This is a genomic window from Algoriphagus ratkowskyi, from assembly GCF_002150505.1.
Lineage (GTDB): Bacteria > Bacteroidota > Bacteroidia > Cytophagales > Cyclobacteriaceae > Algoriphagus > Algoriphagus ratkowskyi.
Genome location: NZ_MSSV01000026.1, coordinates 1 through 57,671, shown reverse-complemented (window position 1 = coordinate 57,671; position 57,671 = coordinate 1). Strand labels below are relative to the sequence as shown.

Genomic DNA, 57,671 nt, shown 5'->3' with positions numbered 1-57,671 from the left:
GAAAAAAGAAGCTGGTATAAACTTAGGATGAACTGCAATCCAAAACTCTTTATAACGCATCAACCTAGACTTGCCCAGCAGGCGCTGAGAAGTAACAAAGCCTAAAATCAGATGAACCGTCATTACAACTACTCCAGCGAGATAGATGTAAAACACTAATTCTAGCCATGAAGTGCTTGCAGCTGTTTGCTCCACTCCGTTTCCTACCAAAAACTCAGGCAGTAAAATCTCAGCAGTTCCCATAGAAGTGACTCCCAATTCGAAAGAAAGTATAGGAATGGCAAATGAAAGCAGCAACATGCCGATCAAAATCACACGATTAAGCGTGAAAAAAGTCAGTTCACTCAATACAAACCGATAGAATAGAACTGTGATCGCCACACAAATACTCGCTTCAGCTAGATAAATTAGGATAGCATTCATGAGTCTGTGGGTTTGTCCATGTCATTAATCATCTTTTGTAAATCTTCGATCTCCTTATCCGAAATCTTATTTTCTTTCACCATGAATGAGAGAAAATTCCCCACCGAACCCTCAAAATAATGCTTTACCAATTGATTCACGCTCTTTTTGCTGTATTCAGCCTGTGAAATCAATGGAAAATACTGATGAGTAGTGCCATAAGCTTTGTAATCCAGATAACCTTTCTTCTGCAGAAGCTTAATAGAAGAAGCCAAGGTGGTGTAGGGAGGCTTTGGATCTGGAAGTTCATCAAGTATATCTCGGACAAGCGCTTTTTCGAGTCTCCAAAAAATCCGCATGATCCTTTCTTCGTTATTGTTTAATTCGTTCATATCCCTAAGGTAAAACGAATTTTTAATAATCCTACGATTATTTCGTAATAAAAGATTTGAATGGAAATAAGTGAGGCAATAATGAAAATATAGCGGGCAAAGTAATTTTATTAGTTCGTAGAAATACGAAAATTCACATCCATCTGAGAAGCGACAAAAGGAAAAATAAGACAGACTGGAATATAGTAGCTCAGTTGCTTAGGTCTACTAATAATATTCTATTTGAATTCGATCTACAAATCTACAAAGCAATGATTATAGGCCTGTTGGCATCTTTCCCAATATTCGTTGAGTTATTCTGGTTTTGCTTCAATTTTCACGGTTCTTGCCAAAACTGAAGTGACATTGAAGTATCCCAAAATAGCTGAATTGCCATTTACAACCTGGATATTTGAATCAGGGTTTTGGGGAGGAGGAGAGAAAAGTCCACCGTCATTATAGAGCAGATTGACTAGTTGACTAAGATATTTAAAACTACTTTCATTCATCCTGAAAAGCTCTAACCTCACTTTATCCCCTATCTCAAAAGAGTAATTTAACTCCAATCCATCAGAAAAAAACTTTAAACCAAACGTATCGTCAAATAGCAAATAATCATCCCTATTATTTTTTAGGGTATCATTTTCTATTACTTTGATCCTATAATAATTATCTGTTTCAAAGGGGATTTCACCATACACTTTGATATAATAACCTTCGTCACGAAACAATCGCTCTTCCTTGTATTCATAAGTGACACTATCCACTGTAGGTGGGGCCAAAAGTATTCCAGAAGATACAAACTCGTTGTCATCCCAAAACACATTTAGCTGATAAGTCACACCTACTTTCGCTACTTCGTCAATACGAACAGGCAGATAGCTTTGGGTATTGTTATTGAATTCAAATGGAATTCGACGTGTAGTACCTGGAATGGTAATATAGACGTTGGCATCCGCGATGACATTGGTTTCTATCGCATCAAAATAATTTCTTGCCAGTGAAATAGAAACCTCGTTATAGAAAGCATTATCAGTCCAGATGGCCTCTATCACTGGAACATCATCGTCAATCATTGCCAAAGGTAAATTCACTTCCTCTTGGCAGGAAAAACTAAGCAGAGCTAGAAGGATTATGCCTAATCTGTTCATGTTAAAATTGAAAATTATAAGTTATTGATGGCAAAAACGTAAATAAATAGGTCATTACAATGCCCTGCTTGGATGATACTACAGGACCATCTACATCACTATCATATCGGAAATCATCATTGTATATTTCACCAAATTCATAGGCAAAAGGATTTTTCCGCCCATAAAGATTGTACAAAGAAAAATTCCAACTCCCTTTCCATTTCCTTCCTTTGTCGGCATTCTTCCACGTAACTGACGCATCCATTCTATGATAATCTGGAAAACGATCCTCATTTCTATAATTAGAATAAAGAGGAACAGATTGAAAATCTACTTCATATACGCCAGTAGGAAATGAAACTGCTTGGCCAGTAGTATAAATAAAAGTAAGGCCCGCAGACCACGACGCGGAGAATTCATGATTCAGAACTAACGTAATATCATGAGGTCTGTCAAATCGAGGGTTATATTTTTGACCTAAGGAAATCCCAGGAATTTGTCTCCATGTCCTAGAGTAAGTATATGCTAGCCAGCCAGTCGTTTTACCAATATTTTTACGCAGCAAGAACTCCGCACCATAAGCCCAACCATCACCAGTAAGCAGTTCAGTTTCCACATTGTCAGTAAATAATACCTGAGCGCCATTCCTTAAATCGATCACATTCCTCAAATCCTTATAGTATCCTTCAACAGAAAATTCCCAGCGGTTTGCATTGAAATTGTGAAATAGACCTAAGGAAATCTGATCAGATCGCAAGGGAGGAACATAAGTTCCAGCGAGAATCCAGCGATCTATCGGCAATCCAGCCGAACTATTGGAGGCTATCTGCACGTATTGAAAATTTCTATTGTAAGCTGCTTTTACGGAAAATTGTGGGTTGATCAAATAGCGAAAGGCGATCCGAGGCTCCAGTCCTTGATAAAACTTGATGTTCTCTAGCACATTGAAACTCAAGGTATCTGTGATTGGGACGTCTGGAGTAACATCATTGCCTTCATATAAATAGTCGACACCCACTCCGATTTGATTGAAAAATCCCCAGCGAAGACCAGCTTCTGTGCTGAGTTTTGGTGTGATTTCATAAGTAAATCCAGCAAAGACACTGTTCAACAATCCATTTTTTGGATTAGTAACAATTGGCTCAATACTACTATTATCGGCGGGATTCAATTTAATTGGCGCAAAATGATACAACTGACTTTGGATACCCCAATAACTTTGAAGTCTATCAATTGGAAGAAAAGACCATTGAGCTTTTGCTCCGGTTTCAGATAATTTATTATTCCATTCAAATCCCGTATCAGGATCATCAAATTCTACTTTGTAGTTATATCTGGAATGATACCCTTGCAGATCAAAAAATGTCTTGTCAGAAATATTTCTACTCCACTGCGCTGAAGAAATCCAATTGGTCCAACCAAGTCCAAACTCTTCGTCTAAGCCAAGGAAATCGCTTCCCTGATACGTGGACACAGTAAGTTTGTCTTTTTCGCTGAGGACAAAAGACAATTTCCCACTCAAGTCATGGAAATTTAGTTTATTACTATTTAGATCGCTATTGTTTGAAAGTTTGAGAAATACATCTGCATAAGTCCTTCTAGCCGAAATTATAAAGGTTGATTTATCTGAGAAAAGTGGCCCATCAAGTGTGAGTCGTGAGGAGATACTCCCAATTCCACCTTCGCCGTGAATCTGATTTTTATTTCCTTCCCTCAGCGTCACATCTATTAATGAAGAAAGTCTCCCGCCAAATGAGGCTGGCATATTGCCTTTGTACAACTCAACCTGATTCAAAGCATCGGGATTGAACACGGAAAAGAACCCGAAAAAGTGAGAAGGATTATAAATAGGAGCTCCATCCAACTGAACCAAATTCTGATCAGCTGAGCCACCTCGCACGAATAGACCTGTGGTCCCCTCTCCTGCTGTCTGAACTCCAGGTAGCAACTGCAAACTCCTTAGTAAATCTACTTCACCAAAAAGAGCAGGTATATTTTTTAAAGTAGCAATTGGTACAGTCACTTTGCTTGTTTCCAAATTCCTTACTTGCTCATCAGGTCTTCGCTCTTGGATAATAATCTCATCAAGAGACATATCTTCAGGTTTGAGGAAAAACCGAGATGACTTATTTAAATCTTTCTCGGTGACCAAACGCATGGAGGTTTCAAAACCTACATAGGATACTATTAATCGAGCGGGTAAAGAATTTATTTTTATCTGAAAAGTCCCATCATTATCAGAAACTACTGCACTGGATATAAACCCCTCCCAATAGACGCTTGCTCCCGGCAGCGGTGAGGTGTCGGTCACATCAAATACTTGAGCAGTATACATGCTGGTTTCCTGAGCTATAAGGCTAGAAAATGGCAAGAAGCCAAGGCAAATAAATAGAAATTTGCTCAATCTGGCAGTTCGCCTCATGCTGTATTAATTTGAATTGTTATCCTAAAGCTAGACGATTCACAAAAATTAATGTTTGTTAATAAAGAAGAACATTTGAAATTACCGTCACCTCTTATTGAATTCATCCTTTTAAAGTAAGCTTTATTTTATAATTTCAGGCCATGATTTGGGCATATCCGGATGTAAAACTCATCCTCTTGCTAGCCGGCATTTTCGGCTTGCTGTATTTTATTTATCTATTTCGCTATTGGAAAATCAACCGAAAGCTAGTAGTAGAGAAGCGCAGGCTATTCTCTAAAGTGGTTATTCGTACCCTCTATTTTATTTTGTTTCTTATCGCATTTGCTGGCCCTTCTATTGGAACTTCTCTTAAAGAAATCCAAGAAGAAGGTAAAGATATTTTCATTGCAGTGGATCTATCACAGTCGATGAATGCAACAGATATAGGCCCAAGCAGACTTCAGCGCATTAAATTTGAATTGAAAAACTTAACTAAAAGCTTTCCTTCCGATAGAATTGGCTTGATTATTTTCAGTTCAGAATCGTTTATGCAATGTCCACTTACATTCGATCAAAGTGTACTTCAACTCTACATCGATGGCTTGAATACGGGTTTGGTTCCTAATTTTGGAACTGATCTAAACGGACCCTTAAGAATGGCTGAAGAAAGATTTCTAAGAGATGAAAGTCAAGAAGTAAAGTCTAAGTCCATTATCCTGATATCAGATGGTGAAAATTTCGGAGATGATCTGGAGGATATTGGATCGAGATTAAATAGCGAAGGGATTAAAGTCTTTGCTTTGGGAATTGGAACTACTGGGGGTAGTAGCATTCCGAGAGGAAATGGGTTAGTAATCGATCCCCAAACAGGAAAACCTGCCCAAACCGTGCTGGATCGTGCCCCACTTCAGCAAATAGCTGCTGAAACAGAAGGACAGTATTTTGAAATCTCTGATGAAGTACAGGAAATTGGAGACCTAACTGCAGCTTTGGAACGCTTGGAAGGCGGAGTAACAGGTTCCCGAGTTGTGGAAGCTTCTGCTAATAAGTATTTTTATTTTCTATTGGCTGGTCTAATACTTTCTTTACTAGACATGATGTTACCAATCAAAACTATCAAACTATAAATGAGCTGGACTAAGTTAACATTGGCTCTTTTTCTTCTAATTCCTGCTTCTTGGACAAGAGTTTCCAGGTTGAATTCTGCCATTGATTTGGCGGCAGAAAGCTATGCCACAGCTGAATATGAGCAATCCATCACCAATCACCTGGTTCTCGTAGATGAGTTTGGTGTCACCTCTCCTGCCCTTGACTATAACCTAGGCTTGAGCAGTCAGTATGCTGAAAAGTTAGAGGAAGCGTCTGGGTATTTTGATAAAGCTTCTATTGCATCAGATAAAATACTAGCATCCTTTGCGTTCAATCAAGGTGGAGTCCTTTTAGGAAATAAGAAAGAATATGAGCCTGCTCTCAGCAAATTTAAATCTGCCTTAATTCGAGATCCGAATAATGAAGTCGCTAGACACAATTATGAATTGCTGGCAAGATGGTTGCAACGTGACCAAGAGCGCAAGGATCAGGACGATAACAAACCTGAGCCTTCTGACTTTGCAAAGCGCAAAAAAGCAGAAGCAGATCGAATGGTGGAACAATTCCGCTTTAAAGATGCGTTTAACTTAATGAATGAAGCTCTACAACAAGACGAAACTGTAGCTGCTTATCAAGATTTTATCACGAGTCTTCAAGAAATCACTGAGATCGATGAAAAATAAACTTCTCTTACTTCTGGGAATTGTTTTGACCCTAAGCATAAGCACCAGTATCGCTCAGACTTCTGGTGAATACTTTAACCGTGCAGCCCGCTCCTATGTGAAAACAGAGAAAGATCAGGCCTTAGCTACTGTCAACGATGGCCTGACTAAATACCCTTCAGACGCTAAACTTCAGGCTTTAAAAGAAAAGCTGGAAAAAGATCAAGAGGAGCAAGACAAACAGGATCAACAAAAGCAAGAGCAGCAGAATCAAGAGGAAAAGCAACAACAAGAAGATCAGAAAAGTCAAGGTGAGGATGGTGAGCAGCAAGAATCCAAAGAGGACGGCGATAAAACCGATGAACAAAGTGACAAAGAGTCTCAAGCCGGTGATCCTTCCGATAAAAGCAATGATAAGCCTGGCGAGAACGCCAATGATCAGATGGATGCCAATCTAGCAGACAAGCAGAAGGCAATGGAGGAATTTAAGGAAAAGCTGAAGGCTATGAACTTGACTCCTGAACAAGCTGCTCAAATCTTGGAAAGCATGAACGCTGCTGAGCTCCGTTACATCCAACAAAACAAGAAAAAAGCTACAGAGAGACCCAAAAGAGGGATTCCTGATTGGTAAAATAGTAAGACCGAAGCTGGAAGACGGAAGACGGAAGCTACTTCGGTCTCCCGTCTTCTGTCTTCTGTCTTTAAAATTAAAACCCAAATAATAATGATCAAAGAAGTATATATCGTAGCTGCTGTAAGAACTCCTCTAGGAAGTTTTGGAGGCAAATTAGCGAGTCTTACCGCAGTGGAACTAGGTAGCACAGCAATCAAAGGAGCTTTAGAAAAAGCCGGTGTCAAGTCAGAAGAAGTTCAGGAGGTTTTTATGGGAAATGTAATTTCTGCTAACCTTGGACAAGCCCCTGCGCGTCAGGCAGCTATAGGAGCTGGAATTGGCTATAATGTTCCTTGTACTACTGTTAATAAAGTTTGCGCATCCGGTATGAAAGCCGTAATGTTTGGCGCTCAATCTATCATGCTTGGCATCAACGACGTGGTCGTGGCTGGTGGAATGGAAAGCATGTCAAACGTGCCGTTCTATGTTCCAAAGGCAAGATTTGGCTATAAATATGGAAATGCGGAGTTCGTGGATGGTCTGGTAAAAGACGGTCTGTACGAAGTGTACTATAAATTCCCGATGGGAAACTGTGCGGATAATACCGCCAAAGAAATGAATATCTCGCGCGAGGATCAAGATGCTTATGCTATTCAATCCTACCAGAGATCAGCTGATTCTTGGGCTAAAGGCTACTTCAAAGATGAAGTCGTTCCTGTAGAGATAAAAGGTAGAAAAGGCGAAATAATTGTAATCGATGAAGACGAGGAGTACAAGAATGTGATGTTTGATAAAATTGCTTCGCTTCGACCAGTATTCGATAAAGAGGGAACTGTCACAGCGGCTAATGCTTCCACTATGAATGATGGAGCTTCGGCTTTAGTTTTGGTGAGTAAGGAAAAAGCAGAGGAACTAGGATTGAAGCCTCTCGCAAAAATCCGAGGCTTTGCCGATGCGGCTACCGATCCACTTTGGTTCACTACTGCTCCTGCCCTAGCTATTCCAAAAGCAATCCAACATGCAGGACTTACGGCTGAAGACATAGATTTCTATGAAATCAATGAAGCTTTTGCTGCTGTTGCCTTAGCTAATCAAAAAGAATTAAGCTTAGACAATGACAAAGTAAATGTCTTCGGTGGAGCTGTTTCTTTGGGACATCCATTGGGAGCTTCAGGCGCTAGAATCATCAGCACATTGAATTCTGTGTTATATCAGAAAAGTGGCAAAATCGGTGTGGCAGGAATCTGCAATGGTGGTGGTGGCGCTTCGGCTATTGTGATCGAGAAGATGTAATCTCAAACTAATTCATATACCGCAAGGCTTTTCGTCTTGCGGTTTCTTTTTTCCTAATGAACAGAAATATCCTTCTTATCGCGTGCTGCTTACTATCCAATTTCTCTTTGGCTCAGGATACTATTCGCTCCTATTATGATTTGGAAGAGTCTCTATTGAAGGAGGAGTATATTAGAATAAATGGGAAGGCAAATGGTGATGTTAAACTTTATGATGAAGACGGAAATCTTATTTTAATAGGTTTCCTGAAAGATAACCTTAGACATGGGGTTTTTGCTGATTTGGATCCTACGACTGGTGATACAATGAGAATTACTCCTTTTGTGGAGAATATCAGATCTGGTGAGTCCAAAAGCTTTTTTCCAGGTGGAATACTTAAGCAAATATCTATGTATTCGGATAATCAAATTACCGGTGTGGTAATCACCTATTATAAGTCCGGACAGATTCAAGACCAAACAATTTTCAGTAATAATAAACCGAATGGACTGAGTGAGAGCTTCTATGAATCAGGAAAACTTGCATCTAAAGTCCATTTCTCTGATGGTAGATACGAAGGGGCTTTTATAGAATACGCAGAGAATGACCAAATTCTAGTGTCGGCAACTTATAAAGATGGCGAGCTTGATGGGAGAGAAACTCAATACTTTGAAGATGGCCAAGTACAATCCAAAATTGACTATTCAAAAGGCGTCTTGAGCGGAATTTACGAGCTCAACTATCCTAATGGACAACCAGAGCGCAGAGGTAATTATAAAAAAGGATATGAAGAAGGAGAATTGGTCTCTTATCATATGAATGGAACAATTAGTGATAAGGCTATTTTCAAGAAAGGAATTCATATTCAGCCCACTGAGAAGTATTTTGAATCGGGTAAGTTAAAGCAGAAAACGAATTTCGATAAGTCGGGAAACAGGACTCTTGAAATAAATTACTTTGAAAATGGACAGATTTATTTTGCTGTGAATTTTCTAAATAACCTTGCTGAAGGTGAAGTTAGACTCTATCGGGAAGATGGATCATTGGAGGAAATTAGAAGATTTCAGAAAGGTAAACTTCACGGGAAAAGAGAATTTTTCGACGAAAAAGAAAAGCTAGTAAATTCAGAGACTTACGAAAAGGGAAACAATATCAATAAATAATGTGGTCGACTAGAGAGGATAAAAAAAGCTTTTCTATTTTTGCCCAAACGAAAAAGGATGAGTAACGCAATTAAAGAGACCAATTTTCAATTCCCCGGACAGCAGGGATTTTACAAGGGTAAAGTTCGTGATGTCTATATGTTTGACAAAGAATTGGTTGTAGTCGCTTCCGACAGAATTTCGGCCTTTGATGTGGTTCTACCTAAACCAATTCCATACAAAGGTCAAGTTCTAAATCAGATAGCTGCGAAATTTCTAGCTGCTACCACTGACATCGTACCCAACTGGGTGACGTCTACTCCTGATCCTAATGTGACTATCGGAATTCGTTGTGAGCCTTTCAAGGTAGAAATGGTTATTCGAGGATACATGGCCGGTCATGCCGCACGAGAGTATTTAGCTGGCAAGCGTAGCATTTGCGGTGTAGCAATGTCTGAACATATGCGTGAAAACGATCCATTTCCTCAACCTATCATCACTCCTACTACCAAAGCAGATCAAGGGCACGACGAAGATATCTCCAGAGAAGAGATCCTGAAACAAGGAATCGTCAGTGAAACTGATTACATACAACTTGAAAAATACACCAGAGCACTTTTCCAAAGAGGTCAAGAAATGGCCAATGAGATGGGATTGATCTTGGTGGACACCAAATATGAGTTTGGTAAAGTCGGAGATGAAATTCTTCTGATTGACGAAATTCATACGCCAGATTCATCTCGCTATTTCTATGCAAATGGCTATGAAGAGAATCAAGCAAAAGGAATAGCACAGAAACAGCTTTCGAAAGAATTTGTGAGGCAATGGTTGATTTCGAATGGATTTCAGGGTAAGGATGGACAATCTGTGCCTGAAATGACAGACGAAATTGTAGAAAGCATCTCTGATCGCTATATTGAGCTATTCGAAAAAATAACCGGTGAAAAATTCCAAAAAGCAAATACAACAGAAATTGAGTCTAGAATTGAAAAAGCGATACTTTCACATTTAGGCTAAATGACGAAGTGACTTATACTATGAAAACAAGTCTGCATCAGGAAGTCAGACATGTTTTTAACGACTCAATGATGGATGTCCAGATAACTATTAGGATAACACGGCGAGATACACCTCCCGATAGCTATCGGGATTACCTTTAAAAAACAAAAATCAAACACATGAAATATTCAATTGATAAGAAAGAACAGTACGTCATCTTCACACCACAGGAAGAGAAATTGGATTCATTACTGGCTCCAGTTTTAAAATCTGAATTGTTGACGATTCATGCTGAAGGCTTCGAAAATCTTGTTTTGGACATGAGCGAAGTGAAATACGTAGATTCTTCAGGACTTAGCGCATTGCTGGTTGGAGATCGTGAGTTTGGTAAGAATGGTGGTGTTTTCATCATTTCAGGTGTGCAGGACCACGTCATGAAGTTGTTGAAAATCTCCATGCTTGACAAAAAACTAAAAATAGTAAGCTCACTTGAAGAAGCGAGTGAGGCTATCTTTATGCATGCCATAGAAAGCGGAGGAGAAGAAGAAGAGGAGGAAGGTTGATACCTGACTTTGAAGTCACCATATTAGGAAATACCTCTTCCATCCCTGTGCATGGAAGACATCATACTGCCCAAGTCGTAAGATTTGGGCAGGATTTTTTATTGATTGATTGTGGGGAAGCAATGCAGCTGCAAGCTCGTGCCTTCAAGATCAAAGTTTCCAAGATCAATCATATTTTCATCTCTCATCTCCACGGAGATCATTATTTAGGGTTGGTCGGTTTGCTTTCTAGCTACAATCTCGGGAAGCGGACTACTCCCCTAACCTTATTTGGTCCCCAAGGATTGGATGAAATCATCACTACCAATTTTAGATACAGTAACACAAAACTCAGTTATCCGCTTAATTTCATTCAAACACATGACGATGGGTTGAATCTATTAATGGAAGACAATCGCTATAAGGTCTATAGCTTCCCGCTCAGACATCGACTTCCCACCACGGGGTTTTTGATTCGAGAGAAATACGGACTTCGTAGTATGATCAAGGAAAAATTACAACAAGCTCCTATCCCACTTGAAGCCATAAAGAAGCTTCGATTGGGAAATAATTTTACGGATAAAAATGGCAACCATTATAAAGTAGCTGATTACACGCATCCTCTTCCGGCTTTACGGACGTACGCCTATTGTTCAGACACTATTTTTAACCCAGAGCTAAAGCAGTATCTAAAGAATGTAGATTTACTTTACCATGAATCTACTTTCATGGAAGATAATTTGGAACGCGCTGCAATCACTTTTCACAGCACAGCCAAGCAAGCTGCAGAAGTGGCAAAGGTCAGCAGGGTAAAAAAATTACTCCTAGGGCACTTTTCTTCCCGGTATGTACAATTAGAGCCTTTACTTGAAGAGGCTAAAAGTGTTTTCCCTAACAGCATATTGAGTGAAGAGGGTCATACGTATGCCATATGAACAAGATTCAAAACACTCGTAAAACCAATCTGTTAATTATATTGGGAAGTATTTTTCTGACCAATGCGATTCTTGCAGAGATTATAGGAGTTAAAATTTTTTCAGCAGAGAAGACTTTAGGCTTCGCTCCTGTCAACTGGACATTCTTTGAAGAATATTTGCTCGACTTTAATTTAACAGCTGGAGCCGTCATCTGGCCAGTTGTATTTATTACCACTGATATTATCAATGAGTATTTTGGTAAAAAGGGGGTCAAGAAAATTTCATTTCTCACCGCTGGACTTATTGCTTATTCATTTATAGTGATCAGTGTAGTGACTTTGCTCACTCCGGCGGATTTTTGGTTGGACGTAAATGCAACTACGCCAAACGGAGATAGCTTCAACATCAGTTATGCCTTTAATACCATCTTCCGCCAAGGTTTGGGAATTATCATAGGTTCACTTACAGCATTCTTGATCGGGCAACTGATTGATGTATATGTGTTCCAAAAGCTGAGAGCTATCACTGGGGAGAATAAGATATGGTTACGAGCAACGGGTTCTACGCTGGTTAGTCAGTTTATCGATTCATTCGTCGTGTTGGGGATCGCTTTCTACGTTTTTGGAAACTGGAGTATCAGCCAAATTATAGCAGTCGGTATTATGAACTACCTGTACAAAATGATTGTGGCTATTGCGCTTACTCCCGTATTATATCTTGCACATGATCTTATTGACAGATATTTGGGCAAAGAATTATCAGCTAAAATGATGGAAGAAGCGAGTGAGGACAAAGCATTTTTGTGATTGGGATCCGAAGAATGGAAGATATAAAAATCGGAAAAATGGAATGCTTAAAGTTTATTTTTTAGCTAAAGTTTTGAAAAGCTAGTTTTCTATCCTAGTTATAGCTCGTGCCCTTGGCACACAATACTACTTTGCGATTCTTTTGAAGCCAGAATTTTATTTGGGGCTATTACAGGTCTTACCTTTGGCAAGGTTCATAAGTTTAAATTTTATCTTCATTTGTGCCAAAGGCAAAACCTATATCAGACAGAATATAGCGAAGCGAAATTCTGGGATTTGAGATTGTAGAATTTATTTAAGAGTTATAAAAGCACGATTAGTATTTAATTACCAAAATCACGACATATTTTTTATTCTTGATAAACCAAGCCTATCTCCACCAAACCAAATATATTTTGTTCGAATCGCTTATTTTTTAAAGAATATTCTAAAAACTTTCGAATACAGTTTGGCTATTTAAAATATTAATCCTACTTTTGCACCGTCAATAAGACAAAGAACAATTTTTCGTGCCGTGAATTCCTTACTGTCGCTTGTCGGGATATTTATTAGGACCGAATGGCAGGGAAATTAAGGAAACATCATGGATCAAACACTCAAGTTCTCAGACTTGGGAATTTCTGCGGAAATTCTTAAGTCAGTGGAAGAGATGGGCTATACCCAACCTTCCCCAATTCAAACACAATCAATCCCTTTTATCCTACAGGGTAGAGATGTCATAGGACAGGCTCAAACTGGTACGGGTAAAACAGCGGCTTTTGGTATTCCAATCATCGACTTAGTTGATTCGGATCTAAACAAGCCACAGGCTATCATTCTTTGCCCTACTCGTGAACTTGCAGTTCAGGTAGAAGGCGAAATTCAGAAACTAGCTAAATATCACAGAGGAATCAATTCTGTAGCAATCTACGGTGGCGAGTCTATCGACCGTCAGATCAGAGTACTTCGAAAAGGAGTTCAGATTGTCGTAGGTACTCCAGGTCGTGTGCAAGATCACATCAATCGTGGTACTTTGAAGCTTGATTCAGTAGGCATCCTAGTATTGGATGAAGCTGATGAGATGCTTGACATGGGTTTCAGAGATGATATCGAAGCTATACTTCAGGAGATGCCAGAGGAAAGACAGACTGTATTCTTCTCTGCTACTATGGCCAAGCCTATTATGGACTTGACTAGAAAATATCAGACAAATCCTGAGATTGTTAAAATCGACAAAAAGGAGCTAACAGTTTCTAACATCGAGCAAACGTATTACGAAGTCAAAAATCCATTGAAATTGGAGTTGATGGCTCGTTTGATGAATGTTCACAACATCAATCTTAGTGTGGTATTCTGTAATACTAAAAGAATGGTGGATGAGATTACTGAAGGCTTGGTTGCAAGAGGAATCGCTGCTGATGCACTTCATGGTGATCTTTCTCAAGCTCAGAGAGATAAAGTAATGGGTAAATTCCGTAAGGGACATTGCAAAGTTTTGGTTGCTACTGATGTAGCTGCTAGAGGTATTGACGTGGACAACGTAGAAGCAGTATTTAACTTCGACCTTCCACTAGACGAGGAATATTACGTACACAGAATTGGTCGTACAGGCCGTGCTGGTAAAAGTGGCAAAGCAATTAGTTTTGTAACTGGAAGAAGAGATAATTTCAAGATGAGAGATTTGGAAAGATATACCAAAGCTACTATCACGAAGATGTCCCCTCCTTCTGCTGCTGAATTGATCGAATTGAAAAAAGCGAAATTCGTAAAAGACGTAACAGAGCAAGTAGAGAAAGTAGAAGACAATCAAATATTCGAAGCAACTATCGGACAGATGCTTGCTGAAGGACTTACAATTGATCAAGTTGCAGTTGGTTTGATCAAAATCGTAATGGGTTCTTCCATTAAAGAAATGGCTGATCAGAACTTCAGCATCGATGCATCAGGTGGAGATCGTAGAAGAGACGGTGGACGCGATGGCGGACGTGACGGAGGAAGAGGTGAGCGAGGTGGAAGATTCGAAAGAGGTGGAGAAAGAGGCGGAAGATTTGAGAGAGGTGGAGAAAGAGGAGACAGAGGAAGAGGTGGCGAGCCAAGAAGAGAATTCGGAAGTCGTGATGGCGGATCTAGAGATGGTGGTAACAGACCAGAAAGAGTTCGCGAAGCCAATATGACTCGTCTATTCTTGAACCTTGGATCAAAAGACAGAATTCGTCCAAATGATATCGTAGGTGCAATTGCTGGAGAAACTGGTTTATCAGGACGTAGCATTGGCGGAATCGATATCTATGACAACTTCTCTTTTGTGGATGTTCCTTCTAAAGATGCCGATCAGGTAATCAACGGAATGAAGAACAACACCATCAAAGGCAAGTCTGTCAGCATGGAAGTATCAAAAGGATAAGGTTATAGGTTATATAGTACAAAGGCACATTTCTTCACGGAAATGTGCTTTTTTTGTATCTAAGTTATTTTGCCCATGCAGCTCTTTTTTCAAGAAAACAGTAAACCTCCTCTTATCAATCTGGAAGCAGATGAGTCTAAGCATCTTTGTCGTGTCCTCCGCAAGAAGCAAGGAGATAAAGTCTTTGTCACAAATGGTGACGGAAGTCTCTATGAATGTGTGATTCTAGAAGCAAATCCTAAAAAGACAAGTTTGAAAGTTATCCATACCACAGAAGTTCCAGAAGAAAATTTTCATATTCATTTGGCCATCGCTCCCACCAAAAGCCCAGATCGTATGGAATGGATGGTGGAGAAAATTACAGAAATTGGTTTTCATGAACTCACTCTTTTGGAAACAATGAATTCTGAAAGAAGCTATCTGAAGACTGATCGATTGGAGAAAAAAATGATTTCTGCCTGTAAGCAAAGCTTGAAGTATAGAATCCCTAGTCTTCACCCAATTTCAAAATTAGATGAAATCTTAGATTCAAAAGATTTTGAAGATTATCAGAAGTTCATCGCTTATGTGGATGAGAATCATGATCATCATTTATTCGATATTGCTATTCCAAATGAGAAATATCTGATTTTAATCGGTCCTGAAGGCGATTTTGATCCAATAGAAATTCAGAAAGCATTTGATGCAGGATTTAAGCCAGTATCTTTGGGAAACGCAAGATTAAGAACTGAAACAGCTGGATTAGCAGCAATTCAAATGCTCCAAACACTAAATCGATAAAATAATCGTTTTTTTTCTCGAGGAGTTCAAGTACTTGTTGAAGAAATTATTGCATTTTCATTAATTTAGACTCAAAGACAATTTTTGCCGTGCCATACAAAGAGCGAGAAATAGAAAAAAAATATCATTCCATCGGGGAAGTAGCGTTGATGTTCAAAGTGGCTCCTTCACTGATTCGATATTGGGAAGGTGAGTTTGATATTATTCGTCCAAAAAAGGATAGAAAAGGAAATCGTCGGTATACCAAGATTGACATACAGAAGATTAAGTACATCTACCATCTGGTAAAGGAAAAGGGTTATACACTTCAGGGTGCCCAGGAAGTGATCAAAGCTGGAAAAGATCAGGGCTTTGATAAGGTACAGGCTGTCCAAAGGCTTCAAGAGATCAAAGATTTTTTAATCAATATCCGGGATCAATTCAATGCAAAATCAGGACAATGACGATTTACGATATCTTTTAGCATTATCACTTGCTCCAAAAATTGGGCCTGGAGTATTCAAAGCAATTATAGCCTATTCGGGTTCGGCTAAATATTTTTTTAAACTCCCAAAAGGCAAAGTAGCCAAGACTCCTAAAGTTGGAGAAAAATTGCTCGATCTTCGAAATCAAGAAGTGGAACTTCTTCGAAAGGCTGATAAACTAATCAATGAATGTGAGAAAAAGCATTTTCAGATCCTCACTCCCTTACACCCTGATTTCCCTCAACGATTCAAAATGCAGGAAGATAGTCCTGTTGTATTTTTTGCTCAAGGTAAAACTAAGCTAAACTTCGAAAGGACAGTTGGAATAGTAGGAACTCGAAGTGCAACCAACTACGGAAAATCTGCAACTCGAAAAATCATAGAAGATTTGGCCATTTATCAACCTGCGATTATTTCAGGTTTGGCCTACGGGATAGACATCGAGGCTCACCGAGCAGCTTTGGCACTTGGCCTGCCAACCATTGCAGTGATGGGATCTTCAATCGATAGAATTTACCCGGCTGTGCATAGAAAAACTGCCGAGTCTATCATTGAAACTGGAGCCTTGATCAGTGAATATGCACCTGGAAGCACAATGGTTCCAGGGAATTTTCCCGCAAGAAACAGAATTATAGCCAGCCTTTCTGACGCATTGATCGTCGTCGAAGCCGCCGAAAAAGGTGGTGCACTGATCACCGCTGAGATTGCTTATAGTTACGACAAGGATGTCTTTGCTGTACCTGGAAACTTACAATCCCAATTCAGTGAAGGCTGCAATCTCCTTATCAAGAAAATGAAAGCTAATATCTATACAGGACCAAATGACATAGCAGAAGCTCTTTTTTGGAGCAAACCTGGGGAAGTGAAAACTCAGAAGCCGCAATTAGATATGACAAATCGGGATAATGATGAGCAAGAAATTCTTAAACTTTTACAGGAAAAAGGCGAAGTTGAGATCGATTCACTGAGTATTACTACGGAAATACCCCTTGGATTACTCTCTTCGAAACTTCTGGCTTTGGAATTTGAGGGGATAGTAAAGTCTTTGCCGGGGAAGAAGTATAGGTTATTGGTTTAAACTAGTATGGATTAAAAACAAACCCAGCCAACTTCATTGCCTCTCCAAATTCCGCTCTATTAAGTTTTAGATCAAAACCAGAAGCTTCTAAAGTCTCAATCATCACCTCTGTAGCCATATTACCAACTAATTCATCCTTGGCCATCGGGCAACCTCCAAATCCTTTGAGTGCTCCATCAAATCTTCTACAACCCGCTTTTGCTCCTGCTCGTACTTTGGCCGCAATATCCTCTGGCCTGCTATGGAGATGCGCACCAAATTCAATATGAGGAAAAGCAGAAATCTGAAGACTTAGCAAACTGGTAATCAAGGCTGGATCAGCCACTCCAATCGTATCAGATAAAGAGATTATTTTCACACCCAACTGATCTAATTTGTCAACAAACCCGGCGACTAACTCCGGTGAATAGCGATCTCCATAGGGATTTCCAAAGCCCATACTCAGGTAGGTGACCAATGTTTTTCCTTTTACTTCGCAGAGATTTTGAATCTCTTCTACTGTGATTAATGCCTGTTTGATACTAGCATTAGTATTTCGCTTTTGAAAAGTCTCCGAGACAGAAAGCGGAAAACCTAGGTAATCAATCTCTGGAAATTCCATTGCATCCTCTGCCCCTCGCACATTGGCGACAATAGCAAGAAGCTTACTCTTAGAATTATGTAGATCTAGCAAACTCAACACTTCAGCCGTGTCCCGCATTTGAGGGATCGCTTTAGGGCTCACAAAACTCCCAAAATCTATCGTATCAAAGCCAACTTCCAGCAGTTGATTGATGTAAGCCGCTTTAATCGCTGTATCTATAAAAGCGGGAATTCCCTGCATCGCATCCCGTGGACATTCTATCAGTTTAATCATCCTCCAAGTTACCAAATACCCCTTATTCTCCCGCCCTAAATAAATAACAAAAGCATGTTTAAGTCAAATTGACACAAACAATGTTCAGGTAGGATTCACATAGGACTAAAGAGGCAGAATGCTTGAAATATGGAAATATTGGGCAATAATTTTCATAATTTGGGGATTAATTTTAAAGTTACTATTCGCAACTATTTCACCTAAAACGCCTATTAGTGCAGTTAGGACTACATTCTAGTTAATTACCGTGTAGAAACGAAAGCTTGGTGACAGTATTGCAAACATTCTTAATAGAATTAACCATCAAAACCTTTTTACATTTAAAACTAACTTTAAAATGAAAACGAAAGCAACTTTAATTATCGGAGCAGTAGTAGCTACAGTAGCCTTATACTCGTGTGAGACCAAAAATTACACAGAAGCGGATAGAGTTCAGGCAACAAAGAATTTAGAAAACTATGTGGATAGCGTAGAAAGAGCTGTTAAAACTGTACCAGTCCATAATTGGTCTTGGATCGATGAAAGATTTGATAGCTTAGAGTCTAGAGCAGACAAAGTTTACAAAGACTTAGATGTCGAAGATGACAACTTAGAAATGCTTGAGGAACGTTACGAAGTAGCAATTAAAAACGGAAAAGCAGAAGCCGATAACTTCGAAAGAACTGCCAAGATGCATATGGACAATGTCGATAACTGGTGGGGAAAAACTTCGACTAATATGAAGGATGGAACTAAAGTTATAGCAAAAGATATTGAAACTGCTACTAAAGAAAGTATGGATTGGTTAGATAAAAACTTTGACAAACTAAGTGATGACACTAAGAGAAAATATGAGAAAATCACTGTAAATCTTCAAAGAGACTAATTTACAAACCACTAACATCTAAAAGCCTTCTGAACATAATTCAGAAGGCTTTTTTTATATTAATCAAATAACATGTCCGCCATTTGGGTCTACACAAATTGCCAAAGTCATTTATACTATTTCAATTTTGAAGACACACGAAAATGGATATGAGTCCAATATCCTAGTTAAAATATTTCCTTCGCAATTTTATACGTAGTATCAGCTTTACTCATGGTGTAGAAATGAAGTGATGGAACACCCTTTTTCACCAATTCCTTGGACTGCTGAATTGACCACTCAATTCCAACTTCTTTGACTTCAGCATTGGTTTTACACTTTTCCAATTCATCCATCAACAGATCTGGCAAGTCCAAGAAGAATGTTCTCGGAAGCATAGTGATTTGTCCTAAAGTTGTAATCGGCTTGATTCCAGGAATGATCGGCACGGTAATTCCTGCTGCCCTAACATCAGCGACAAATTTGAAAAATTTCTCATTATCAAAAAACATCTGTGTCACGATATACTCTGCTCCTTTTTCAACTTTTTCTTTCAAATATTTCAAATCAAATCGTAAAGAAGGAGCTTCAAAATGCTTCTCAGGATACCCAGCCACACCTACACAAAAATCAGTTTGAAACCCAATTTCCGTTTCTTCATGGAGATATCTACCCTCATTCATCATCTTAATCTGTTCTACCAATTCACTGGCAAAACCATGACCATCAATTTCTGGGATAAATTTCCCTTCAGTTTTAGGAGCATCTCCACGAAGTGCTAGAACATTCTCTACACCTATAAAGTTAAGATCAATCAATGCATTTTCTGTTTCCTCCTTGGTAAATCCGCCGCACAAAATATGCGGAACTGCATCAATATGAAAGCGATTCATTATAGCCGCACAGATTCCAACAGTCCCAGGCCTCTTTTTGGTACTTATTTTTTGTAGCAATCCATTTGGATGCTTCTTGTAAATGAATTCTTCTCTGTGATAGGTCACATCTACAAAGGGAGGATTGAAATCCATCAAAGGGGCAATTCCTTCAAGTAATTCTTTCAAACTTTGACCTTTTAGCGGAGGTAATATTTCAAAGGAAAATAGCGTCTTTGTAGCGCTCCCCAAGTGTTCTGTGATTTTCATCTGTTAGTAGTTGCTTTATTAAAGTCTGAATACCTGTCCCGGAATCGTTTTGGTGGGATTTCTCGCAAGGCAAATAATCATACCATTGCATGGCGATTACTGTCATTCTGGGTTTCAGGCAGTAGGTTCGACAAGGGTTAAATTAGGTTGATATGCTAGATTTGGAGAAAGTGCACGCTCAGCATCACGAAGCGTCATACCTTTACGTTTAGCATAACTTGCCACTTGATCCTCTCCTATTTTGCCAAGACCGAAATACTTACTCTCAGGATTGCCAAAGAAAAATCCAGATACAGAAGATGTTGGATACATTGCAAAGCTCGAAGTGAGTTCTATACCAATCTGATTTTCCATATCTAATAGCCTAGAAATTGTACCCTTTTCAGAGTGTTCTGGACAGGCAGGATATCCTGGAGCAGGGCGAATTCCAGCGTATTCTTCACGAATCAAGGAGTCATTTTCTAGATTTTCATCTTCAGAATAGCCCCAATACTCCTTTCTCACCAATTCATGCAGGTATTCCGCAGTAGCCTCGGCAAGCCGGTCTGCTATTGATTTGAACATGATATCATTGTAGTCATCCCCATCTTTTTGGAATTCAGCCAATTTTGTTTCCATGCCCGTACCTGAAGTCACTGCAAAACAGCCTAGGTAGTCTTTCTCAGTTGGATGCAGATAGTCAGCTAATGACCTATTTGGAACTCCCCTTCCTTTTTTACCTTGCTGCCGCAAAAAATGGAAGGATGCCACTGGATTACCATCTACATCTAAAACTGTAGCATCATCTTCAGACCGTACTACAGGATAAAGCCCAAATACTGCATTCGCAGTAAGCCACTTTTCAGCAATGGCTTGATCAAGCATTTCATTGGCTTCATCGTAAACTTTCTTTGCCTCAGCTCCTACTACAGGATCTGAGAATATCTTTGGGAATTTTCCACTGAGCATCCAAGTATTGAAAAATGGTGTCCAATCTATATACTTTCGAACTACGTTTAGATCAAGATCTTTCAGTACCGTTCTACCCAATTTCTTTGGAACAACAGGTGTATATGAACTCCATTCAATTTCCACTGGATTGGCCTTAGCTTGCTCATAAGTGACCAATTGCTTTATCGATTGCTTAGCTTCATGATCTACACGGAGCTGCTGGTAGATTTCTTTGTATTTTATTCGATACGCTTCCTTTGTATCCGGTGAGATTGCTTCTCCTGCGATAGGCACTGACTTACTTGCATCCATCACGTGCACAACTGTTCCACTATAAATTGGGTCAATCTTCACAGCTGTGTGAATTCTTGATGTCGTCGCTCCTCCTATAAGTAGTGGAATCTTAATTCCCTGACGCTCCATTTCGGATGCCACGTTCACCATTTCGTCTAATGAAGGTGTGATCAAGCCACTCAAACCTATGATATCAACATTATTCTTTACTGCTTCGTCGATGATTTTCTGAGCATCCACCATCACTCCCAAATCAATGATTTGATAACTATTGCACGCTAAAACTACACCTACTATATTTTTACCAATATCATGAACATCTCCTTTTACAGTTGCCAAAAGGATCTTTTTCAAGGAAGATTTCTCCTCTCCTTCTCCAGGCAAAGGCATAAATGGTTCTAAATAAGCCACGGCCTTTTTCATCACCCGCGCAGATTTCACCACCTGAGGAAGGAACATTTTACCCTCTCCAAAAAGATCGCCCACCACATTCATCCCATCCATCAATGGTCCTTCTATGACTTTCAATGGGTTTTTATATTCAATTCTAGCTTCCTCTGTATCCTCAATAATAAAGTCCAAAATTCCCTTCACTAGTGCATGTTCCATCCTTTTTGAAACAGGATCTGAACGCCAAGCTTCATTTACAACTTCCTTCTTATCTGCTGATTTTACAGTTTCAGCAAAGTCAAGCATCCGCTCAGTCGCATCTTCTCTTCTATCAAAAAGAACATCTTCGACCCGCTCCAGCAAGTCTTTTGGAATATCATCGTAAATCTCAAGCATTGAAGGATTTACAATTCCCATATCCATCCCGCTCTTGATCGCATGATATAAGAATGCAGCATGCATCGCTTCTCTCACAGGATTGTTCCCACGGAATGAAAAACTCACATTACTTACTCCACCACTCACTTTGGCTCCAGGAAGATTCTTTTTAATCCACTTTGTCGCATTGAAAAAATCTACCGCATTCTTGCGATGCTCGTCCATCCCAGTAGCCACTGGGAAGATATTGGGATCAAAAATAATGTCCTGTGGATTGAACTTGATTTTGTCTACCAAAACCCTGTAGCTCCTCTCACAGATTTCAATTCGTCTTTCGTACGTATCTGCTTGACCTTTTTCATCAAAAGCCATCACAACTACTGCAGCTCCAAATTTCTTAACTGTTTTAGCTTGCTCGATAAATTCTTCCTCACCGTTTTTCAGAGAAATAGAATTCACAATTCCTTTGCCTTGCACGCACTTCAATCCCGCTACAATAATCTTCCATTTGGAGCTATCGATCATAATTGGGATTTTACAAATCTCGGGTTCTGAAGCGATGAGATTAAGAAATTTCACCATCGCAAACTCACCGTCGAGCATACCTTCGTCCATACAGACATCCAGCACTTGAGCACCTCCTCGCACTTGATCCAATGCGACTTCTAGTGCTTCATCATAATTTCCATTCAATATCAAGCGCGCAAATTTCTTTGAGCCCGTAATATTTGTCCTCTCGCCAATATTAACAAAATTGATTTCCGGAGTGAAAACTAAAGGCTCTAAGCCCGAAAGTTTCATGTAATTGTTTCTAGCCATCTTCTCAGTCCAACGTTTCTTCTAATTCCACTTCTTGAATTTTTCTAGGCTGAAAATTAGCAGCCATTTGTGCCAAGGCTGAGATATGCTCTGGCGTAGTTCCGCAGCATCCTCCCAGTATATTTAGCATTCCCTCCTTCAAAAAGTCTCTAACCTGATCAGCCATTTCATTTGCTCCTTGATCATATTGACCAAATTCATTTGGCAAACCTGCATTTGGATAAGCACTCACAAAGAATGGTGCATTTTGAGCCAGCACCTTCAAATAGGGTCTCAATTCTTTAGCGCCCAGTGCACAATTCAATCCGACTGAAAGTAAAGGAACATGTGATATGGAGATCAAAAATGCCTCTGTGGTCTGCCCTGAAAGGGTACGACCTGATGCATCCGTAATTGTCCCAGATATCATTATCGGAATTCCGCCATCTTTTGGATCTAATGGAATATTTCTTTCCTCATATACACCTTGTATCGCATACAAAGCTGCTTTGGCATTCAACGTATCAAAAATCGTCTCTACCAATATGATATCTACTCCACCGTCTAGCAGACCTCTCACTTGCTCTGAGTATGCTTCTGCCAACTGGTCAAAAGTAACCGCACGGTAGCCAGGGTCATTTACATCTGGAGATAGTGATGCAGTTCTATTCGTTGGACCTATTGCTCCAGCTACAAAGCGGGGCTTATCGGGATTTATAGCAGTAAATTCATCTGCTATTTCTCTGGCCAATTTTGCAGATTCTATATTAATTGAATAGGCCAAATGAGAGAGATTGTAGTCAGCCTGAGCGATTGTTGTTGCAGAGAAGGTATTTGTCTCTATAATATCTGCTCCAGCTTTAAAGTATTCAGCATGAATATCCTTGATGATCTGAGGTTTGCTTAGAGATAGAAGGTCATTATTTCCCTTTAGGGATTTGGGATGTGAGGCAAGCTCGGGGGTTCTAAAATCCTCCTCAGTGAGGGTATATCGTTGAATCATGGTTCCCATTGCTCCATCGAGTATTAAAATACGCTGAGAAAGTTGTTGTAGTAGGGATTCCGTTCTGTTTTGCATACTAATTTTTTATTAATTAAAAAGCTTGTCGAGCAAAACACGGAAAGTAGTACAAAGTACTAGTCCGCTCATCTGTTCCCGATTAAATCAGGATGGGAGTTAGCACCTTAATTACAGGTTGCTAAGACGTCGTCGGGCCCTTCCCTCGGTCTTTCTCGATAAGCAATCCAAAGTTAATAGCATTTTGATAAAAAAATAGGAGAATTGCCTAAAAGAACTCAGTAAAAGCTTAATTAAATTGTCAAAAAAATAAAATCAGGGTCTTATTCCTACTCCAAAGCTCATATATGAACCTGACATAAAGCTTGACATGCTGAAATCTCCAAGTTTATAATTTGCTAAAGGAAGTTCATACCCAGCCGTAGCTGTAAACACCAAGTCAAAAAGTTTTCGTTTAGTCATTGGGATTCCATATTCTGCAAAAACTTCAGGCTTCAGCATCAAGCCACTATTTCTCAAATAGCCATCAAATTTTCTCTGCTCAAACAACTCTGGAAAATCAGGTTTATCGTTAGTCAGTAGTGTATAGCGAATATTTCCATACCCAAGACCTACTAATGTCCCAATTCCAAAATTTCTAAATTCAATCAAATTATACCCGATATTTCCATAAACCCTCAAGCTATTCAGAGAATGATTTTTATCACTGTTTGCTGCGCCTTTCAATGCGAGATTATAGAGTTCTGCTCCATAAAGCATTCGATTGGTATTTCCTAGAATCCTCAAGCCCCAGTTGGACGGCGCACCAGTTAAGGGATTCAGACCTGCATCTTCCAATTTTCTATTAAAATCATTTGCATTGGTGAAGTGAATACCGCGAATAAGTGAAATTCCAATACTAGCATCTTTGTAGAAAAAATTTCGGTCAGGAAGTGAAATTCCAGCGCCTACTCTTACAAATGCTCCACTTTGAGTATTGTCAAAATTGATTCCATTCATATTCCATTTTCCAGCCAAAGGACTAAAAGAATAACCTAATTTGGAAATAAGTTTTACCGCCTCAGGTCTGCCTGGCAAGTCAAAATCATAACTCAATTGGAAGCCTATTTCTGTTAAGAAATTCCCATAATGAAATGTCCCTCTTTGAATATCTTTTTTCCTAAGTACAAAGCCTTGCTCTGGGTTGTCTAAAAAAGCCTCTAAATCTTTAGGTCGATCGGTAGGAAGCATTTGAAAATTTAAAAAACCAACACCCAATGACATGTAATGAATCAACTGGAAAGGAGACTCTTCCGTAAATGCATATCCAACATTCACTAAAGCTCTGGAAGTCCTATAGTTCATCGAAAACTCATCGAACTCATTCACTCCACCTCTATTATGCAAAACATCAAGTCCTAAAATAAAATCGTTGATTCGGGCTTGATAACCCAATCCTATTGTTTGATACCTACTTCTTAAACCAGATAAACCACGCTCACTTAGCATTTCATCAAACTGATTCAGTTTGCCTCCTGAGGTACCTACCAAAGCATAGAAGGTAGATCGCTTGGTCATCAGTTGTTGCCCGTGTAGTTCTACAGCGCTTAAAAAAACAATGAACAGAACTATGTATCTATAAAAAAGAGGCATTGAAGAGATGATTTGTATTAGGTTGGGCGATCCGAAGGCTCACAGGCAAAATTAATGCTAAACCTTAATCAACTTAATTCTTTCCAATTAAGATATTGAGATAATTTCCCATATAGCCCTTCAGGAGTGAATGGTTTTTCTATAAAATCATTAATTCTGTTTTCTTCCATCTCCTCTCTTATCTCAAGGTAAGAACTGGCAGAAAGAAGTAAAATTGGCACTTCTCTTTTTTGTATATCCTTAGTCGATCGTATCCATTTAGCTACTTTAAATCCATCGATTATTGGCATTTGAATATCTAAAAGGACAATATCAAACTCGCCCTGCTCAAACTCATCGATTGCCTCCTGCCCATCTGAAGCAATGATAAGATTACCCACATGCCATTTTTTCAAAAACTTCTTAATCAATATTTGGTTAACCAGATTGTCTTCAGCCACTAAAATAGAGGCTTTCTGCAAAGATTTCTTAGTAGTTTCTAGCTCCTGAGTATTAGTAAAAATATATTCTTCCACAGGTATAAATTTCAAGGAAAATTCAAAAACAGTCCCAACATGGAGAGTTGAAGACACTTTAATTTCGGAGTCGTGAAGTTCTATCAATCTTTTAACAATAGCTAATCCTAGTCCCGTGCCTCCAAAATTTCGAGTGGTAGACGAAGTTGCTTGGGTAAACGCCTCAAAAATTGAACTCATTTTATCATTAGAAATACCTATCCCCGTATCCTCAATCCTAAAATTAATTTTGCATTTATTCACTTGAGAATTCACCAGCTTCAAAATTATTTTGACTTGTCCTTTAGCTGTAAACTTGATCGCATTGGAGAGCAAATTATTTATAATTTGACTAATCCGAACTGGATCACCCAATAAATGTTGCGGTATTTTACTATCTATTTCAGTGCTTATGTTCACACCCTTTATCCTGCCTTGGAAACTATAAGAATGTGCTATCCGATTGATTAAATCTCTCAAATCGAATGGAGCTTGTTCTAATTCAATTTTTCCAGATTCGATTTTAGTAAAATCTAGGATTCCATTGATTAAAACCATAAGATTCTCTACGGAAAACTGCAATGTTTTCAAAGTTTCCAATTGATCCTCTCTAGGATTATCAACCATAAGAAAATGGGTCAATCCTAGTAAAGCATTTATAGGAGTTTTGATCTCATGACTCATTATCGAAAGGAATTGAGACTTCGCAAGTGAAGCCTGCTCTGCCCTTTCTTTAGCATCGAGCAAATCTTTTTGAGTTTGCTTTAACTCTGTAATATCTCGGGCTACACCTATGTAGGAACGTTTATTAGTACCCTTTTCAAAAACCATTTTTCCGTTTGACCCAAAGACTATAAAATCTCCATTTACATGTTTGATTCGGAATTCTAAGTATTGGTTTTCATCCAGAAAATCACTCATTTCACCCCTAACAGATTGAAGTGCATCCAAATCTTCTGGATTGAGGTAATTAATAATACTTGTACCAATCACTAAATCCGCATCATAGCCTACAAATTGCCTAACATTTGGAGAAATATATTCCAATTCCAGTGTGTCAGAAAGTGAGAAAATGATCTCTGTGGACTTTTCTACCAATGTTCTGTACTTCTCTTCTGATTTTAAGAGAATCAGTTTCGCTCGCTGTTCCTGGGCATATTTCTCCGAGAGAAACTTCATATCATGTGCTCTTACAATTAGAAACCGATCGGTATAGCTAGATGGCAAATTTGTAAATGACCATTCATATTGCTGATTATCAAATATCTTTGGTTGAAGGGATTCTATTAGTGTATTTTTAGGAACATTACCAGTATCAAAAAATAAATTAAGTGAAGATACTAGCTCCTCATCCTGGAATACCTCCCTCCAAAAATCAGAAATTGGAATAAAATTATCAATGAAAAACTTATTGAAAAAAATTATTTCTTCAGACTCAATAATAAATAAAGGACTATTTATTTCATTGAATACATCAGAAATATCAAATTGATTGAATTGATTCATGGTCTTAATTCTCAAGAAATTCTCGTCTCTTTGACAGAAATTTAGCATTAATATTTTAAACTAATATCATGAAAATTATATTTGAAAAACAATTAGTTAACCCTCAACTTATTTTAACTCTATAAAAGTTAAGGACAGAATGATGGAATATGCTAGCTAATCAAGCTACAAACCTTTAGAGCAGTAACTTCGTGAAGTCAACTATTAAAAATTCAATTTACTAACTCATTACTATGATTGTAACAACCACTAACTCATTAGACGGCTACAGTGTGGACCAATACTTAGGAATTGTAACTGGAGAGACAATAATAGGCGCTAACATATTTAAAGACTTTTTCGCAAGTATCACAGACATCGTTGGAGGACGTTCCTCTGCTTATGAGCGTGTACTGAGAGAAGCAAAAGCTACCGCGATGACAGAAATGGAAATGCAGGCGAGGGCTTTTGGCGCCAATGCAATCATCGGAATTGACCTAGATTATGAAACGATACGAGAAGGAATGCTCATGGTCACTGCAAGTGGCACGGCTGTGAAAGTATTAAAGCATTAACGTATAAGTCCAAATTTCTCAGGACTTTTTTATTTGAGTCAAAACTTTTTCAGCACTTGTGTTTTTACAGAAATAATCGCCTACTATAACATTAGGTGCGGTTTTACACATATCCATGCATTTGGTTTTAATGAATTTGCAGCTTCCCTTTAAGGGAACTTCATCAGTCACTTCCTTGAGTTCCTTATATAGCTTTTTGGCTCCAGCCTTTTTACAGTCGGATCCGGTACATACAAAAATTAACTTTCTAAAATGTTTCATTATCCTACTGATATAGCCTGCATCATCAATCCACAAAGATACGCACCATAAGTGCCTGCTGCATATCCTAGCACAGCCAGAAGCACACCAACTGGCGCAAGTGACGCATCAAAAGCTGCTGCTACTATAGGTGCTGATGCAGCTCCGCCTACATTTGCCTGCGATCCTACCGCTACGTAGAAGAATGGGGCTTTGATTATAAAAGCAACAATGAGCATAATAATAATGTGGAAAAACATCCAAACTATTCCGACAACAAATAAAAGTGGATTGTCAAGTACAGCTCCCAAGTCCATCTGCATGCCTATAGTAGCAATAAGCACATATAATAATACACTTCCCATTCGCGAGGCTCCTGCACCTTCAAGTTTTCTAGCTCTGGTAAATGACAGTAAAAGACCCGCCGTTGTGGCGATCACCACGATCCAGAAAAATGCAGAATCTAGGGAAAATTGTTTTAAACCAGGATAATTATCGCCAATAAAAGGGGCAATATAATCTGCCAGCAAATGCGCAAACCCGGTAACACCGAAGCCCACTCCTAGAATTATCATGGTATCCGAAAGCGTTGGGATTTTCATTAATCCTTTTCTGAATTCTTCAATTTTATCTCTCAATTCATAGATTTTAGTGCTGTCAGCCTTGAAAATCTTATCTATCTTCTCGGGCTTGGCTGCCCAATAGAGCAATACAGCCATCCACAGGTTTGCTACAAGTACGTCCACTGCGATCATCTGACTGAAAAGTGCTGGACTTGGTCCAAAAACCTCCAGCATTGCAGTCTGATTTGCACCTCCTCCTATCCAAGAACCCGCTATGGTAGAGAGACCTCTCCAAATCTCATCTGGCCCACTACCTCCCAAAAGTTCAGGAAACAGAAAGCCCACACTCAGCAAGGCCAAAGGACCTCCTAACATAATCCCAACAGTTCCAGCCAAAAACATGGTAAGTGCTTTGGGACCAAGTTTCAATATCCCCTTGATGTCTATACTTATGGTAAAGAGAACCAATGAAGCAGGTAATAAATACCTGCTTGCTACTTTATAAAGCGATGAACTTTCGCCTGAGATCAATCCGAAGGAATTAGCTAGTGCTGGAATAAAATAACAAAGAAGTACCGTAGGAACTACGCGATAGAATTTAGTCCAAAATGGTTTATCACTCGCAGATGTAACGAAAATGATTGCCAAAATCGTCATCAACAAACCAAAAACTACAGCATCATTGGTAAGTAAAGGGGTATTTTCTTCCATTATAGTGGGGATAATCAATTGCAACAATACCAACAATTGATCAAAAAGCCCAAAATCTATTTCCTTCCATTTTCAAGAATCTGGAGCAATTCACTGATAATCATTGCTGTGGCTCCCCAAACCATTTCTTTTTCCACTTCAAAATACGGTGTATCCAGACGAAAATTATCACTGAACTCTAATACCTTTTGCTTGCGCAGCGTGGGCTCATAGAATGTACTAATGGCAGTTTGGATGATTCTCGCAACTTCTCTTTCCTCTGGGACAAAATCAGGAATAATCTCAGAATAACCCAGAATCGGTGAGACCAAAAAGTTACTCGTCGGAATAAATAAATTGCTCATTCTACCAATCAGCTTAACCTGTTCCGGCAAAATCCCAACTTCTTCCCAAGCTTCACGCAGGGCTGTTTCTACTTCATCGGCATCTTCCTCCTCCATCTTTCCACCAGGAAAAGCTATTTGCCCACTGTGAACGCCAAGATATTCAGGCCTTTTGATCAATGGGAAAAATGCTTTTCCTTCAAAAGGATATAGAAGAATCAATACAGAGCCTTTACGATAATTTGAGGGAAGTTTTGCGTCAAACCTCCGCAGATCCACAGGGCTAGGTGACATGGAAAGCTGCGCTTCTTTGCCAGGAAGTGGATATTTCATTCCATTTTCTAGCAATTTTAGCACGCTTTTAAAATCCATATTAGCTTAAATCTACCTGCTTGATTTTAGCATTCAAGTATGATTGAGGATCGTACGATTGTGAAACTTTTACAAATCGAAATTGCTTCAAATTATGGTCCACTACATTAATCAACCAAGCCATCGGTCTGTAACCTGCCTCCTCCTGAAAAAATCCAAACACTAGAAATTCTTGATCGTTCAGCCATAAACCTTCTTCAAACATTCCAGAAGGACCCATAAAAAGCAATCGTTCCTTCATCCCATCTCCTCTATACCAAACAACCTCAGAATCAGGATTGAGGAACGGTTCATCGATTGCGTCTTGCGCTTCTACCTTATAACTGTAAATATCCATAGTTCCATTTCCAGCAGGATGCGGAATCTGATAAGGAAAAAGCGGGTCATCTTTAAGAATGGGATTACGCTCAGGCATTTCCATAGGATCAATAGAGTCGGTCATTACCAATTCAAATTGCTTGGAATCAAAGTCACCAAGATTATTTCCCCAGTGTGTTTTCCAGTTTTTAATTTGCGTTAACCCTTGGTCAATTTGAGCTTTATTCCGACTCAACTCATCCTCGTCAATTGATATAATTCCAGTAAGATCTTCAGTACCTTTTTCTTTGTTGTCACAAGCAAAAACAAAGAATACGGCAACACTTAGGGTAGCAAAATAAGTAGAAGTAAATTTCAGGCTCCTCATGGATGGTTTATTTAAGAAGGTTAAGCTAAGTCTTGAAGCTCAAAAATCAAAAAAGGTTGAGACATTGTCCCAACCTTTTCCTGCTCTCAAACCTATTAAACCTATTGTAGATATTCGTTTTATGAATACCTCCGAAAATTATAAAATGTTTTCATATACTCCAAACAATCGATTGCGAAAGATTTTCGAAATTATATTTCCCCATTAAATTCAGAAGATAAACCCCTATAAATCAAGGAATTTTATTTCGTCAAACTATAAAAAATATTTTACTCTAATTTTAGCTTTTCCTAAAGTTCGAATCAATTAAATCATATGGCTTCAAAACTCGCATTCTTATTAGCACAGAAAATAGAAACTGGCTTCGTCACTTATATGGAGCTTTTCAATACGTACACCCGACTAGCACCCACTTATTTTAGCGAAAAAGCATGGCATGCCACACATCTTAACAATAAGCAAAGACTTCGACTTTATAAAGATTTACTTTTCCCGTTAGCAGCTGAATGCTCAGTGATGTTGGGTGAAAAAACTGGAGATTCGGCAAGCTGGGTAGAGATCAAGTCTGAGTACCAACTACTGATTGCAAACAGACCAGATCTTGAATTGGCAGAAACGTTCTTTAATTCGGTAATCAGAAAAGCATTCCCAAAAATGACCATCGATGACGAGTTGATGTTTGTGATGGAAGGCTTTGACTCTTGTGCTGTCAGAGAATCTGAAGAATTGCTGCGGACCTACCCCTCATTTTTCGGACTAGAAAAAAATATCCGACAGATCCTTGAAGATTATGACTTCGGAGCACCATTTATGGATAAGGAGCAAGACATCAGATTTCTGATTTCCAGTGTCAAAAAAGTAATTCTAACGCGATACAGAGTTGGACCTGATACTAAAACTCAAATTCTAAAATCAGTCTTCTATAGAAATAAGGCTGCTTATTTAATTGGAAGAACCTTTCTAGGACATAAATGGATGCCATTTATCATTCCTGTCGTACATGGTGACAAAGGTGTGTTTGTGGACACCTTGATTTTTGATCCAAATCTGATGAGCAGTATGTTCAGCTTTACTCGTTCATATTTTATGGTACAGGCTGAAGTTCCCTCTCAGGTAGTTGGATTTCTTAGTTCAGTGATTCCTCATAAGAAAATTCATGAACTCTATAACGCCATAGGTTTCAATAAGCATGGAAAAACACTTTTCTATAGAGACTACTTACATCACCTCGAAGCTAGCACGGATCAATTCGAAGTAGCTGCGGGCATCAAAGGAATGGTAATGACGGTATTCACCTTACCTTCATTGAATATAGTTTTTAAGATGATCAAGGATCATTTTGAACCTCCAAAAAACATGACCCGACAAGAAGTGCGGGAAAAATACAAGCTGGTATCTCTCCATGATCGAGTGGGAAGAATGGCAGATACCCACGAATTTGAATACTTCAAAATACCGAAAGAAAGAATCAGTTCTGAATTAATGATTGAACTTCGAAAAACAGTCAACTCACATCTAAAAATTACTGATTCACATTTAATTATCAAGCATTTGTATACGGAGAGAAGAATGGAACCTTTAAACATTTTTCTAGGGAATTGTAGTACCGAGGAAGGTCTAAGAGCTGCAGAAGATTATGGAAGAGCGATCCTTCAATTGGCCCAAGCGAATATTTTCCCTGGCGATATGATGACCAAAAACTTTGGGCTTACTCGTCAAAAACGTGTGATTTTTTATGATTACGATGAGATTGAGTTTTTAACAGATATGAATTTCCGAGAGAAGCCAAAAGCAGAAACCTACGAACAGATTTATGCGCCAGAACCCTGGTATTCCATTGCAAAAAATGATGTGTTTCCTGAGGATTTTAAGCGTTGGATGATTGGAAGAAAGGATCTCAAAGATCATTTTCTAGACTACCATAAAGACCTTTTTAATCCTACTTATTGGCAAGAAATTCAACGCAGAATAAAAAATGGTGAGTTAATTCATGCGTTTCCTTATCCGGATGAAATCCGATTCCGACCGGGAGAAAAAATTTAAGTATGAAACTTTATTTCCTAGATAAGCCTGCAACTGTTATTTTTGCATTCTGGGTTTTACCCATAATCACCTCCGTTAATGAATTCTGAATCAACCATTATACCAATCACCTCTCCAATCACCAAGTCGAAAACCATACTTCTACACACTCCAGAGGATGATGAAAGACCGGTTTATATTTCAGGAAATTTCAATAACTGGAAGACTCAGGATCGACGTTTTTTGATGAAAAAAATCAACAAAGGAAAATATGAATTTACTTTCCCCGCTGATATACCTTACGAAAAAGAGCTTACTTATAAATTTACCAAAGGAGATTGGTCAGAAGTAGAAATCGATCGCTATGGCAATCGTACACCTAATCGGCATTGGAATAATGACCAAGAATCTAAAACAGAAAAGGTAGCGAAGTGGCGAAGAAACTGGCTTCCCTACCGCCCAAGTCAATTGCCTAAAATTCATTTAATATCTGAAGAATTTCAAATCCCCCAGCTTAATAAAACACGAAAAATCTGGGCACTATTACCTCATGATTACGAAACCAGTGATGAGACTTATCCTGTCCTCTACCTTCATGATGCTCAAAATCTCTTCAATGAAAATGCTGCTTTTGGAAACTGGCAGATTGACAAGAAGCTCGCAGTAATGTCCGATTATGGTATCGGAAAAATAATCATTATCGCGGTTGAGCATGGAGAATCCGAGCGCCTTCAGGAATACAATGTTGGAAAAACTGTGCTTGGGATTGGAAGTGGTAAGAAATACATTCGTTTTATCACCGACACCTTAAAGCCATTTGTGGATCAAACATACCGAACAAAAACCGAAAGAGAATTTACAGGAATTGGAGGAAGCTCCATGGGTGGATTGGTGAGTATCTTCTCTGGCCTGATCTATCCAGAGGTTTTTGGAAAATTGATGGTTTTTTCACCTTCGCTATGGGTTATCCCAAAAATTAAATTAGGCTTCCTTGACTTCTTTGAACCACAAGAAACGCGATTATACCTCTATGCAGGAGGTGATGAAAGTGAAACAATGGTCAAGCATGTCACCAAATTCCGAAAACGTCTCCTGAAAAAAGAGAGTCTTAAAGGAAAAATGATTATTCATCTCAGCATCAATCAAGAAGGCAAACACAATGAAACTTATTGGAGTGACGAATTCCCCAAAGCCATAGAATGGCTATTTTTCAGTACTAAAACAGATTAATCCAGCGAACGCAACTGCTATGCAATTCAAGATTCATACAAATTCGAGTGAAAATTCAAGCCTTCTTATCATCCCTTTATTTAGTACAGATTTGGAGGGAATTCTTAAAAATAAACTTCCTGGATATTCTGTAAATGCTTCTCTTTTTTCTGGAAAAAAAGACACTTCATACCAACTGGAAGTCAATGGAAGGTTAATTTTGCTAATAGGATTGGGTGAAAAGACAGATGTTGCTAGCATTGAAAAGTCATTCAGAAGAGTTCTTTCTAAAAACAAAGAATTGGTTGATAATTCCGTTTTGATAGATTTCTCAGATGACTTTTCTGCTGAATTAATCGAAAGTGCTTTAATTGGTTTTCAGCTTGGTGAGTATCACCTTGGCTTTTTCAAGCAAAAGAAGGAATCCCAAAAAGACTTCTCAAACCTAGAGATTACAGTACTGCATTCTCTACCATATTTGGATAAGATTCTTGATCGCGCAGCTAAAATAGCTACTGCAAAAACTGAGGGATTTAAATTAGTTGACCTTCCCCCGAATGTAGTAACTCCTGAGTATTTGGCTAATTGGGCAGAAAAGCAAGGTGCAGAGCATGGCTTTTCCGTAACTGTTTTTAATGAAGATAAAGCTAAGGAAGCTGGTTTAGATGCTTTTCTGGCTGTAGCGCGAGGAAGTGCAAAAGCGCCAAAATTTATCATCATGGAGTATAGAAATCCTGATGCCAAAACTCATTTAGGGCTAGTTGGTAAGGGCGTGACATTCGATACTGGGGGATTGAATATCAAGACACAAGGAATGGTCTATATGAAGTCCGACATGGGTGGAGCCGCTGCAGTTCTAGCCACTACCCAACTTATAGCAGCCCTTAAACTCCCAATTAACCTCACTGCGATTGTGCCTGCCGTAGAAAATTCCGTAGACAAGGATGCTTATTTGCCTTCAGAAATTATCGGTTCTCATGCTGGACTGAGTATAGAAGTGATAGATACAGATGCAGAAGGGCGATTGATCTTGGCAGATGGTTTATCCTATTTGGTAAAAAATTATCAAGTTGATCATCTTGTAGATGTAGCAACTTTAACCGGTAGTAGCGTAGGTACTTTTGGCTATGAGTGTGGAGCACTTTTCAGTAATTCTGATTTGATTTCAGACGCACTTCGTGAGGCAGGTATGCAGTCTGGCGAAAAACTTTGGCCACTTCCCATGTGGGAAAGTTATAGATCTGAGATGGACTCAGAGATTGCAGATATCAAAAATTATAACGGAAAACCTATTGCAGGAGCTATTACCGCCGCTAAATTTCTTGAAGCTTTTATTCACGAGCATCCTTCCTGGGCACATCTGGACATCGCTGGAGTAGCTTTCGGTGATAGTGAATTTGCAAAAACCAAATCAGGAACTGCTTTTGGCGTTCAATTATTACTTAAATTCATCGAAAATCAATTGTAATATATATGAGTGATCAAGGCAAAACATTTCTTTGCATTTCCAACTTTTTCAAGGGAAATGCTTTTTTGACAGAGCTAAAAAAACAAGGGAATCGTGTGTATTTGATTACATCCGAAAAACTTAAAGACCAGCCTTGGGCATTTGAATACATAGATGAAGTTTTCTACATGCCTGGTCAGGATCTGGATTGGGACCTTGAGTTATTGATGAAAGGCGTAGGTGGGTTAATGAAACAACATAAAATTGAAAGTATCATCGCCCTCGATGATTATGATGTAGAAAAAGCGACTTTTCTCAGAGAAAGTTTACGAATCCCTGGTATGGGGCAGACTACCGGTCGATTTTTTCGTGACAAGCTAGCCATGCGTATCAAGGCCCACGATTCCCATATCATGGTTCCCCCATTTGCCCCGCTATTCAATGACGACGACATTAATCAATTTGCTGATCACATCCCTGCTCCTTGGGTGCTCAAACCTCGCTCTGAAGCTTCAGCACATGGAATCATCAAAGTTCACGACAAAGAGTCACTCTGGGAAAACATCCATCAATTGGGTGATAACAGACTTTACTATTTGGTGGAGCAATTCAAACCAGGTGACGTTTACCATGTAGACGGATTAATGATCGATGGGAAAAACATTTTCTGCTCTGTTTCGAGGTATTTATCTACCCCAATGGAAATCTCCCAAGGTGGTGGAATATTCCGCTCTGCTAATCTAAAACATGGGTCTGAGGATGAAAAAGCATTAAAGAAGGCAAATGCAGCGGTGATGAAAGCTTTTGGAATGAAATCAGGTGCTACACATACAGAATTTATTAAGTGTCGTGAAGATGGAGAAATATATTTCCTAGAGACTTCATCACGAGTAGGTGGAGCTCATTTGGCTGAAATGGTAGAAGCTGCGACAGATATCAATCTTTGGGCAGAATGGGCAAGAATAGAAGATTCCATCGCAAAAAAACAAAAATATCAACTCCCAAAAGTTGCAAAAAATTACGCTGGAATCTTGTTGACACTTTCCAAATACCAGCATCCAGATTTGAGTAGTTTCGATGATTCGGAGGTTTACTTTCGGGTCCCGCTAGAATACCATGCAGGCATGATTGTAAAGTCTAAGGATCAAGATCGAATCATGCAGCTATTGGATGAATATGCTGCTCGAATCGCAAACGAATTCTCCACAGTGGCAGATGCGCCAGAGCTTAAGAAGTTTCACTAGGTCAGAGATAATTGATTGGTTTTGAGTTATAAGGTTTACTAATAGCTCAAAACTTCTCTTCCACTCCAAGTCCAAAAAGAGCAAAGTCGTATTTGACAGGATCATAAGCATCAAATTCTCTAAGCTTTTTGGTTAATTCCAGAGCTGTCAGCCAGTCTGTTTGCTTTCTGGTTATCAATCCCAACTTCCTTCCTACCCTATCCACGTGCAGGTCACAGGGACAGATCAACTGAGATGGGGATATTTTTTTCCAAAGCCCAAAATCAACTCCTTTATCATCATCCCTTACCATCCATCGTAAATACATATTGATGCGCTTACAAGCAGCTTTGCGCTCTGGGGTAGCGATATGCTTTCGCGTTCTGTGTGGATAATCAGGTAATGAAAAGAAGTATTCCTGAAACTTGGTCAATATAGATTCCATTGCATCCACTTCCCATGTTTGACCAAATAGAAAAGCCTCTTCCAGAGAATTATGCTTTTTGTAAAACCAACTTAAGAAGTGGATAAAATATAAAGTATCCACATCATTGAAGGTTCTGTGCTTGAAGTTTAGGAAAGGCTTTAAGTCATCATCTCGATGATTCAGCAAAAAATCGTGTGGTGCATTATCCATCATCTCAAACAATTCTATGCACTTATTAATGATGGTCTTTCGCTGCCCCCATGCCAAAATAGCAGCGAAGAAACCAGAGATTTCAATATCCTCTTTTTTGGAAAATCGATGTGGAATTGAAATAGGATCCAGCGTAATAAAACTAGGCCGATTGTATTGTTCAACTTTCTCATCTAAAAAATCCTTGAGATTATGCATCAGAGAGCAACTTTTACTTCTCCGCCCTGCGTTCCGTCAAACCATTTGAATGAAAGCTCATTATTCACTTTCTCGGACACATGCCAATCGAAGCATTTTATATTCGTAAGAGATCGTAGTGAGTCTTGATTGGGATCGTATAAACAAATATCGAAATCTGGCAAATCCTTAGGTTCTACAGTATTCCATTTTTCCAGAATATAACCTTCTTCAAGTACCCTTACTTTGTTTCCAAAAACAAAATCTGAAAGAACTGATGGTACACCATCCTTTCTTCTAAACTCAAATCCAGATGGGCCAAATACAATCTGTTTGATCAATTTAGCTTCTAGCAATTCACCCGAATGAGGCAAATCCTCCCAAGCCGACTGTTTTAAAACCACCTGTTTTCCTTCTGGTCGAAGTCTATTCAGGAATCTTGAAAGCAATGAAAATAAATACGTCACCCCGATGAATAGAATGCCGAAACTTGCCAAAATAGGATAGGAAATAATAAAAATCAGATTCCAGATAAATCTGAAAATGTGGTGGAATATGAGTTGGACTTTATTCATAGCGAGAACGCAAAATTAGCAGTGGCTTTACAGAAACCAAAATTCCCTTTTAAAACCTCCCCGATGAGCTATAGGTTCAACATAAAAAAAGACCGCCATTTCTGACGGTCTTCCTACAAATGTAATAATGTCAATGAGTATTATTAAAAGTAAAGTAAGTTATATATTGATGATACTTAAAACAATTTACCTCTTTCAAACAAATCGCATCACTCATATATCGCTTACGATGACCTGGTGACAGCATCGGTCACCCAACATCAACACCCCTTTTTTATCAATACATCACTTCAACAGGGAATCTACCATTCACCGCTTTTAGCTGATCAAAGGCTGCCTGAGAAAGTTTGATCACCAACTTATTATTATCGCCAGTCTCCGGAAGAGTTCCTACCACTCTAGCGAAAATCGTCACATCATTTTCCTCATTTTTCACGCGCATGATTGTACCTACTGGAGCAGTTCTATGTAGAACCAAATACTTTTTATGTCCGCCAGTACCTTGAATTAACTCAGCTTGACCAGTTTCTTTTACATTTTTGAAACCACCAGAGGTAGTTGCGTCCGCTGGCTCTACCATCATTTCATCTACACTAGTAACTACTCTAGGAGTTCCTATTACAGGAACAGTTGATTCTTGCATTGCACCACGACCGACTTTCAAAACTTGTCCTTGGCTGAGGTTATTCGATGTCAATGCATTCCAAGTAATCAAATCTTCTACTCGTGATGAATATTTGGTCGCAATGGAGAAAAGGGTTTCGCCACTTTGAACCGTGTGGGATTTCCAATCTCCTGGCACCATTGGTTGACTTGTCTCTACAGTAGCTTTTGGAGCTGTAGGTTTAGCCGCCTCAAGTTTAGTAGATGGTTCTGCTTCCACTTTTACTTTTGGAGCTTCTTCTACCTTCTTCGCTGGCTTTTCTTTACTCTTAGAATCCACTTTGGTTGCTACTGTGCTGGTTGCAACTGCAACAACTGGTTCTTTTGCAACAGCAATTGGAATAGCCGGCTCGATGATTAAGGATTGTCCCACACTTAGATCATTACCTTTCAAGCCATTTTCTTTCATTACACTTTCTACAGGTACACCATATTTTTGGGAGATAGAGAAAAGAGTTTCACCTGCCACTACATTGTGCAGAACTGAACCTGCTGGAAGTTCAGCCATTGAAATAAACGGGACTTTAATAGTTTGCCCAATTTTCAATCCTTCTTTCAACATAGGATTCGAATCGATTATTTCACTAACTGGAGATTTATAACGTCGTGAAATCCCAAAGAGCGTCTCTTTTGGATCTACTTCATGCAAAATATAAGATTGATCTCCGATACGCTGAACTCCTACAGAATCGACAGATGACAGGCTTGAAGCTATTGATAATGAAGAAGAAAGCGTGAATACAAGAAGAAAGGACCAGAAAAACTGTGATCTATTATTCATAGGGATATGCTGAGTTGGGAGAAAACGATTTAGTAATGCAAGGTTAAGTTCCAAAGTCATGAGGCGCAAGAATTATGCTAGAAACGAAATGGGATAACCTAGATCCAGTATTATGGGCAAAGATCGAATAATAGTCTAACAATAGGAATTTAAGACTGGAAATTACATCAACAATTCGCAGTCTAATAAAGAAAAGTATCTGTTTGTACGTGTATTTCGTATCTTTTATCATTCGAACATGACTTTACAAATGAAAATCTATTTCACCTTAGCACTCATTTTCTTTCTATTTTCTTCACAAGTAGTTCTAGCCCAAACGGATACTGGAATTGATAAGAAAGTTTTCACCTTCAAGATTGATACTGACATTGATCCTGCCATGACTCGTCGAGTGAAACTGGCTTTGAAAAGTGCCGAGGAAGCAAAGGCTGACTTGATAATTATTGACATGGATACCTATGGAGGAGCGGTAAATGATGCTGATGAGATCAGGACCATGATTTTGAATTCTTCAATACCAATTTATGTCTTTATCAATAAAGATGCTGCCTCGGCAGGAGCGCTCATTTCCATTGCTACTGACAGTATTTATATGGCGCCAGGAGCCAGTATCGGAGCCGCTACCGTAGTAAATGGCACTGACGGTGAAGCAGCTCCAGATAAGTATCAATCTTATATGCGCTCTATGATGAGAAGCACGGCTGAAGCGCAGGGTCGTGACCCGAAAATTGCAGAGGCCATGGTAGATGAGAAAATCGAAATAGAAGGCATTTCTGAAGCTGGGTCGGTTATAACCTTTTCCGTATCCGAAGCTAAAAAATATGGTTTTTGTGAAGGAGAATTTGACTCCATAAAGGATATACTCATTTCCCAAAATCTAGCTGACGCAGAAATCATTACCTATGAAACTGGCTTCTCAGAAGATATAATTGCCTTTTTCCTAAGTCCTGCTATAAGTGGATTTTTGATTTTGATTATAATCGGAGGAATCTATTTTGAATTGCAGACTCCCGGAGTGGGCTTCCCAATCCTCGCTTCAATGATCGCAGTTTTGCTTTATTTTACGCCTTATTATCTCAATGGGCTAGCTGAAAATTGGGAAATTTTAGTATTTTTTATTGGAGTAATTTTACTGGCCGTTGAGCTTTTTGTAATACCGGGCTTCGGAATTTTTGGAGTGCTGGGTATTGTAGGGATCTTGACAGGTTTGGTTTTGGGCATGTTACCCAATCAGAATTTCAACTTCGATTTTGTCCCTGCTGCAGATCTCTTCGGCGCTTTACTCACGGTAATAATAGCAGCAATCGCATCAGTAGGTTTAGTATTTTGGCTGACCCCAAAGGTGAATGAATGGGGTGCATTCAAAACAATTACTCTTTCTACTACACAGCAGAGAAGTGAAGGTTATACCTCTTCTTTTTATGCAGAAACACTTAAAGGCAAAACCGGAATTGTTCATTCTCGACTCAGACCAAGTGGTAAAATAGAAATAGACGGAGATGTATTTGATGCCTACTCCAGAGGTGAATTTATCGATCAAGGTGAAAAAATCATTGTCATTTCAACAGAAGGCACTTCCCTGAAGGTGAAAAAATGGGAGGCTTAATCAAAATTATTAAGTTTACTGCATGAATACCTCTCAGACTATATATGAACTAGTAGGTGCAGAACAACTCCGCACACTTACCTCTTATTTTTATCAGGAAGTTGCCAAAAACGAAGCGCTTAAAAAACTTTATCCTGAGGATTTAGCACCAGCTGAAGAACGTCTATTCCTGTTTTTTATGCAAGTATTTGGAGGGCCTGAGACTTATTCTGAGCAGCGAGGTCATCCGCGGCTGAGAATGCGGCATGCAAAATGGAAGGTCGATACCGACATGCGGGATCATTGGATGAATGCTATGCAGGTGGGATTAGATCAGCTTACTATTGAAGCAAACATCAAAGTGGCCATGATGAGCTACTTTGAGAAAACCTCAAATCACATGATCAATCATGGGTAAGCTACTCGCCAGGCTGTATTCTATCTATGCCATTTTAATTTTCGCGCTTAGCTTTCTACTTTTTTTTCCAATTATACTGATATGCATCTGGGTTCCCGGCTGGAATAAATATGGACGAAAAATAAATCGCTACTGGGCCAGAGGATATTTCATCTTCATTTTCCTTCGGGTAGAGATTCAGAAAACTAAAAAGTTTGAAAAAAACAAACCTTACATTTTTCTGGCAAACCACTTCAGCTACCTGGATATAGCTATGATGGGTTTGATTCCAGGAGATGTGCTTTTTGTAGGCAAAGCCTCTATTCAAAAGGCACCCCTTTTCGGATATTATTTCAAGAACCTACATATTGCAGTAGATAGAGATCGCTTGAAAAGCAGGGCTGAGTCTATGAAGCAAACCGAAAAAGCACTGGAATCCGGCAGCTCAGTAATTATTTTTCCTGAAGGAGGAATCTCATCTAAGAACCCTCCTGAGATGATCCCTTTCAAAAATGGACCTTTTCGGATGGCCAAAGACAAACAAATCCCGATTATCCCTGTCACTTTATCCTATAATCACCTAATTTTGCCCGACGACGGAAATCTTTTATTTCACTGGAGATCCGCCAAGATGGTGCTCCACGAGCCGTTGATTTCTGAAAATTTTGAATCAGAAAAAGCATTAAAAGACAAATGCTTTGAGGTAATTCAGAATCAGCTAGATCGTGATAATTAATGCTCCTGAATTCAAACATAACGAATAGAGCTTCACAGAAGAATGTCCTGATAGCTTTCAAATTTATTTAGCAAAAACTCTTCCTATAGTCCCGAAAATTATCAGGGGATGAGGTTAAAAACTTGAATCTAAACACATGAAAATAGATACCAATTCAATTAAAAAAATAGCACACTTGGCAAGGTTGGAGTTTGACGAAAGTAGTGCAGATAAAATGTCTTCTGACATGAGTCAAATCCTCGATTGGGTGGAGAAATTAGATGAAATAGACACAGAGAATGTGGAACCTCTTACTACCATGTCATCGGAAGTAAATGACATGCGGGAAGATAAAATCGGTCATCAGCTTTCTCATGAAGCTGGAATGAAAAATGCTCCAAAGAGCGACGACGACTACTTCCGAGTACCGAAAGTAATGGAGTAACGAACTTGAAAACCACCTTGAAAACCTCGACTCTTTTTAAAATCACTGCCCTCCTATTTATCATTTTAGGAGGGATTTTTGCACTATATTACCTGATTTTCAATACTCAGCCCTATGTCAATATCCAGGCAGCATCATTTTTAGATAGCATTTCCATCCCATTCGACTGGGTACAAATCGGCCCGATTTCTTTTCCTATTCAAGTAGATAATTTCTTGGTTTTTCAAGAATATAAAGCTCTTTCTCCAAAAATTTATCTCACTGAATCCTACATTTATGCTTGCATCGTTTGGATCGGAGCTGTAAGCGTTTTGACTTTGCTCACAGAATTCAAAAAAACCTATTTTATACTCGGAGGCATTGCATGGATTGTGCTACTCACGTTCAGCGATTTCAACGGGATGAACATCGGTGGCCAAAGTACCAATTACCCTTTGATCATCTTGTTGGGTGCTACACTGATTCCACTCATATATTTTCATATCTGGGGTCAAAAAATACATCTGACGATCAAATGGTTTTTCCTTTTTGTTTCGACATTTTCTGGATTAGCTATCTTAATTAAACTGAGCCCAATCACAAGTCCTGAAATTTACTTTGCCGAGCATTCTTTAACCATAGGTTTCTGCCTAGCTCTTGCTTGGGTCTTTTGGAATGGACATAGTATTCTTTCTGGAATTTACATTTTGCTTGCCAGGGTCAATCATAACCTCAATCTGAACATCACGGCACAAATAAGCATCATCTCATTACTTTACATTGGGACACTTTTCATCCTTCTACTGGATTTGCAGGGAGGAATGAATTTACCTTTGCCAACTTTCTCACCTCTTTTCTTTCTTTTGCCACTAGGCATATTAGGTTGGATTTCTATTGGTGAAAAAGTATTACAAAGCGAGGAGTTAGTCTCGACTCCAGCAGTGATAAAAGCATTGTATTTACTTGGATTTGGACTTTCGCTATGGCTTGTATGGAAATTGAAGCTCTCGGGAAATCAACCTGGTGAAGAATTATTCAAACATTTGTTAGTCTATTCTCAAATAGGTTTTACGTTATTTTTCTATGTCTATTTACTCGCGAATTTCATGTCCGTTATGAATTCTGGAAAGGCTATAGAAAAGGTTTTATATAAGCCATATTCGCTTGTATACTATCATGTTAGAATAGGTGGCTTAATTGTTATTCTAGTACTGACTACCTATACTGGAGGTATAATTGGTGTTCAGGCTAGTGCTATGACAAGTAATATTCTTGCTGATTATTACTATCAAATTGACAAGAAGCTAGAAGCGAGTATTCTTTACGAAAATGCGTGGATACGGTATCGAAAAAACCCAAAAGCTAAGTTTGCTACCGCTCAACTACTGTTTGAACTGAAGCAACCTACCTTGGCAAAAGAACATTTGGAAGAAAGCATGGTAAATGTCCCACAGGTGGACAATATTTTACTCTTAAGTGATAGATTACATCAAGAAAACAATGTATTCGATGCTATTTATTTTTTGGAAAGAGGCTTGGACATTTTTCCGAATGAACCACATCTGCTCAATAACCTAAGTTTGCTTTACACCAAAGTCAACAAATCAACTGAGAGTTTGGAGTTGATGAAAAATAATGGACATGATAATCCAGTGTTGAACTCAAATCTCTCAGCGCTAAAAACCAAACTTGGGCAACCTGAAATCTCTCCAATTCAATCGTCAGATTTAATCACGCAAATCAACGCGCTTGCTTCTTCTAATGCACTAGCAAATGTGCCCCCTAAAGCACTTTTGCAATCCATAAAAGATCATCTTGAAACAGAAGATTCACCCATGCTGATCAATGCAGGCTGGAGAAACTTATTTTCTCAAATTGACAGAGATGATCCAAGCAAGGATTTGGTTTATCTAGATAGCTTGGGACAAAAGCCAGAAATGCTCGACTACTTGATGTCCTTACAGGAAACTTCAGTGATCAGAAGTATGGCCGCTGGTAGAGTTACCGAGGCCGTGAAAAACTTAAACGGATTGGCATTCAGAAACCCAAATGATGCAGGGTATTACTTACAACTTTCAGGTACTATTTTGGCACAAAACCTAGATTTTCAAAAGTCAGCAAATGAATTCATTGCAGCTGAAGAAAAAGGTTTTCAAGGATTCAACACACAGCACTGGAGTATTTTTGGACTTGCTGGAATGCCAGAAAAAGCATTAGAAATACGAGAAACATACCAGGTTCAATTGCCATCTTATCTTGCTAGTGAGGATGCTGCAATTCCAGAGTATTTGAATATAATCAGCAATTTCCACCAAACCTCACCTCAAATGCTCCTGTCTCAATGGCGGGCACTTCCAGAAAGTGAGTTGAAAACGGACATAGCAATACGCTTGGTAGCACACAAAGCCCACGGATTAACGCAGGGAGAATTGAAAGAATTATCAATATTAATTACTGCCAAAATAGGTCCGTTGGATGAGCTTGAGATTTTTGTAAACAATCCAGACCTTAAGAATAAAGACGCAGTCAAATCATTTATCTCTTGGATCAGAAGTAGCGACGATTTAGTTGCTAACCCATACCTTAGCCCACTGATTATTAGTGCAGTAGAAATAAACACAGATCCCCTGACACAATATGAAATTTTAAACGCTGCCACTGAATTTAATCGTGATCCAATACTTTGGCTTGAAAAAATAAGTGCTGCAAGAGCCAGCGGTCTTGACAATTACGCAGATGAATCGCTAGAAATATTAAAACAATGGATTAGCATGGAGGAGCTTGAATCCCTCCAAAACTTGAACTATTGATTCCTATTAACGTTTTTTGTACGAGTGGAAACCTATTTCCCATCCCAGCATATTAACTTTAGCAAAAACCCGAACCATGACCAAAATAATAGAAACCACTGAAATCAATAAGACTTACAGAATGGGCTCTGAAATTATTCAAGCGCTCAAATCTGTTTCAATTTCTGTAGATAAAGGTGAATATGTTGCGTTCATGGGTCCTTCTGGTTCCGGTAAATCAACTTTGATGAATATCATTGGCTGCTTAGACACGCCTACTTCCGGATCCTACGTATTGAACAATAAAGACGTTTCCGACATGACAGAAAACGAATTAGCCGAGATTCGAAATAAGGAAATTGGATTCGTTTTCCAGACATTTAATTTACTACCCAGAGCTAGTTGCTTAGAAAATGTAGCACTACCATTAGTCTATGCAGGTTTGAGTAAATCTGATCGGGAGGAAATCGCTTTTCAAGCTTTATCCAATGTGGGACTAGGCGACAGAACTAAGCACCGCCCAAATGAGCTTTCCGGTGGGCAAAGACAACGTGTAGCTATTGCCAGAGCATTGGTTAACAACCCGAGTATCATCCTTGCAGATGAGCCAACAGGTAATCTAGACTCAAAAACCTCTTATGGTATCATGGAGCTGTTTCATGAATTGCATTCTGGTGGCAATACGATCATCATGGTAACACATGAGGATGACATCGCTCATTACGCCCACAGAATCGTAAGACTACGAGATGGATTGGTAGAAACTGACACTATTAACCCTAATCCTACTCGCGGAGTGTCGATGCATGTTTGATCAGACCTTATAATTTGAAATAGATTCCTATTTTTGTCCTAAGAGAAACAAGTACACAGAGATGAAAATCTATACAAAAACAGGCGATCAAGGGAACACATCATTATTAGGAGGCACACGCGTAGCGAAATCTAACTTAAGAATTGATGCCTACGGAACAGTTGATGAACTCAACTCCTACATTGGCTTACTTCGAGATCAATCCGTAAATGAAAAGAGAACTGATCTTTTGAAGGAGATTCAGGATCGCTTATTTACTCTTGGGGCAGATCTAGCCACCGCTCCTGGCAAAGACAAGGTAAAAAAACCAGATTTACAGCTTTCAGATATAGCACTCTTAGAGCAGGAAATGGACCAAATGCAAGAATTGCTCCCTCCTCTTACTGCATTTATTTTGCCTGGGGGACACCAATCCGTTTCATTTTGCCATCTTGCTCGTACAGTATGTCGACGTGCGGAACGCTTGTCAGTAGAACTGAATTTAATAGAACCGGTTTCTGAATTAGTAATACAATACTTAAATCGACTATCTGACTATCTTTTCGTACTCGGCAGAATGATGGCACTAGAACTGAAAGTAGATGAAGTAACTTGGAACCCCAGAAATAAATAAACTGACAATCCTCATCCGATAGTTATCGGATCTATCAAGTAACCTTTTCAACTTTATTTATCAGGCTGGAAGATAAAAGTAGAGGAAATAAGGTTTTACTGTAAATTAATCGCTTTATGCCTAATACTGGTACAATTGCGGATCTAACTAATATTCAATATAAATCCTGGCACAGCCAGACTAATGGCAAAACCAATGAAGACACAACTTGCCCTACCGATAACTAAAGTTCAGAACTCTAGATTAGCGGAAACAGATTTCTCAAACTTAGTATTTGGTCGCACAATTAGTGATCACATGTTTGTGGCGGACTACAAAGATGGCGCATGGTCTGATATGAGAATTGAGCCTTATGCCCCACTTAGCCTAAATCCTGCCAATGCAACATTGCATTACGGTCAGTCGATTTTCGAAGGGATGAAAGCTTACAGAAATGAGGATGGAAAGATTTTAGTCTTTCGTCCTGATGCAAATTGGAAGCGACTGAATGAATCAGCGGATCGTATGTGTATGCCGGAGATCCCTGAGGAAATCTTTATGGAAGGACTTACGCAACTTATCGATCTAGAAAGAGCTTGGGTACCAACAGCAAAAGGCGCATCCTTATATTTGCGCCCATTCATGTTTGCAACGGATGATTACATCGGTGTAAAACCTTCGGACACCTACAAATTCATCATCCTTACCTGTCCGGTAGGGAATTACTACAGTAAGCCGGTAAGTGTAAAAGTAGAAACAACATTTACCCGTGCAACGGAAGGCGGCGTAGGGGCAGCAAAAACTGCAGGCAATTATGCGGCTTCACTTTACCCTGCTCGTCAGGCTCAAAAAGCCGGGTACGATCAATTACTCTGGACAGACGGAAAAAGTCATAGCAAAATCGAGGAAAGTGGAACGATGAACGTCATGTTCAAAATCAGTGATAAACTGATCACTGCACCGGTAAATACTGGTACTATTCTCAAAGGCATAACCAGAGCTTCTGTAATTCAATTGGCTAAGGACTGGAACGAACCTTTGGAAGAAAAATTCCTAACTGTAGCAGAGCTGGAAGCTGCATTGATAGATGGTACGCTTGAAGAAGCTTTTGGGACAGGTACTGCCGCTACAATAGCTCATATCGAACGTATCAACGTAAATGGGAAAGACTATATCCTTCCAAAGAAATCTGAAGATGCATTTTCGAATCGTGTGCTTGCAGAATTAGACGGAATTAAATACGGTCAATTAGTTGATGAGCATAATTGGATCATTACTATTTAAAAAGTAACCTTACCATAAAAAATTAAAAAAGGCTGTCTATAAAAAATAGACAGCCTTTTTTCAATCTGCATGTACATGAGTTTGAACTTTTAGAATTTTCAGTTTTTTCATCCCTCCTGGCAAAAGCCATTCGATCTCCATTCCTTCTTGAAATCCTATTAATGCTACACCTAAAGGAGATAGTACCGATAGCTTTTTATCTTCTAGGTTGCTATTCTTTGGTAGAGTCAATTGGAAATTCAGGAGCTTTCCTGAAGCTACATCCTGAACTTCAAAAAAAGAATTAATACGAATCACCTGAGGCTCAATTTTAGAATCAACGACTTTCTTTGCTAGTTCTATTTCTCTAGCAAGCAAAGAAATTTCCTTAGTTCTCAAATGAGAAGGAGTATTGAGGATCAATTCCTTGATCGTTTCATAATCTGATTTTGTGAGTATTGGCTTCATAATATTTTGAAGTATTAAAGTGAACCCGAGCAAAATTTTGACGGGTAAAGAATAGTAAGGAGTCTGGAAAAATTGCCCTACCTACGTAATACTAGAAATCACAGAGGGCTAAGAAATAAAGGCTTTATTCTTTTTACAAAAGACACAAATATCTGGACTGCCAGCCGAGACTGCAGTTAAAGTACCAAACGAAATATGTGACAAGTGAGAATTCAATAGATGCTTTATTGTTTAATACGAAAATAGCTAAAAACATATTTGAATGCTATTTTCTAATGCTTATATCACCAACGTTTAAGTATCCAAAAAGGTTGATACATTCCCAAATATTTAAAGTGAGTATCTCATTGCTACCTACTATTCTGCTAATCTATAAAGGAGACGAGTTACTCTGACTCCAACTTCTTCCAGTTCCAATAGTCATCTTCCCAGTCCAGCTCTTCACCCTCAGCTGCATTATGCTGTTCCACTTTTGCCAATTGATCAGGCGTAGCCAATTCTTGGATTTTGTTGAAAAGAATTCGCTCCTCAAATCGAATATGTTTTTCCAAGGCAATTTGGAGGTAATTCAAAAACTCATAATCCATATCCTCTTGAGAAAATAGTTTTTCCAATTCCGAATGTTCACAAAGCGCTTGCTTGATTAACTCGTCTTCATTTCCCAAAATAGGAAAGACAACGGCTTCCTCTTCTGCAAAATGAGCCACCAAATGCGTATCCCAGAACCATTTCAAATGTCCTTTCATTCTGCTCACCTCAATCCCACGCTTTACGCCTGATCTGATCTTCCAGCAGAACAATAAGCCGTGATGATGATCACGGCTTAAAGGCTGAAGAAATTTGTGTCTCTTAATTGGCTGATTAGGCATAAACTAATGTTTTTTCTAATTCAATTGCTTTAGGGAACAATATATTATTCTCCAAGTGAATATGATGATGTAAGTCTTGTTCAAATTCCTTTAACAATGAGAAAGTTACCATATAGGTAGTACAAGCACCTTTTGGAGGAGTGTAATCGTTGGTTATTTCGGCAATTTTTCTAAATCGCTCTCCTTCTGCTGAATGCTCATCCATCATCATGGCGATAGGATTAGCTACTGTGCCAAATTGACCCGGAGTCACTTCGGTATTGCTTTCTTGGGCTTCGACTAGTTTTTTTACAAATGGAAATAAAATAAACTCCTCTTTCTTCATGTGTGCAGTAAGTTCTCCAGCTGATCCTAGAAATAGTTCTTCTACCTCAAGCAATTCTGGATGCATATCACCATGAACTTTGACAATTTTAGCGAGCATTGGTTTGATCTCAGTGATTCGAGATTCTACATAGCGATGATGCTTTTTCTCAATATAAGTGGCTAGCAAATCCAATGGCCAAGAATTAAAATCTGTTGAAGCTCCATCTGTTACTTGAGCAGCATTATTCAATTCAACAAGCAAGGCATCAATACTTACCTTTTTTCTGTCGCAGGCCTCCTCAATGGTTCTATTGCCTTGGCAGCAGAAGTCAATTTTGTTATTTTGAAATACGGTAGCATAACGGTAATCTGTAGCTACTAATTCTCCGATAATAGATTGTTCTGATAGACTCATGATTTTATAGTTTTGAAGTGTGAAATTCCAAATATGATAAGGGTTGATACTTTTATAATTTCCATCGCTACATAATAGAAATGATGGTTTGAAGGTTTTAAATCGTGTACATGTATGATCAATTCTGCGCGGGCATCTAATGCTGGGAGTAGCCAAAATGACTGACTAATCACCAGCATAAAGGGAATAACATAAGCAATCGTTTTCAAACTGAGCCACCTTTCCTTGGCGAGGATTCCACTCACTAAAATTGCGATAGCAAAGACCCACTCTACCTTGTTGAGTGCAGCAAACACTAGCCTACCTATCCCTAATCCCAAAGGAACAGTGATGCCTGGTGCTCTGAACTTCAACCATGCCTCCATGAAACTGATCGCACATACAAATCCTATCCATAAGAAGGTGGACATGAGCGATATGGGGTTTTTTACAAATGACATTTCAAGTAGCTCGTCTGTCAGACAAATGATTTGTAAAAATCAGGACTTAAATACATGATTAAATAGAAGAGCGCGAATCCTATGAAGGATAACACTAGAGCCCATATCCAAGCAGGAATGCCCTTAGGATTTTCGGATCCTGTCACAATGAATAAGTCACTTCTTTCGCTCCCATATGCATTGACTGTAATTGGTATCTGTTCATTTACAACTTCATTTGGACTTAAGCCAATGACTGAGATTGAAGGGCCGTTTCTGACTTCAAATGGTATTTGCTTAACCCCTTCTTTTCCATTAGAAGACATGGCCACAATTTTTAATTCATGCTTGCCATCAGGGATTTTAGTTGAATCAAACACAAACTTTACTGGAGGTGCAAACTCAGCAAATGGCACTGGGTCATCGTCTAGGAATATTCGAATACTTCTTTTGTCTTCCATGATTTATAAATTATCGAGGATGCTATTTTTGATATGATCAGGTCGATTTTCTTGAGGCTTAATTAGAAATTTTAAACTTAGCCCGAGTGTTATAGTCACTATGATTGCCGCTCCCCATACAATGAAATAATCAAGGTTCCCTCCGGGACCGGAACCATGAGTGATATCTTCAAAGCCTTTGGGCTGTTTACTTTTGCACACTTCGCATGCTAAGGACACTCCGGTGGAAAGCACCAATAACAGGATGGAAAGAACTGTTCTATTTGTTTTCATAACCTTAATTGACTGATTGTTCAACTAATTCTCTGATTTTGGTCACTTGTTCTGCCGTTACTTTCTTGGCAGAGTTTCCCCAGCTACTTCTCTCATGATTTAAGATTGCAGCTATTTCTTCATCTGAGAGTTGTGCTGCGAATGAAGGCATCGCTCCAAATTCCGGTCTAGCATCATAGCCCTGCAACACAATTCTTATGAGTGTTTCAGGATTGTCGTCATTGACAATCTGAGATCCAGCAATAGATGGAAATGCTCCAGGAATCCCTTGTCCATTGGACTGATGACACGCTGCACAGGTTTGATCATATAATTTCAGACCGTCAGGGAGCACCGCTTCCCCATCTACACTAGCACTGGATGCTGCTATTTTTTTCTTGGTGGACGGAATAAAAGCAGTAGCGTCCATCCCAGGCATGTCACTCTGCTTCAGCGATTGTAGATAGTTTACAAGTTGCATCACCTGCTTCGATGCCACTACTTTATTGTCAGGATGGCTTAAATACTCAGAAGGGACAGATACGATTACGTCTTTTTCTTTTACCTGATCGGGAGACTTTTCCTCAAACATCCAAGGGTAACCGGGCATAATGGATTCCTTCACCACTATCCTAGGATTGTATAAGTGCATCAAATGCCAGTCTTGCCCAGGCTGTCTTTTTCCGATATTGGTCAAATCCGGACCAGTCCGCTCGCTTCCCAGTACAGAAGGCGATTGCTGCCAAACATTCATCCGCTGCTTACTATAATAGTAATCTGAAGGAATTGAGGGTCTATCTCCCCAAGTTTGATCCATTTCAATATTTCTCACTTGTTGCGTATGGCAGGCCATACAGTTTTCTCCAACATATACTCGAAGACCTTGCAGTTCATCCTCCGTAGGTTCAGTCATGGTAGGAAGTGGTTCTGTTTTCTGCAGTTGAAAAGCTGGAATCACAGACACAAGCATGCTCAAGCCTAGAAAAACCAGAAAGGCTGTCAATACGAGACTATTTAAATTTTTATGGAAATTAAACATGGGCTTATACGTTAGCTAATGTGGACTTCATAGGGACTTGAATTGGTGTAGGCGCCTGCTTTCTTCTCTTTACCATCACATAAAAATTGTATGCAAAGACTAAATGAGAGATAAACATCAGCGTGCCTCCAATTGCCCTCCATACCCAATAAGGCTGCATTAATATTACCGATTCCATAAAGCTGTCTCCAGCTATCCAGCTCAGACCTCGTAACGTACCTCCTGCCATCAATGAAACCATATAGGCAAACAACCCGATGAATGCGAGCCAGAAATGAAGTCCAACCAGGAGTTGCTTGGGTTCATAACCAGTGATTTTAGGCAACAAAGCATAGATACAAGCCCAGAGCATGAAGGTGATGATACCATACATTGTCATATGTGAGTGCGCCACATTAAAGTCTGTGAAGTGCCATACAAAGTTGGTAAATCGAAATGCCTGTAAGCTTCCCTGAGTAGATCCTACAAAGTAGAACACCACTCCGACCAAGAAGAAAGGCAGCACATAACTCTTGGAAATCTCATTCCAGCTACCTCTCATTGTCATCAGGAAATTGGTAGTTCCAGCAACCACCGGAATGAACATTCCAGCACTGAATACAATGGCTACGGTCTGCAACCACCAAGGAAGAGGGCTAAATACAAAATGGTGCGTACCGATCATCGTATAGAATAGCATCTGCGTCCAGAAAGCTAATACACCAAGGGAATAAGAATAAATGGGTTTATTCAATGAGGATGGTAGGTAATAATAAACTAAGCCGAGTGTAAAGGTCATAAACCACATACCTACACCTTGGTGCATGTAATATCCCTGCACTACTGTCTCACCTAATCCATTTTGATACCATGGCAAGTAGCCAATAATAGCTAAGACAATAGTCCAGATCATAGCACCTAGAATATACCAGTTAGAGATATAGATCTCCGCAATTTTTCTGAGTTGAATTGTCTTGTAGAAATTGTAGAAGGTAAGAATCAGACCTATGGCAAACATGATCATGACTGGCCAGATATACTCACGATATTCTCCTCCTCCGTTATTAATTCCTGCCATCAGGCAAATATTGCCAATGAGCAAAGTGAGATTGATCAAAACCCAGGTAGCCCAGCCAATAGTATAATTGTAAATTTTGGTATTGGATGTTTTGGCTATTACAAAGTATCCTAATCCAATCATTGCCAAAGAAGCCCAGCCCCAAAAAACCGTATTAGTATGAACAGGTCTCAATCTACCAAAGGACAAAAATGATACATGGTCCAGATCAGGCCACATAAACTTCATTCCCAAATATTGACCGACAGTAGTGCCAAAAACCAACCAGAAAATAGCGGAACCTAAGAACCATACCACTAGTTTTCTTAACTCATCAGGGATTTGTAAGATTGTTCTCGAGCGCTTCTTTTCATCTACAAGCGGATTTTCTGGATCATTGGTGTAAGTAGAGACGATTCCCTTTCGATCTACAGCCTTTCCCCCTTTATATAATTCCTCACCTGTCAGCTGGTAAGTTTTCGCAGCTTTCCGCGCTTCAAGTACTTCATCTATACCATCCTCTTCTAGTAGGTAAAGTTCTTCACGGAGTTTTTTAGCAGATAATTTTTCTTTTTTCTGTTGAAAAAAATCCATGATGGAAGATGCTCGTTTCACAACGATCAAAATTGCAATCATTAATACTAAGGCAATTAATACAAGAGAACCAACGATTCCAGGGCTTGCAAGCCAGTTTTCTGTACTTGGATTAGGGGTAGGCTGAGCGGCAACTGGCATAACAACGAATGCTATAAGTAAAATAGCAAGTGGAAGGCCTTTTTCAGACAATTTTATCGTAAATAGAATCAAATTTTTTTTCATTTCATCATCTTTTCTTTTGTTGAGTCATATCGAAAGCTATCAGAAAGGACCACCTGTTTCATGGAATAAATCCTTCATCTAGCTTTCACATCAAACACTATTTCATCTCATTAAAATAGATTTTCCAGACTCCAACCCCTGTGCTAATTCTAAAATAGAAGTAGAATTAAGCATCCTTTTTAGGTCAGCCCTGATTTTCACAAATTTGTAATGCATGGGACACGGCTGTTCATTATCACATTCTTTGAGGCCAAGTCCACATCCATTAAATATTGAATCTCCATCAATCGCAGTAACTATATCTATCATCATGATCTGAGACATGCGGTGCTTGTCTATGTAAAAACCGCCGTAAGGTCCGGTTACAGATTGAACGACATTTTCTTTGACCAATGCTCCGACGATTTTAGCCGTGAAAGCTACGGGAGAGTCTATGTGCTCCACCACTTCCCCTATCTTCACTCTCCTATCGAGCATAGACTGTGAGGCTATATAAATCATCGCTTTAATTCCGTATTCGCAGGATTTTGAAAACATAGATTGCTTTTGATGAGTCAAATGTAAGTCCTTTTTTCTATTTAAGACAAATTTATCCTAAATAAATTATCTAGGCTTCATAGCCTGCATTCTCTAGACAAATGGAGGAGCAAATGGCTACCATCTATAGTCTATAAGAGTTGATACAGAAAATATCACATGGTATTTTCCACATTTTGTTTTTATTTAGCCTGATGAAAAACCTGGTACTCATTCTTCTGATTTTTGCAGGATCTCAAAGCACCTTCGCTCAGGGAACTGACTTTGTATTGTTGAAAAGAGGAACCAATCAGAAGTCTCAAATCCGCTATTACCCTGGCGAAGAAATCACCTACAAAAGCACTAAAATAAATTACTTTGTCACTGATGTAATAAAAAATATAGATCAAAATTTCATTTATCTAAGTGAAAACATCTTGTCTCCAGAATCTATTACTGAGATAGATATCCGATATAAAGACCGAAGAAATGGCACTCTAAGAGCGCTTACGGCATTGACTATGGGCGCTGGTGTAATTTTATTGGGTGCCGAATCAATTAATAGTCTTTACCACGAACAGGAGTTTTCTATAAGCAATGGTGTGGGACTTGCATCGGGAATTCTCATTGGCACTGGTCTCGCTTTACTTCCATTGAGGTATAAGACTTTTAATAATTCTGGTCGAAATAAGATACAACTCATACTTATGAGAATGGATTAATCGCAGATTACTGGCATAAACAGATATTTTTTCAGACTTTTGCAACTTAAATTTTAACCTAGACAGATGACTTCAGAACAACTGAAAGACTTGAAAGCCCGCACATCGGCTTTGAGGAGGTATCTTTGACTACGATCGTAAGAGAGCCGAAATAGAAGATTTAGAGGCCGTATCGGCCCAGCCGGATTTCTGGAATAATTCAGATGAGGCAGAAAAATCCATGAAACAGATTCAAATCAGAAAAGGTTGGACATCCTCTTTTGAAGATTTGGCAAAAATCATAGAAGATCTTGAAGTTCTCTATGAGTTTTATGGCGCAAATGAGGTTTCCGAAGAGGAAATCAATGCTGAGTTTAAAAAAGCCAGCGATGCCGTAGTAGAGTTAGAGTTGAAAAAGATGCTTTCTTCAGAGGAAGATCAACTCAACGCAGTATTGGAAATTAATCCCGGTGCAGGAGGAACAGAAAGTAACGATTGGGCCAGCATCATCATGAGAATGTATATCATGTGGGGCGAGAAAAATGGCTATAAGGTAAGAGAAGTAGATGTACAACAAGGAGAAGTAGCAGGAATCAAATCCTGTACCTTGGAGTTTGAAGGTCCCCTAGCTTATGGATTTCTAAAATCTGAAACAGGTGTTCACCGATTAGTTAGAATCTCTCCTTTCGACTCTGGAGGAAGAAGACATACCTCTTTTGCCTCAGTCTATGCCTATCCAGAAGTGGATGACACGATAGAAATTGACATCAATCCGGCAGACATTGATCTCCACACCTCCAGATCTGGCGGTGCAGGTGGGCAAAATGTAAACAAGGTGGAAACGAAGGTTCAGTTGACTCACAAGCCAACAGGAATCGTGGTGGTATGTCAGATTGAGCGTTCTCAGCTTGCTAACAGAGAGAAAGCGATGCAGATGCTTAAATCTAGACTTTATCAATTGGAGGTAGAAAAGCGAAATGCCGCTTCTGCTAAGATTGAATCGTCTAAACTTAGGGTAGATTTTGGTTCTCAAATCAGAAATTACGTTCTACATCCTTATAAATTGGTGAAAGATGCCCGAACAGGTCATGAAACTTCCGATACTCAAAGTGTACTCGATGGCGGATTAAATGAGTTTATGAAAGCATACTTGCTAGCGCAAAGTGAAGAGCAGGCGAGCGAAGATTAACAGTGAAGGCCAGGAATTGATCCTGGCCTTCTTTTTTTACTAGTAATACGAGCCTTGTTTTTTAGTCACGGTGCACACGAAAATTTGATCGATAAATCGGGGGAACGTGTGATTAGTAATACCCATCATGGGTAGAATAATTAAATGTAATCGCCCCCAATTTGCCTCCAGCATAAGTAGGAGGCTATTAAAAAGAGTTTCTTTTTTTCTTCACATAGAGATTACGAAATCTCGAGGCATTGAGTCTTCAATCTCGATTCTCCAATCTCTATTCCAGAATCTCTAATCTCCTTCTTTTTTCCTACTTTCGTCGCAGCAATGAGAACCCAATCCTCCTTTTTTACATTTGATTTTTCTTTACTCTGCCTGAGTTCTTTTCTATTTTTCTCCTCATTCAATATGATTATTCCGGAGCTCCCGGAGTATCTCACGACCCTGGGTGGAGAAAAACACAAAGGATTAATTATAGCCTTATTTACACTCTCAGCTGCACTTTCTAGACCTTTTAGCGGAAAGTTAGCTGACAAAATCGGCAGAATCCCAGTGATGATGATCGGGGCATCTGTTTGCTTCGTAGTAGGAATGCTCTATCCCCTACTCAGTTTTGTGAGTGGATTTCTCTTTCTTAGATTTATTCACGGATTCTCTACAGGCTTCACACCTACGGGTGCCTCAGCCTATGTCGCTGATATTGTTCCTTACCAGAAACGTGGTGAAGCAATGGGCTTATTTTCCCTATTTGGATCTATGGGAATGGCAGCGGGTCCTGCTATCGGTGGCTGGCTGGCAACCTTATTTTCTATAGACACGGTATTCTATGTCTCCGCATTTACAGCCATATTTTCTATCCTGATCTTATTAAAACTCAAGGAAACATTACCTAACAAAGAGCGAATATCATGGAAAATGTTACGTTTGAAAAAGAATGAGATTATAGAGAAACGAGTGCTCGTGCCTTCTGGAATCCTGTTCCTGTGCTGCTTTTCTTTCGGAGTAGTTCTTACAATCATCCCAGATTTTTCCACATACCTAGGAATTGAAAACAAGGGGCTTTTCTTCGGAGTATTTACACTTTCATCCT

General features: G+C 39.2%; 56 protein-coding genes and 1 riboswitch (1 of these 57 running past the window's edge). Of the genes, 30 read left to right on the top strand and 26 right to left on the bottom strand.

Annotation, left to right across the window (positions count from 1 at the left end; translation table 11 throughout):
- The 4 genes from BVH02_RS21825 to BVH02_RS19405 form a co-directional block, all read right to left on the bottom strand.
- Positions 1-423: the 5' portion of a M56 family metallopeptidase gene (locus BVH02_RS21825; protein ID WP_086503132.1), read on the bottom strand. It extends 843 nt beyond the left edge of the window; 423 of the gene's 1,266 nt are visible here — the first part of the coding sequence; it begins with the start codon at positions 421-423; its stop codon lies beyond the left edge, outside the window.
- Positions 420-794, bottom strand: a complete 375-nt coding sequence (locus tag BVH02_RS19415; protein WP_086503131.1) for a BlaI/MecI/CopY family transcriptional regulator — start codon at positions 792-794, stop codon at positions 420-422. Before BVH02_RS19415 ends, BVH02_RS21825 begins: the two co-directional genes overlap by 4 nt.
- A 293-nt stretch (positions 795-1,087) precedes the next feature.
- A complete protein-coding gene (locus BVH02_RS19410; RefSeq protein WP_086503130.1) occupies positions 1,088-1,924 on the bottom strand; it encodes a DUF4249 family protein in 837 nt (278 codons plus the stop codon).
- Between the two features lies 1 nt (position 1,925).
- The gene (locus BVH02_RS19405) at positions 1,926-4,328 is read right to left on the bottom strand and encodes a TonB-dependent receptor (protein WP_191278285.1); all 2,403 of its coding nucleotides are present in this window, start codon (positions 4,326-4,328) and stop codon (positions 1,926-1,928) included.
- A 143-nt stretch (positions 4,329-4,471) separates the two neighbouring features.
- Here BVH02_RS19405 and BVH02_RS19400 point away from each other — a divergent pair, with 143 nt between their 5' ends.
- From BVH02_RS19400 to dprA, 13 genes are all read left to right on the top strand, one after another.
- A complete protein-coding gene (locus tag BVH02_RS19400; protein WP_086503129.1) occupies positions 4,472-5,437 on the top strand; it encodes a vWA domain-containing protein in 966 nt (321 codons plus the stop codon).
- Positions 5,438-6,082 carry a hypothetical protein gene (locus BVH02_RS19395; RefSeq protein WP_086503128.1) on the top strand — a complete coding sequence of 215 codons (645 nt, stop codon included), beginning with the start codon at positions 5,438-5,440 and terminating at the stop codon, positions 6,080-6,082.
- Positions 6,072-6,692 (top strand): hypothetical protein, encoded by a 621-nt coding sequence (locus BVH02_RS21475; protein ID WP_086503127.1) that lies wholly within the window; start codon positions 6,072-6,074, stop codon positions 6,690-6,692. The genes BVH02_RS19395 and BVH02_RS21475 overlap by 11 nt, the downstream gene beginning before the upstream one ends.
- A gap of 96 nt (positions 6,693-6,788) precedes the next feature.
- Positions 6,789-7,967, top strand: coding sequence for an acetyl-CoA C-acyltransferase (locus BVH02_RS19385; protein ID WP_086503138.1), 1,179 nt, complete (start codon positions 6,789-6,791; stop codon positions 7,965-7,967).
- Positions 7,968-8,023: 56 nt separating this feature from the next.
- On the top strand, positions 8,024-9,109 hold the full coding sequence (locus BVH02_RS19380) for a toxin-antitoxin system YwqK family antitoxin (protein ID WP_086503126.1): 1,086 nt from the start codon (positions 8,024-8,026) through the stop codon (positions 9,107-9,109).
- Between the two features lie 57 nt (positions 9,110-9,166).
- Positions 9,167-10,105, top strand: coding sequence for a phosphoribosylaminoimidazolesuccinocarboxamide synthase (locus tag BVH02_RS19375; protein WP_086503125.1), 939 nt, complete (start codon positions 9,167-9,169; stop codon positions 10,103-10,105).
- Positions 10,106-10,266: 161 nt separating this feature from the next.
- The gene (locus BVH02_RS19370) at positions 10,267-10,650 is read left to right on the top strand and encodes an STAS domain-containing protein (RefSeq protein ID WP_086503124.1); all 384 of its coding nucleotides are present in this window, start codon (positions 10,267-10,269) and stop codon (positions 10,648-10,650) included.
- A complete protein-coding gene (locus BVH02_RS19365; RefSeq protein WP_086503123.1) occupies positions 10,647-11,564 on the top strand; it encodes a ribonuclease Z in 918 nt (305 codons plus the stop codon). The genes BVH02_RS19370 and BVH02_RS19365 overlap by 4 nt, the downstream gene beginning before the upstream one ends.
- Positions 11,561-12,352: a queuosine precursor transporter gene (locus tag BVH02_RS19360; protein ID WP_086503122.1), complete on the top strand. Its 792-nt coding sequence runs from the start codon at positions 11,561-11,563 to the stop codon at positions 12,350-12,352. Before BVH02_RS19365 ends, BVH02_RS19360 begins: the two co-directional genes overlap by 4 nt.
- Positions 12,353-12,935: 583 nt before the next feature.
- Positions 12,936-14,735: a DEAD/DEAH box helicase gene (locus BVH02_RS19355; protein ID WP_086503121.1), complete on the top strand. Its 1,800-nt coding sequence runs from the start codon at positions 12,936-12,938 to the stop codon at positions 14,733-14,735.
- 75 nt (positions 14,736-14,810) lie between these two features.
- A complete protein-coding gene (locus BVH02_RS19350) occupies positions 14,811-15,515 on the top strand; it encodes an RsmE family RNA methyltransferase (RefSeq protein ID WP_086503120.1) in 705 nt (234 codons plus the stop codon).
- A gap of 89 nt (positions 15,516-15,604) precedes the next feature.
- A complete protein-coding gene (locus tag BVH02_RS19345; protein WP_086503119.1) occupies positions 15,605-15,958 on the top strand; it encodes a MerR family transcriptional regulator in 354 nt (117 codons plus the stop codon).
- Positions 15,939-17,057, top strand: coding sequence for a DNA-processing protein DprA (gene dprA / locus BVH02_RS19340; RefSeq protein ID WP_086503118.1), 1,119 nt, complete (start codon positions 15,939-15,941; stop codon positions 17,055-17,057). The genes BVH02_RS19345 and dprA overlap by 20 nt, the downstream gene beginning before the upstream one ends.
- A gap of 1 nt (position 17,058) precedes the next feature.
- On the opposite strand, the gene BVH02_RS19335 is transcribed toward dprA, so the two are convergent.
- A complete protein-coding gene (locus BVH02_RS19335) occupies positions 17,059-17,913 on the bottom strand; it encodes a hydroxymethylglutaryl-CoA lyase (protein ID WP_086503117.1) in 855 nt (284 codons plus the stop codon).
- 337 nt (positions 17,914-18,250) lie between these two features.
- Here BVH02_RS19335 and BVH02_RS19330 point away from each other — a divergent pair, with 337 nt between their 5' ends.
- A complete protein-coding gene (locus tag BVH02_RS19330) occupies positions 18,251-18,778 on the top strand; it encodes a hypothetical protein (protein WP_086503116.1) in 528 nt (175 codons plus the stop codon).
- A gap of 167 nt (positions 18,779-18,945) precedes the next feature.
- Here the strand turns inward: BVH02_RS19330 and metF are convergent, their stop codons facing one another.
- From metF to BVH02_RS19305, 5 genes are all read right to left on the bottom strand, one after another.
- Positions 18,946-19,899: a methylenetetrahydrofolate reductase [NAD(P)H] gene (metF, locus tag BVH02_RS19325; RefSeq protein ID WP_086503115.1), complete on the bottom strand. Its 954-nt coding sequence runs from the start codon at positions 19,897-19,899 to the stop codon at positions 18,946-18,948.
- 114 nt (positions 19,900-20,013) lie between these two features.
- Positions 20,014-22,710, bottom strand: coding sequence for a methionine synthase (gene metH, locus BVH02_RS19320; protein ID WP_086503114.1), 2,697 nt, complete (start codon positions 22,708-22,710; stop codon positions 20,014-20,016).
- A gap of 4 nt (positions 22,711-22,714) precedes the next feature.
- Positions 22,715-23,767 carry a homocysteine S-methyltransferase family protein gene (locus tag BVH02_RS19315; protein ID WP_086503113.1) on the bottom strand — a complete coding sequence of 351 codons (1,053 nt, stop codon included), beginning with the start codon at positions 23,765-23,767 and terminating at the stop codon, positions 22,715-22,717.
- Positions 23,768-23,832: 65 nt separating this feature from the next.
- Positions 23,833-23,932, bottom strand: a riboswitch (SAM riboswitch).
- Positions 23,933-24,022: 90 nt separating this feature from the next.
- Positions 24,023-25,339, bottom strand: coding sequence for a hypothetical protein (locus tag BVH02_RS19310; RefSeq protein WP_223271760.1), 1,317 nt, complete (start codon positions 25,337-25,339; stop codon positions 24,023-24,025).
- A gap of 68 nt (positions 25,340-25,407) precedes the next feature.
- Complete coding sequence (locus BVH02_RS19305; RefSeq protein ID WP_158093915.1) at positions 25,408-27,339, bottom strand: hybrid sensor histidine kinase/response regulator; 1,932 nt, start codon at positions 27,337-27,339, stop codon at positions 25,408-25,410.
- A 233-nt stretch (positions 27,340-27,572) separates the two neighbouring features.
- Between BVH02_RS19305 and BVH02_RS19300 the strand changes: the two genes are divergently transcribed.
- Positions 27,573-27,893, top strand: coding sequence for a YbjQ family protein (locus BVH02_RS19300; protein WP_086503111.1), 321 nt, complete (start codon positions 27,573-27,575; stop codon positions 27,891-27,893).
- Between the two features lie 18 nt (positions 27,894-27,911).
- On the opposite strand, the gene BVH02_RS19295 is transcribed toward BVH02_RS19300, so the two are convergent.
- The 4 genes from BVH02_RS19295 to BVH02_RS19280 are packed head-to-tail and all read right to left on the bottom strand — an operon-like array spanning position 27,912 to position 30,787.
- Positions 27,912-28,154, bottom strand: coding sequence for a (2Fe-2S) ferredoxin domain-containing protein (locus tag BVH02_RS19295; protein ID WP_086503110.1), 243 nt, complete (start codon positions 28,152-28,154; stop codon positions 27,912-27,914).
- Positions 28,154-29,407 (bottom strand): DUF819 family protein, encoded by a 1,254-nt coding sequence (locus tag BVH02_RS19290; RefSeq protein ID WP_086503109.1) that lies wholly within the window; start codon positions 29,405-29,407, stop codon positions 28,154-28,156. Before BVH02_RS19290 ends, BVH02_RS19295 begins: the two co-directional genes overlap by 1 nt.
- 56 nt (positions 29,408-29,463) lie before the next feature.
- Positions 29,464-30,102 carry an NUDIX hydrolase gene (locus BVH02_RS19285; RefSeq protein WP_086503108.1) on the bottom strand — a complete coding sequence of 213 codons (639 nt, stop codon included), beginning with the start codon at positions 30,100-30,102 and terminating at the stop codon, positions 29,464-29,466.
- Position 30,103: 1 nt separating this feature from the next.
- Positions 30,104-30,787: a hypothetical protein gene (locus tag BVH02_RS19280; RefSeq protein WP_086503107.1), complete on the bottom strand. Its 684-nt coding sequence runs from the start codon at positions 30,785-30,787 to the stop codon at positions 30,104-30,106.
- Positions 30,788-31,102: 315 nt separating this feature from the next.
- Between BVH02_RS19280 and aceK the strand changes: the two genes are divergently transcribed.
- The 4 genes from aceK to BVH02_RS19255 all read left to right on the top strand — a co-directional run bounded on the left by aceK (position 31,103) and on the right by BVH02_RS19255 (position 36,709).
- The gene (aceK, locus tag BVH02_RS19270) at positions 31,103-32,830 is read left to right on the top strand and encodes a bifunctional isocitrate dehydrogenase kinase/phosphatase (RefSeq protein ID WP_086503105.1); all 1,728 of its coding nucleotides are present in this window, start codon (positions 31,103-31,105) and stop codon (positions 32,828-32,830) included.
- A gap of 78 nt (positions 32,831-32,908) precedes the next feature.
- Entirely contained in the window at positions 32,909-34,039 is a 1,131-nt protein-coding gene (locus tag BVH02_RS19265) for an alpha/beta hydrolase (protein ID WP_086503104.1), read from the top strand.
- Positions 34,040-34,058: 19 nt separating this feature from the next.
- Positions 34,059-35,486, top strand: a complete 1,428-nt coding sequence (locus tag BVH02_RS19260) for a leucyl aminopeptidase family protein (protein WP_086503103.1) — start codon at positions 34,059-34,061, stop codon at positions 35,484-35,486.
- A gap of 5 nt (positions 35,487-35,491) precedes the next feature.
- On the top strand, positions 35,492-36,709 hold the full coding sequence (locus tag BVH02_RS19255) for an ATP-grasp domain-containing protein (RefSeq protein WP_086503102.1): 1,218 nt from the start codon (positions 35,492-35,494) through the stop codon (positions 36,707-36,709).
- Between the two features lie 46 nt (positions 36,710-36,755).
- On the opposite strand, the gene BVH02_RS19250 is transcribed toward BVH02_RS19255, so the two are convergent.
- From BVH02_RS19250 to BVH02_RS19240, 3 genes are all read right to left on the bottom strand, one after another.
- Positions 36,756-37,523 (bottom strand): TIGR02757 family protein, encoded by a 768-nt coding sequence (locus tag BVH02_RS19250; RefSeq protein ID WP_086503101.1) that lies wholly within the window; start codon positions 37,521-37,523, stop codon positions 36,756-36,758.
- A complete protein-coding gene (locus tag BVH02_RS19245; protein WP_086503100.1) occupies positions 37,523-38,077 on the bottom strand; it encodes a hypothetical protein in 555 nt (184 codons plus the stop codon). The genes BVH02_RS19250 and BVH02_RS19245 overlap by 1 nt, the downstream gene beginning before the upstream one ends.
- 277 nt (positions 38,078-38,354) lie before the next feature.
- Positions 38,355-39,581, bottom strand: a complete 1,227-nt coding sequence (locus tag BVH02_RS19240) for a LysM peptidoglycan-binding domain-containing protein (RefSeq protein WP_223271761.1) — start codon at positions 39,579-39,581, stop codon at positions 38,355-38,357.
- Between the two features lie 190 nt (positions 39,582-39,771).
- Between BVH02_RS19240 and BVH02_RS19235 the strand changes: the two genes are divergently transcribed.
- The 8 genes from BVH02_RS19235 to BVH02_RS19200 all read left to right on the top strand — a co-directional run bounded on the left by BVH02_RS19235 (position 39,772) and on the right by BVH02_RS19200 (position 48,121).
- Positions 39,772-41,127, top strand: coding sequence for an NfeD family protein (locus BVH02_RS19235; RefSeq protein ID WP_086503099.1), 1,356 nt, complete (start codon positions 39,772-39,774; stop codon positions 41,125-41,127).
- A 22-nt stretch (positions 41,128-41,149) separates the two neighbouring features.
- Complete coding sequence (locus BVH02_RS19230) at positions 41,150-41,524, top strand: globin domain-containing protein (protein WP_086503098.1); 375 nt, start codon at positions 41,150-41,152, stop codon at positions 41,522-41,524.
- A complete protein-coding gene (locus tag BVH02_RS19225; protein ID WP_086503097.1) occupies positions 41,517-42,239 on the top strand; it encodes a lysophospholipid acyltransferase family protein in 723 nt (240 codons plus the stop codon). The genes BVH02_RS19230 and BVH02_RS19225 overlap by 8 nt, the downstream gene beginning before the upstream one ends.
- Before the next feature lie 136 nt (positions 42,240-42,375).
- Positions 42,376-42,663, top strand: a complete 288-nt coding sequence (gene gatC, locus BVH02_RS19220; RefSeq protein WP_086503096.1) for an Asp-tRNA(Asn)/Glu-tRNA(Gln) amidotransferase subunit GatC — start codon at positions 42,376-42,378, stop codon at positions 42,661-42,663.
- A 17-nt stretch (positions 42,664-42,680) separates the two neighbouring features.
- Positions 42,681-45,452: a tetratricopeptide repeat protein gene (locus tag BVH02_RS19215; RefSeq protein ID WP_143244258.1), complete on the top strand. Its 2,772-nt coding sequence runs from the start codon at positions 42,681-42,683 to the stop codon at positions 45,450-45,452.
- Positions 45,453-45,528: 76 nt separating this feature from the next.
- A complete protein-coding gene (locus BVH02_RS19210; protein ID WP_086503094.1) occupies positions 45,529-46,245 on the top strand; it encodes an ABC transporter ATP-binding protein in 717 nt (238 codons plus the stop codon).
- 61 nt (positions 46,246-46,306) lie between these two features.
- A complete protein-coding gene (locus BVH02_RS19205; protein ID WP_086503093.1) occupies positions 46,307-46,858 on the top strand; it encodes a cob(I)yrinic acid a,c-diamide adenosyltransferase in 552 nt (183 codons plus the stop codon).
- A 195-nt stretch (positions 46,859-47,053) separates the two neighbouring features.
- The gene (locus BVH02_RS19200; protein ID WP_086503135.1) at positions 47,054-48,121 is read left to right on the top strand and encodes a branched-chain amino acid aminotransferase; all 1,068 of its coding nucleotides are present in this window, start codon (positions 47,054-47,056) and stop codon (positions 48,119-48,121) included.
- Positions 48,122-48,181: 60 nt separating this feature from the next.
- Here BVH02_RS19200 and BVH02_RS19195 read toward each other — a convergent pair whose 3' ends face one another.
- The 9 genes from BVH02_RS19195 to BVH02_RS19155 form a co-directional block, all read right to left on the bottom strand.
- Complete coding sequence (locus BVH02_RS19195; protein ID WP_086503092.1) at positions 48,182-48,568, bottom strand: GreA/GreB family elongation factor; 387 nt, start codon at positions 48,566-48,568, stop codon at positions 48,182-48,184.
- Between the two features lie 386 nt (positions 48,569-48,954).
- The gene (locus BVH02_RS19190) at positions 48,955-49,437 is read right to left on the bottom strand and encodes a cation-binding protein (protein ID WP_086503091.1); all 483 of its coding nucleotides are present in this window, start codon (positions 49,435-49,437) and stop codon (positions 48,955-48,957) included.
- Positions 49,430-50,158 carry an iron-sulfur cluster repair di-iron protein gene (gene ric / locus BVH02_RS19185; protein WP_086503090.1) on the bottom strand — a complete coding sequence of 243 codons (729 nt, stop codon included), beginning with the start codon at positions 50,156-50,158 and terminating at the stop codon, positions 49,430-49,432. Before ric ends, BVH02_RS19190 begins: the two co-directional genes overlap by 8 nt.
- The gene (locus tag BVH02_RS19180; protein ID WP_223271762.1) at positions 50,155-50,568 is read right to left on the bottom strand and encodes a hypothetical protein; all 414 of its coding nucleotides are present in this window, start codon (positions 50,566-50,568) and stop codon (positions 50,155-50,157) included. Before BVH02_RS19180 ends, ric begins: the two co-directional genes overlap by 4 nt.
- A 47-nt stretch (positions 50,569-50,615) precedes the next feature.
- Complete coding sequence (locus BVH02_RS19175) at positions 50,616-51,038, bottom strand: cytochrome C (RefSeq protein ID WP_086503088.1); 423 nt, start codon at positions 51,036-51,038, stop codon at positions 50,616-50,618.
- Positions 51,039-51,041: 3 nt separating this feature from the next.
- Entirely contained in the window at positions 51,042-51,311 is a 270-nt protein-coding gene (locus tag BVH02_RS19170) for a hypothetical protein (RefSeq protein ID WP_086503087.1), read from the bottom strand.
- A gap of 4 nt (positions 51,312-51,315) precedes the next feature.
- Positions 51,316-52,329 (bottom strand): cbb3-type cytochrome c oxidase subunit II, encoded by a 1,014-nt coding sequence (locus BVH02_RS19165; protein ID WP_086503086.1) that lies wholly within the window; start codon positions 52,327-52,329, stop codon positions 51,316-51,318.
- A 4-nt stretch (positions 52,330-52,333) separates the two neighbouring features.
- Entirely contained in the window at positions 52,334-54,184 is a 1,851-nt protein-coding gene (locus BVH02_RS19160; RefSeq protein WP_086503085.1) for a cbb3-type cytochrome c oxidase subunit I, read from the bottom strand.
- Between the two features lie 102 nt (positions 54,185-54,286).
- Positions 54,287-54,721 (bottom strand): RrF2 family transcriptional regulator, encoded by a 435-nt coding sequence (locus tag BVH02_RS19155; protein ID WP_086503084.1) that lies wholly within the window; start codon positions 54,719-54,721, stop codon positions 54,287-54,289.
- Positions 54,722-54,915: 194 nt separating this feature from the next.
- Here BVH02_RS19155 and BVH02_RS19150 point away from each other — a divergent pair, with 194 nt between their 5' ends.
- The 3 genes from BVH02_RS19150 to BVH02_RS19140 all read left to right on the top strand — a co-directional run.
- Positions 54,916-55,422 (top strand): hypothetical protein, encoded by a 507-nt coding sequence (locus tag BVH02_RS19150; protein ID WP_086503083.1) that lies wholly within the window; start codon positions 54,916-54,918, stop codon positions 55,420-55,422.
- Between the two features lie 66 nt (positions 55,423-55,488).
- Positions 55,489-56,590 (top strand): peptide chain release factor 2 gene (gene prfB, locus BVH02_RS19145; RefSeq protein ID WP_111357198.1). Its coding sequence is split into 2 segments (ribosomal slippage): positions 55,489-55,548 and positions 55,550-56,590, totalling 1,101 coding nucleotides; the frame shifts between segments, so codons are not numbered across the junction.
- 318 nt (positions 56,591-56,908) lie between these two features.
- Positions 56,909-57,671: MFS transporter (locus tag BVH02_RS19140; protein WP_143244256.1), on the top strand; the 763-nt coding region annotated here is incomplete at its 3' end.

Coding starts and splice junctions, on each gene's coding strand:
- BVH02_RS19415 (WP_086503131.1), bottom strand. CDS start 794: ATGAACGAATTAAACAATAACGAAGAAAGGATCATGCGGATTTTTTGG.
- BVH02_RS19410 (WP_086503130.1), bottom strand. CDS start 1,924: ATGAACAGATTAGGCATAATCCTTCTAGCTCTGCTTAGTTTTTCCTGC.
- BVH02_RS19405 (WP_191278285.1), bottom strand. CDS start 4,328: ATGAGGCGAACTGCCAGATTGAGCAAATTTCTATTTATTTGCCTTGGC.
- BVH02_RS19400 (WP_086503129.1), top strand. CDS start 4,472: ATGATTTGGGCATATCCGGATGTAAAACTCATCCTCTTGCTAGCCGGC.
- BVH02_RS19395 (WP_086503128.1), top strand. CDS start 5,438: ATGAGCTGGACTAAGTTAACATTGGCTCTTTTTCTTCTAATTCCTGCT.
- BVH02_RS21475 (WP_086503127.1), top strand. CDS start 6,072: ATGAAAAATAAACTTCTCTTACTTCTGGGAATTGTTTTGACCCTAAGC.
- BVH02_RS19380 (WP_086503126.1), top strand. CDS start 8,024: ATGAACAGAAATATCCTTCTTATCGCGTGCTGCTTACTATCCAATTTC.
- BVH02_RS19375 (WP_086503125.1), top strand. CDS start 9,167: ATGAGTAACGCAATTAAAGAGACCAATTTTCAATTCCCCGGACAGCAG.
- BVH02_RS19370 (WP_086503124.1), top strand. CDS start 10,267: ATGAAATATTCAATTGATAAGAAAGAACAGTACGTCATCTTCACACCA.
- BVH02_RS19360 (WP_086503122.1), top strand. CDS start 11,561: ATGAACAAGATTCAAAACACTCGTAAAACCAATCTGTTAATTATATTG.
- BVH02_RS19355 (WP_086503121.1), top strand. CDS start 12,936: ATGGATCAAACACTCAAGTTCTCAGACTTGGGAATTTCTGCGGAAATT.
- BVH02_RS19350 (WP_086503120.1), top strand. CDS start 14,811: ATGCAGCTCTTTTTTCAAGAAAACAGTAAACCTCCTCTTATCAATCTG.
- dprA (WP_086503118.1), top strand. CDS start 15,939: ATGCAAAATCAGGACAATGACGATTTACGATATCTTTTAGCATTATCA.
- BVH02_RS19335 (WP_086503117.1), bottom strand. CDS start 17,913: ATGATTAAACTGATAGAATGTCCACGGGATGCGATGCAGGGAATTCCC.
- BVH02_RS19330 (WP_086503116.1), top strand. CDS start 18,251: ATGAAAACGAAAGCAACTTTAATTATCGGAGCAGTAGTAGCTACAGTA.
- metF (WP_086503115.1), bottom strand. CDS start 19,899: ATGAAAATCACAGAACACTTGGGGAGCGCTACAAAGACGCTATTTTCC.
- metH (WP_086503114.1), bottom strand. CDS start 22,710: ATGGCTAGAAACAATTACATGAAACTTTCGGGCTTAGAGCCTTTAGTT.
- BVH02_RS19315 (WP_086503113.1), bottom strand. CDS start 23,767: ATGCAAAACAGAACGGAATCCCTACTACAACAACTTTCTCAGCGTATT.
- BVH02_RS19310 (WP_223271760.1), bottom strand. CDS start 25,339: ATGCCTCTTTTTTATAGATACATAGTTCTGTTCATTGTTTTTTTAAGC.
- BVH02_RS19305 (WP_158093915.1), bottom strand. CDS start 27,339: ATGAATCAATTCAATCAATTTGATATTTCTGATGTATTCAATGAAATA.
- BVH02_RS19300 (WP_086503111.1), top strand. CDS start 27,573: ATGATTGTAACAACCACTAACTCATTAGACGGCTACAGTGTGGACCAA.
- BVH02_RS19295 (WP_086503110.1), bottom strand. CDS start 28,154: ATGAAACATTTTAGAAAGTTAATTTTTGTATGTACCGGATCCGACTGT.
- BVH02_RS19290 (WP_086503109.1), bottom strand. CDS start 29,407: ATGGAAGAAAATACCCCTTTACTTACCAATGATGCTGTAGTTTTTGGT.
- BVH02_RS19285 (WP_086503108.1), bottom strand. CDS start 30,102: ATGGATTTTAAAAGCGTGCTAAAATTGCTAGAAAATGGAATGAAATAT.
- BVH02_RS19280 (WP_086503107.1), bottom strand. CDS start 30,787: ATGAGGAGCCTGAAATTTACTTCTACTTATTTTGCTACCCTAAGTGTT.
- aceK (WP_086503105.1), top strand. CDS start 31,103: ATGGCTTCAAAACTCGCATTCTTATTAGCACAGAAAATAGAAACTGGC.
- BVH02_RS19265 (WP_086503104.1), top strand. CDS start 32,909: ATGAATTCTGAATCAACCATTATACCAATCACCTCTCCAATCACCAAG.
- BVH02_RS19260 (WP_086503103.1), top strand. CDS start 34,059: ATGCAATTCAAGATTCATACAAATTCGAGTGAAAATTCAAGCCTTCTT.
- BVH02_RS19255 (WP_086503102.1), top strand. CDS start 35,492: ATGAGTGATCAAGGCAAAACATTTCTTTGCATTTCCAACTTTTTCAAG.
- BVH02_RS19250 (WP_086503101.1), bottom strand. CDS start 37,523: ATGCATAATCTCAAGGATTTTTTAGATGAGAAAGTTGAACAATACAAT.
- BVH02_RS19245 (WP_086503100.1), bottom strand. CDS start 38,077: ATGAATAAAGTCCAACTCATATTCCACCACATTTTCAGATTTATCTGG.
- BVH02_RS19240 (WP_223271761.1), bottom strand. CDS start 39,581: ATGACTTTGGAACTTAACCTTGCATTACTAAATCGTTTTCTCCCAACT.
- BVH02_RS19235 (WP_086503099.1), top strand. CDS start 39,772: ATGAAAATCTATTTCACCTTAGCACTCATTTTCTTTCTATTTTCTTCA.
- BVH02_RS19230 (WP_086503098.1), top strand. CDS start 41,150: ATGAATACCTCTCAGACTATATATGAACTAGTAGGTGCAGAACAACTC.
- BVH02_RS19225 (WP_086503097.1), top strand. CDS start 41,517: ATGGGTAAGCTACTCGCCAGGCTGTATTCTATCTATGCCATTTTAATT.
- gatC (WP_086503096.1), top strand. CDS start 42,376: ATGAAAATAGATACCAATTCAATTAAAAAAATAGCACACTTGGCAAGG.
- BVH02_RS19210 (WP_086503094.1), top strand. CDS start 45,529: ATGACCAAAATAATAGAAACCACTGAAATCAATAAGACTTACAGAATG.
- BVH02_RS19205 (WP_086503093.1), top strand. CDS start 46,307: ATGAAAATCTATACAAAAACAGGCGATCAAGGGAACACATCATTATTA.
- BVH02_RS19200 (WP_086503135.1), top strand. CDS start 47,054: ATGAAGACACAACTTGCCCTACCGATAACTAAAGTTCAGAACTCTAGA.
- BVH02_RS19195 (WP_086503092.1), bottom strand. CDS start 48,568: ATGAAGCCAATACTCACAAAATCAGATTATGAAACGATCAAGGAATTG.
- BVH02_RS19190 (WP_086503091.1), bottom strand. CDS start 49,437: ATGCCTAATCAGCCAATTAAGAGACACAAATTTCTTCAGCCTTTAAGC.
- ric (WP_086503090.1), bottom strand. CDS start 50,158: ATGAGTCTATCAGAACAATCTATTATCGGAGAATTAGTAGCTACAGAT.
- BVH02_RS19180 (WP_223271762.1), bottom strand. CDS start 50,568: ATGTCCACCTTCTTATGGATAGGATTTGTATGTGCGATCAGTTTCATG.
- BVH02_RS19175 (WP_086503088.1), bottom strand. CDS start 51,038: ATGGAAGACAAAAGAAGTATTCGAATATTCCTAGACGATGACCCAGTG.
- BVH02_RS19170 (WP_086503087.1), bottom strand. CDS start 51,311: ATGAAAACAAATAGAACAGTTCTTTCCATCCTGTTATTGGTGCTTTCC.
- BVH02_RS19165 (WP_086503086.1), bottom strand. CDS start 52,329: ATGTTTAATTTCCATAAAAATTTAAATAGTCTCGTATTGACAGCCTTT.
- BVH02_RS19160 (WP_086503085.1), bottom strand. CDS start 54,184: ATGAAAAAAAATTTGATTCTATTTACGATAAAATTGTCTGAAAAAGGC.
- BVH02_RS19155 (WP_086503084.1), bottom strand. CDS start 54,721: ATGTTTTCAAAATCCTGCGAATACGGAATTAAAGCGATGATTTATATA.
- BVH02_RS19150 (WP_086503083.1), top strand. CDS start 54,916: ATGAAAAACCTGGTACTCATTCTTCTGATTTTTGCAGGATCTCAAAGC.